The following is a 57671-nucleotide window of genomic DNA, read 5'->3' on the forward strand; positions in this document are numbered from 1 at the left end:
AATCTTAAGATATGGGGTGAATAACCCCATTATCTGTGGATAACTTTCTCTCTCTTCTCTCTCATTCTTTCTCAATAAGAGTCATAAATTATCACATAAAAAATTGTATAATAAAATATTGTTTTCTATAAATAAAACATCTTTCTAAATGAACCAAAATGTGGTTAATAAATGATTATGATTTGTTTTTATAGTGAAAGGATTTTAGAATGACAGAAAATGATATTCTTTTAACAGACCGTGAAAGTGCAAAATTGCTTCATATGAGTGTCTCAACTTTCCGCCGTCATGTAACCAATGGCTCTTTGCCAAAACCTTTAAAATTTGGTTTTTTATCGCGTTGGTTACAATCAGATCTTATCAATGTCATTGAGCAAGCAAAACAGCAACGTTATAATGACGCGGCATAAAAAGAAAGCCTTGTCACGTAAGAACGGACAAGGCTTTCTCAAACTCATCAACCTGGAGCTTTATTTGGTGTAAATTCAAGGCTTTCTCTGCTGAAGCAAGACTTAAGGCTGGCATTCAAGTTGTTCTGAATGCTTTTTACAATAAGGGCTATTTAAGCGTCTCTCAACACTTCGCTGAGGCATGACAGCACCAGGACGACATATGGGAAGATTGTCCGATTTATGGTTTTCACACCATTCTTGTATTGTAAAGCTAGGACGAAAACCTGATTGCGCCATACACATTTCAATACTGGCAAATTGATTCAAATCTAGCGCCACAACCTTATTAAGGTCCGGTACTCCACATTCTAAAAGTATTTTATTTCTCCATAATGCTGGAGAAAGTGAGGGAATTGAGTTAACACATCCAGTGATACTTAACAGAGCTATACAACTCAACAGTTTTAAGATTTTCTTCATTCTTCCCCTCTTTCAATGGATTTATTTACAATAAAAAAGCTCATAAGCCTGTTGATATTTCCTGTCACCGCTTCATTAAAACAACGGTGAACAATATTGAAATGGTTAGTTGAGGAAACAATCCCGTCATTTCAAGCAAAGCAAGGATGAGGGATTGTTGACCATCACAAACAGCAAAACTTAAGGTTGGCATTCATCCGCATTTTTATATTTTTTACAAAACGGGCTGTTTAAGCGCTTTTCGACACTTCTCTTCGGGATGACAGCACCAGCCTGACAAATGGGGAGGTTTTCCTCTTTAAAAGTATAACACGGCTTCCCTCCCCCTTTATAACGGAATCCTGCTTGAATCATACATGTATAAGTTGTTGCTTTTGCATTGATGCTCTGCTTTCTATTTTCTGAATCAGGATCGATAAGACTCGGCATTCCACATTCTAATAAGGCTTTTCCTACCTCAGTAGAATCCGCACCTGACTTCTCCCACATACTCACGTATCCTGGAGCAGGTTTGTCAATGTTTTCAATGTCACATCCAGTAACCGTTAACAAAATGAGCAGGCTTAATAAATTAAACAACATTTTCATTTTTTGTTCCCTGTTCTCGTTGAATAAAGTTTGTTAAAACTAAATGAACCGTAATTCCATCTACACGCATCACTCGCATCAGCATAACAATTATGGGGGCTCGGGTTAAGGCCCAAGACCGCTCTCCCCATCTCTCTGAGAGGATTAGTTGCTATAGTAAATAAACTGTTTGCTGCAAATATCATCATATAAAAAGGATTTTTTATACCTTTCTCCAAAAGTGAAAAATCTAGATTTAAAGGTGCCTTATAAGCCGTAGGCCAATTGTAACCAATCACTGTACTAATGGGGTCTAACATATGACCTTGTATGTAGATATAATTTTTTTCGCCATCGCTTAGATAATCTACTGTATTGGCCATCGATTGCATGTGAGCAGCCGCTCCAACAAGATAGAAGTCTGTTTTCTTGGCTACACTGTGGATACCATGTTCTTGCAAGTCATTTGCTCCATTGCGTATTGTTAAGGTACCCCGGCTATGCCCACTAACAATAGCATTGTCATTGCCATAACGATAGATAAAATCTTGGAACTTCTTGGTCGAATTACTCAATCCCCAAGTGCTACCCTCCCAAAACTTTTGATAATATGCTACCCCTAATTCTACCAGCACATCATCAGCTTGGGGAAAGTATGTAAAATAAAGGGGACCATTTTTATTAACAGCCAATTGGACAGCATTACCCGCAGCATCATCTGGTGAATTAAAAATGCCATTGTAGAACATATAAACAGCACCATTAGGGCCTTTTTGTAAATGCTTTTCTTCCTCTGGCTTTAAAAAGTGATACAGAGTGATATATTTTCCATCACTGCCTTTTATAGGTTTTCCATTTTCATCGGTTAAATAGAGGACATTGCCATTTTCATCATGCGCAACCTCACCCACTGGATGGTCAACATAAAATGCCATTTTACGAACCCCATCCCATATATCAAACCATTCATCTACCCATTTATTTCTCATACCTAAACGATTACGCAATATATCCTCAAGCGGTGCGACATCTAGCTGTCCTACTGCCTGGTGGGCTGTAGCGGTGTTGCGGTTGAGTGCACCAATGATTTGTCCAGCATCTTGCCCCATCGCCCTCTGTCCAGTTATATCAGTAAGGATGATAGTCCCATCACTGATAGCAGATTTGGTTTCTCCTTCTGCTGCATCCTTGGCTTTGCCGTGATTTAAAACATTCTTGGCAATGTTTTTTATCGTGTCGTTCCCAGAAATGCTAAACCCATGGCTGCTGGCTTTAGCATGGGCACTGTTGCTGATATCACTGGTGCTAATGCTTCCTGTGGTCAGGCTGTTTTTGTCCGCCGAGGCTGTGCTTTCAATAATACCTCCGGTCAGCGTTGTTTTGTCTTTAACAATGATATTAAAGCCGCCATCACCCGCTTTGATGCCTGATTGCTCCACAACACTATGATAATCACTAGAGGATTGATCCTTTTGGAAAGAGGCGCTCATGGCCCCCCCACCACCCGTTTGTCCAGCACCAAACCCAACAGAAACAGAGTTTTGCTTACTGGAAGTTTGTCCCGTATCACTGCGGCTGGTAATGGCAAAATCACCCCCTACTTCCATTTCTACACGCTCTCCAGAAACCACGGCGCCTGCCAATGTGGTGTTTGCCCCACTCGTGGTATGAACAGTGCCGGTGCCTATAATATGGCTGTTTTTGTGTTGAACTTCCTCACTGGAACCTTCCCCTTGACTAAAAGCAGCACTGCCCGTTGCCCCTGCGCCACCCGTGCCATAACCGGTGCCAACACTCATTGAAGCACTTTCACTGCTGTTTTGTGTGCTTTGCGTGTTTTGTGCACTTTCAAAGATGATATCTTTACCTGCTTCCATGGTGATCTTTCCGCTCTGTGCATCATTTTCCAGCACATAGATTGGATTGGTACCAGCGATAATATCAGCGCCAACACCATGAATGCTGCCTTATTTAAAGTGCCACCCGCTTGAATAAAGAAGGAGACGGCTTTGATCCCCTACTTCATTCGTGATTTTATCCAACGACCTTTTAACGATGGGGAGGACGCTTTGGTGATCGCTTTTGTAAAGCTTTTTGCTTTTGCTGACGTTTTCTTTCATCCTCAAAATGCGTTAGTAAAGCCCGTTCCTGTTTCGTTTTGTTGGTCACACCAAAGGTGTCATTGTCCATAAATTGCTGATATCCTGCTATCATTAAATTGCTTAGGAATGAGCCACTTTTGGGAGGTTGTGTAAAATAGATCCCTTTTGAATCTTGCAGTTTATATCGGAAACCTGCTTTTTTCATGCACTCATAAACTGAGGCAAATTCACTCGCATACGAATTCATATCACTAGAAGAAGCATAAACCGGTTTCCAGCCACATTTTGATAAGGATTGTTGGATCATCGCTTTATCGACACCTGGTTTTTCCCATAATGCTAAAGTTGATGGAGGAGGTTGGTTAACACATCCAGCTGTATTTAAGAGAGCTATGCAACTCAATAGTTTTAAGATTTTCTTCATTATTCCCCTCTTTCAATGGATTTATTGACAATAAAAAAGCTCATAAGCCTGTTGATATTTCCTATCACCGCTGCTTAAAACAACGGTGAACAATATTGAGATGATTGGTTGAGAAAACAATCCCGCCGTTCCAAGCAAAGGCAAGGATGGCAGATTGTTGATCATCACCAATAGAAACACTTAAGGTTTGCATTCAGGTGCGTTTTTATATTTTTTACAAAAAGGGCTGTTTAAGCGCTTCTTGACACTGCGCTGTGGAACAACAGCGCCTGGACGACAAATGGGCAAGTTTTCAGCTTTATGATTTCCACACCAGCCTCCCCCCACATCATATTTATAGCGAAATCCCGCTTGGAGCATGCAAGCATCAATGGTTGCATTTGCATTATTACTGAGCTTTCTACTTTCTGGATCCTTATCATAAGGGGTTGGCATACCACATTCTAATAATGCTTTTCCTATTTCAGTAAAATCTGCTCCTGGCTTCTCCCAAGCCCCTATAGAAGATATGGGAGTTTTATTAAACTGGCACCCAGCTATACTCAATAGAGTTATCGCACTTAATAATTTTAAGATTTGTTTCATTTTTTACTCCATGATTTACTTGAAGGAACTTGTTCACGATGAGATGTGCCGTAAAGCATGTTGCACATACGCCCCGCATCTCCAAGACAGGTATGGGAGCTTATGGGATTTGTAGCCACTCTCAACCATTCTGTCCAAACGTTACTGCCAGCAGGGAGTGTCCCGTAGGTATAGCAATTGCCGCCAATAGTGGTTTGTTTGCCATCACTCACATAACCTAACAGACCGGATGCAACTAAAGCATTAAAGGCTGGTCCATAGAAATTGATATTCGTGTTGTCGGCTATCCCGTGCACACCTTCTTGTTTGAAAGAATTCAGCATATTCCCCAATGTCATTGTCCCGCGACTATGTCCATAAAGTTCTAACCCTGTAATACCATGGCTATACACCAAATCTTTCGCTTCTTGTGTGGAATTGGTCAAACCCCAAAAGTTATTTTCCATAAACTTCTGGTAGCCTGCTACCAGAAGTTCTGAGATAGCAGAATCGGCTTCTGGGAACACAACAAAATAAAGCGGATTATTTTTATCCTTCGCATGTTGCTCTGCATAAACAGCGGCTTCCTCTGGTGGAGTAAAGATGCCATTAAAGGACACATGCACCTTGCCATCAGCACCTTCTTGCAAATGCTTCTTTTCTTCATCCGTTAAATAATGTGCGTGAGGAAACAATCGCGCCATTCCAAGCGAAGGCAAGGATGGCGGATTGTTGATCATCACTAGCAAGACTTAAGGTTTGCATTCAGGTGCGTTTTTATATTTTTTACAAAAAGGGCTGTTTAAGCGCTTCTTGACACTGGGCCTCGGGATCACAGCGCCTGGACGACAAATGGGAAGGTTTTCGGCTTTAAAAGTATAACACCATCCACCCTCATGTTCATTTTCATAATGGAATCCTGATTGAACCATACACGCATGAATTGTTGCCCATGCATTGATACTAAGCTTTCTGCTTTCTGGATCGGTATAATAAGGTGTTGGCATTCCACATTCTAACAAGGCTTTTCCTACCTCTGTAAAATCTGCTCCTGATTTCTTCCACGCTGCCACCTCTCCTAGAGGAGGTTTATCGATATTACATCCAGTTATAATTAACAAAGTTACAGTGCTTAATAATTTTAGAGTTTGTTTCATTTTTTACTCCGTGATTTACTTAAAGGAAATTGTTCACGATGAGATAAACCATAATCATATCTACATTGTGGACTCGCATCTCCAAGACAAGTATGGGAGCTTATGGGATTCATGATCACTCTCCACCATTCTTTCCACATGTTACTACCAGCAGGTATTGTCTCGTAGGTATAGCCATTGCCGCCAATAATTCTGCTTACAAAGTCATATCTATTCCCATCAAAACCAATAGTGGTTTGTTTGCCACCACTCACATAACCTAACAGACCGGATGCCGCCAAAACATTAGCCGCTGGTCCATAGAAACTGATCGTTGTATTGCCAGCTACATCATTTACACCTTCTTGTTTGAAAGAATTCATCATATTAAAGCCTGTCAAACTGCCACGACTATGGGCATCAAAATGCAATCCTGTGTTACCATAGCGAGACATTATATCTTTTGCTTCTTGTGTGGAATTGGTCAAACCCCAAAAGTTATTTTCCATAAACTTCTGATAGCCCGCGACCAGAAGTTCTGAGATAGCAGAATCGGCTTGAGGGAACACAACAAAATAAAGCGGTACATTTTTATTCTCCGCATGTTGCTCTGCATAAACAGCCGCCTCATAGGGTGGTGTAAAAATGCCATTGAGGGACACATGCACCTTGCCATCAGCACCTTCTTGCAAATGTTGCTTTTCTTCATCCGTTAAATAATGAAACTTAGGAATATTTTGTCCACGAGCATCTCTTATAGGTACCCCATTTGCATCTATTTCATAGATTGTATTGCCATTTTCATCACGGTCGACCACGGCAATGGGGTGCTCTTTGATAAACATGGTTTTATAGGAATCATCGCTGTATTTAAACCCCTCTTCTAAGAGTTGCGTTACCATTTCACGGTTTTCATGGACGATTTGTTCCAGCTTGCCTACATCGAGCTGTTGTACACCCTTATGGGCGCTAGCAGTATCCCGATTAAGGGAGGCTATGGCTTGTTCCACGTCTTGTCCTGTCAACGCCTTCTGCCCTGCTTCATCAGTAATGACGATAGTGCCATTGCTGATAGCGGATTTGGTATATCCTTCCTCTGAATCTTTAGCTTTTGAATGATCTAAGACATTTTTAGCAATGTTTTTCCCGACACCATATTTGCCCTGATACATCGGACCACCCGCAGAAATGCTTAAACCTTAACTGCTGGCTTGCGCATGCGCACTGTTGCTGATATCACTGGTACTAATGCTTCCTGTGGTCAGGCTGTTTTTTTCTGCCGGCGCGGTGCTTTCAATAATACCTCCGGTCAGCGTTGTTTTATCTTTAACGTTGATCTTAAAACCACCATCACCCGCTTTGATGCCTGATTGTTCCACAACACTATGATAATCACTAGAGGATTTATCCTTGTTCAAGGAAATATTGGTTGTGGCTGTACCATCCTTTTCTCGGCTATTATAACCAATGGAAACAGAGTTTTGCTTGCTGGAACTGTGTCCCGTATCACTGCGGCTGGTAATGGCAAAATCACCCCCTACTTCCATTTCTACACGCTCTCCAGAAACCACGGCGCCTGCCAATGTGGTGTTTGCACCACTCGTTGTGTGAACTGTGCCGGTGCCAATAATATGGCTGTTCTTCTGGTGAACCTCCTCACTGGAACCCTTGCCTTTACCAAAAGAAGCATTCCCCATCCACCCTGTACCACCGGTACCATAACTATACCCAACATTCATCGAAGCGCTTTGCGTGTGGTTTTCTGTGCTTTGCGTATTTTGCGCACTTTCAAAGATGATATCTTTACCTGCTCCCATGGTGATATTCCCGCTCTGTTCATCATTGCTTTGCATCGGGTTTGTACCAGCGATAATATCGGCTCCAACACCATGGATGCTGCCTTTGTGGGCTTGCATATTAACAGCGCGTCCTGCTTCTATTGTACCTGTTACCGCGGTAGAAGTCTGAACAGAGGCTTCTGCCTTCTCTGTCTTAAAGCCCACGGTTACGCTAGCAGAAACATCAGCAATATCACGAATAGACTGTTTAAGGTTTCCACCCTTCATCTCATTATAAAGACCTTTGCCTTTGCTATAGAGATCATAGCCTTTTAGACCAGCAATAAGACCATTGCCGATTTTGTGTTTTGTATCCCCATGACCAAAACGTTTGACTGCATCCCTTACATCTTGTACAGCACCAAGAATGCCCACATTGACAGAGCCTGTCACACCAGCAAAAGACTTTTCATGCTTTTCTTTTGCGTTAGAGGTATCATAGCTTTCTGATAGGGTGATATTATTGCCGGCATCCATGTTGACATCACGATCCGCCGAAACAATGGCTGCTTGTAAATTCACATCATTGTCAGCAGTAATCTGCACATCTTGGCGTGCCGTGATGTGTGATTGTGTGGAAGTGGTTTCCCATTGATCGCCCGTATCTTTGGCGCTTGCAATTCCAACACCTACAGAAGCACCGCTGTTGCTCTTTTCAAACTGAAACCCAAAGCCTTCCCGTTCTTCTACAGAGTTTGACTTATGGCTATTATGACCAACAAGCACATTCACATCATGCGCTGCGGTAAGATTAACATTTTCCCCTACAAGATCAGAGCCAACAATTTTCACATCTTTTTTCTTGGCAGTGATGGTGATCGTACCATCCGCATTGAGAGAAGAACCTTGATGCTCAAAACTCTCTTCATTTTCTGTCTTTCCCTCACTCCCGTATATCGACACAAAGCCCTTACCTGATCCCACACCAAAACCTGTTTCATGGGTCTCTGAATGGCTTTTATGGTGATCTGTCATGCCATCAATCGTCACATTTTCTCCGCTCACATTGATATCTTGACCGGAAAGAAGATGAGAAGCAGAAATCTTGGCTTCTCCTTGTGCGTCTAACACGATGTTTCCCGTCGCCCCAAGGATAGAGGAGACCGTTGTGGTATGCGATTGAGATGTATCGGACGATTCCTCATGCAAAAAGCCACTTGATGACGATTGTGCTTGCTGATCCAAGTGTTCTTGGGCGCCTTTGATAGTAATCTTTCCCCCAGAGTGAATGGTAATATCCGCTTTTTTCTGATCTCCTAGTGCTTTCTCTCCTGACGTTTCCTCTGCCTTACCGGCTATGAGCGTCGAGGCGACAACTTCCGTGTTATTTCCTGAGTCAATGGCAATGCCTTCACCCCCTGTTATGCTCGACCCCACAACTTGGCGCACATCCATCTTGTTATGCTCAGATTTGCTGCTACTAAATGCTCCACCGTCTTTATGGTACGACATCTCATACTGTAAGCTATCCTCTGCATTATTGATCAGGACATCGTTGCTGGCTTTCAGCCCCACCTTGCCATCAGCCGCAATGGAACTACCTGTGATGCTAAGATCATGCGATTTGCCATCCTGCCCTGCAATGACAGTGGTGTCACCTCCCGATTTTATCGAAGAGCCAACGGCATGAGAGGCTTGCATGTCCACTTTCGTGTTTTTGGTGCGAAGATGATATTCCATCTCATCGTTTCTCACCCCTATTGTTACCTCCCCTTGGGCGCCAAGAGCAACATTACCCTTGGCATCTATATCGGAAGCAGCCATATGGATATCGCCACCCGATAGAACAGTGGTCTCTTTTCCAGAACTTAAATGAGAGCCATTGTGCACGGCGACATGAAAGGTTTGATCCCCGCGATGACTATTGGTACTGTTGCGTGTGGCATCAATCGAAACATTCCTCTCAGCTTGCAAGAGAAGTTTATCCTTTGTTTGAACATCAGAGCCTAAAATATTCAAATCTTTTCCAAAGACATAAGTGAGATTGATGTACTTTGAAAAATATTTATTTAAAAAAAATGTGTGAATACACAACAACAAGTATATTCCGTTTAGGGCGTTCTGTTTTGCATGAGGAGTATGATCCCATTAAAAATGAAGAAATTAAGAGGAATAAAATAGAGAGATAATAAAATAAAGGCCCCGTTAAACGAGGCCTTAGTATTTTTTGTGCTGATAATTTCATTTTTACGAAATTAGAATTTGTAAGCGACACCTACACGGAAGTCATTGGTTTTGTAGTTGAATTCACGTGTATCGTTGGCGAATTTCTTTTTACCAAAATCGGAGTAACGGTATTCAGCACGTAAAAGAACGTTGTCGGTCATTGCAAAGTCAACTCCACCACCAATAGTGAAACCAACCATTGTCTTCGTGTCATCAGCCCAAGTACCACCAGTCAAATCTATGGCTTGCTTAGCCCCTGCCTCTGGCACTTTTCCATCCCCGCCAGCTTTCTGCTCAACTTTAGCTCTCTCTCCTTTTCCTGCAACGGATTGAATGCCCTGCACCTGCGCATAGGCAATACCACCAGCAACATAAGGCATAATACGGTCAACAGCAGCAAAACCGATACGGACACGTGTCGCACCAGACCATTTTTCTTTGTAACTGTGCGTTTCTGTTACCTTGTCACCGTTTTCAAACCGTTGCTGACCTTTTAATTCAACCTTAGCTTTTTCAAGGGCATCATTAAAATTTGCTGCATCTTTTTCAGTAAGGGTCAATTCACGGGCTTTTTTTGATTCTTCACGGTCTGCCCAAACTGCATCGGTTTCAACACCGAGAACGAGACCATTTCCGAGGTCTACGTTAGATCCGGCATAAATGCCACCCATGAAACCAGAAGGACTAGGTGTGTTATCTTTTTTGAAAAGTTCTTTGTCTGCTCCTGGAATAGTTACTTTAGTTTTACTCGAAAAGTTGCCAACTTGACCACCAAGATAAAAACCTGTCCAAGAAAACGAAGGGGCTGCTGCAATAACTGCTGGTGCAACTTCATGAGGGATCACCACGTCAGCAGCTTGTGCTGCAGAAACTGAAATTAAAGCGGCAATAGAAGTTGCTATTAAAGATTTTGTATTCATAATTTTGCTCCTAAATTAACTATAAAATGACCTTACAAGATTATAGATAGAAAAGCTGTAGTAAAAATGTCACAACCATACAAATAAACACCCAGAAAACCAGTGGTTTGATCAAAGTCAAGATCTCTTAAAAATTTAATTTTTTATTAATACTTTTTATTCATAATTGTACTTTTGATGAAATTAGAACTTGTAAGCGACATCTACATGAAAGTCATTGCTTCTGTAGCCTAGTTTAAGGTAATCCTTTTTAAATTCCTTCTTACCAAAGTCTGAGTAACGGTATTCCGTACGAAGCAGAATATAATTTGTCATCGCGAAATCTATATCACCACCAAGAGTGAAATCCACCATCGTTTTTGTTTTATCAAATACCGTAGCAGAAAATGCTTTACTTGGGTTATCATTTGCCGATTTTTTTGTTCCTGAAATTTTACCAACACCCTGTATTTACGCATAAGCAATACTATCGGCAACATAAGGCATAATACGATCAGCGACGGAAAAACCAACACGAACCCGTGTTGCACCAAACCTTTTTTCTTTGAAACCAATGCGATAAACTGCTGTGTAACCCTTTTGAAACTTTTCATTTTCATCCAATGTAACACCAGCATCTTCAAATTCATCATTAAAATCATCAATCGTAAGAATCTTTGAGACCGTCTTCGTCTCTCCTCAGTCTGCCCAGACTGTATCAGTTTCAACACCTAGAATGAGGACATTTCCAAGATCTACGTTGGAACCTAAATAAATACCACTTATGAAACCGGAAGGCATAGGTAGTGCATCTTTATCTGAAGTTTTTTCTTTTGTCTCAAAATCAAATACATAAACTTTGACTTGAAAAGTTGCCAACTTAACTACCAAGATAAAAACCTGTCTAAGAAAACGAAAGAGCTATGATAACTGTTGGAGCTGTTTTACGAGGAATGACAATATCAGCAGCTTGTGCCACAGAAGCTGTAGTCATAGCGATAACAAAAGTTGTTACTAAAGATTTTGTATTCGTAAACTTTGCGCCTCATTTATTTAGAGGATAATGCTACAAGATTACATAAAGAAAAGCTGTCGTAAAAAATAATACAGTCATAGAAAATGGAGGATGCGCTCAAAACAAAATCGCTGCATGACTTTACAACGCTATTAACTTCACTCCGTACGAGAATTCGTAAGTTAACTTATCGATTTTGAATGTAATTCTTGTCTGTCGTTTATGAAAATATTTTTATATCTCCAATAAATATGGAGTGAGTAATAATATAACAACAGAAAATAATAGAGGCTCTGTCAAAGACAGAGCCTCTTGGAAGTTTATTTCGTTTTTTACGAAATTAGAATTTGTAAGCAACGCCAACGCGGAAATCATTGACTCTGTATTGAAGTTCAGCTGTGTCTTTAAAATATTTCTTTTTACCGTAGTCTGAGTAACGGTATTCTGCACGCAACAGAACATTGTCTGTCATTGCGAAGTCAACACCAGCACCAAGGGTGAAACCAACGAGGGTCTTTGTTTCATCATATACGTTACCAGAAGCAATAACCTTATTAGCATCCTTACCAGCATTAGCATCTTTTTTCACTTCAAGTGCGGAAATGCCCTGCATCTGCGTATAAGCAACACCACCAGCGATATAAGGCATGATACGATCAGTAGCAAAACCTATACGAACGCGTGTAGCACCAGACCACTTTTCTTTCATAGTAATACTTTCGATGTATTCATCCCCGCCTGCAACTTCTAGACCATCGTTCTTTTTGATCTTAGCATCATTGAGGAGTTTATTAATTTCCTCAAGACTTTTACCAGTTGGCTGTCCAACAAGCATTGTTATACCATCAATTGTGTCTTTTTTACCAATAAAAGAGACATCTGTATCCAAGCCGAAGATCACACCATTGCCGAGATCAACATTGTAACCTGTGTATAGGCCACCGAGCATACCGGAAAGCTTAAGATCGTGCCAACCTAAAGTGCTAGAACCTTTGTCAGATTTCATTGAACGACCACCAATCTGAGCACCAAGATAAAAACCTGTCCAAGAATAGGCAGGGGCTGCTGTGATGACTGCTGGGGCTGTTTCACGAGGGATGATAACATCAGCAGCTTGTGCTGCAGAAGCTGCTGCTATAGCGATAACAGAAGTTGTTACTAAAGATTTTATATTCATAAACTTTGCTCCTAATTTATTTATGAGCACAGTGCTACAAGATTACAGAAAGAAAAGCTGTAGTAAAAATGATACAGTCACAGAAAATGGAGGGCACATCCCAGACAAAATCGCTTCATAGCTTGATTTTGTACGAGAAACCTAAAGATTATATATAAATAACTTATTGATTTTTAAATGTAATTTTTGTTTGTTGTCTATGAATTTTTTTAAGAAAATCTGAATAATATCTTTTCACATCCACAATAAATTATGTATTGTGTGATAATATAGCAACAAAGAATAACAGAGGCTCGGTCAAAGACAGAGCCTCTTCGTTATTTAACTTACCATCTATTAAAATTTGTAAGCAACACCAACTCGGAAATCATTGGTTTTGTAAGATGTCTCATATTTATCATTTGAGAATTTCTTTTTACCAAAATCTGAGTAACGATATTCCGCACGTACAATAATATTATTGGTCATTGCTAAATCAACACCAGCACCAAGGGTGTAACCAACAAGGGTCTTTGTTTCATCAGACAGAGTACCAGAAGCGATTACTTTGTCTGAATCTTTATCTGTTATTGAAATCAACGCACTATCTTGAAGCTGTGTATAAGCGATACCACCAGCAACATAAGGCATAATGCGTTCAGCTGCAAAACCAATACGCACGCGCGTTGCACCAGCCCACTTTTCTTTAAAAGTGAAACTGTGGGTTCGTTTAGCACCAGGTTTAAGCGCATCTTTACCAATATTAATTGCAGCGTCTTTTAATACCTTGTTAATATAATTGATGTGTTCTGGGGCAATGACATATGTTTTTCCTGTCTTCGTGTCATCTTTATTAGACCACATGATATCTGTATCAACACCTAGAATAAGGCCATTACCAAGATCAACGTTGGAACCTGCATAAAGCCCCCCCATGAAACCAGATAGTTTAGGCAAAAGGTCATCAGGCGCTGGAATCTTGTTTCCATTACTGAGAATATCCATTTTCGTTTTACCCGAAAAACCACCAATCTGGCCCCCAACATAAAAACCTGTCCAAGAAAAAGTTGGAGCAACAATAACGGGAGCAACAGGTGTTGGTCTTGGGGGAACAATAACATCTGCTGCTTGTGCTGCTGAAGCTGAAACAAAAGCGAAAGCAGAAGCTGTTATTAACCATTTCATATTCATATTTTCTCTCCATAGCTGAATATTTATTTGAACACACCGTTTCATATAGAGCACCATCTTCAGATATCTGTAGCAAAAATGATACACTTATAAAAAAAACAAAAAGCCAATCAAAGTACCCTTAATTGCTTGATCTGTAATAAATGAGAATAAAACTATGCCCATGCACAAATGGTCTCTTTTCCTCACGTTTTCTCTCCTTTATCATTTTGATAAAAAAACTGCGTCACAGTACCCTCCGTGTAAAGCGTGTGCTATTGACATAAAAATATAATATATTGATTTATAATGAAAAAATATCTTTTATATTAATTCGTCTGCAATATTGACGATGCTCTTATCTTAAGCCTTTTTATATTAAAGAAACCAAAACCATCCCTCTGCACCTCACAAACAAGCAAGTGTGTGAATAAATAAAACTATTTAAAAGCTAAAATGCTTCCTATTAATACTCTCAATATTGTAATAGTGAAGACCGTTACAATATTGAGGGCAGCTAAATCTAACTGTTCCATTTAAATTCATACAAACAACGTTTTTAGCTTCATCCTTCGCATAACCAAATGTGAATAGCACTTTGATTATTTTTTCATCATTGTAAAGAACGCTTGTAGCGCACATGAACAAGATCTCCACTACCCTATGGACTGCAACAAGATTACATGCAATTTCATCACGCTTGCTCTTTGTTTTTATTTAGGCATTTATTCCTTTTTGACATATTTACCATTTTTTTCTTCTCTCAACCTTATAGTAAAGTCTTTTTCAGAGATTCAGCCTTATTTGTAGGCTATCATTTCATACTCCTTTACAAGACGAAATTGAAAAAAATACCTAAAGACAGACAACCGGTATGATAAACATTAAAACTTATATAGAAATCTCCTTAAAGCTGAAAAAATGAGAAATCTTTCTGAAAGTTTTCAACCCACCCCTTGCTTTAAAAATCATGAATTTGGCAGAAAAAATATCCCTCTTTTTCAACTTCAAAGCATATATTATACTTCTTGATGTTGTTTTTTCACTTTTTAAAAACTCATTGGACCTCGTGCAAATAGGTTTGGCCGTCCTTTTTTCCCTGGTCTTCTTTTAGGATAATGATCTCTTTTTTTACCAGAATGTAACACAGGTACTAACTTAGCTGCTGTTATGCTTTCGCTGTTATTTGTGCAAGAAAGTTCTATCTGAAAAACTTCAGATAATAACTTGCGAAGCTGTTCACCAGTAAAAAAACCTATTGGAGGAACAGCCGAAGATGCTCTCTGTATAAGGTTTTGAGACGCTAAAAAACTTGCACCTTGAGCCATAGAGATTGAAGCAAAAGTAGCAAAAGCTGTAATAAAATATTTTATGTTCATAAATTTAACCTCATCAAATATTCATAATGGATTTTATCTAGTGCCTTCATTGCAAATTTCCAGAAAAAATAGCATGTTTATAGATAAAAAGTGAGAATCCTTAAAAATAAAGCTTTGGAGCATTTTAATTTTAAAATAAAAGAAAATTGCCCTGCTCTGCCAACATAGAAATTACTTATTGAGTAATAAATAAAGGCACGAAGTATCGTCTGAAAATAATAAACTATACGAACTTCATATAATATACTGATTTATAATGATAATATAGCGTTATCCATATTGACTGAGAATCCTAAATACCATAAGATTCTCTCATTCCAAATCTTTTTCATGTTGAATCAATCAAAACCATTTGTTTGCACGTTACAAGTTGAGAGAGCTGTGTGGATAAAAAACACTAAAAAAAGACTAAAAATGCCTCTTATGAACCGTCTCAAGTGCTAAGGACTTACACAACATTGGGAATTGGTACAGTTGTGTGGATGGTAGCGGCTTGTTACTCCATAAGCATAAAGATGGTAGTGTTCAATAGATTTTATATTGGTATTGGAAGCTTTATTGTTATATCTTTTATGAGCGCCACCGTAAAATGAACTTGGGTGTCGGTTTCTTTACAAAAAGCACATGAATTAGCAACACAAATATATTCCGTTTAGGGCGTTCTGTTTTACACGAAGAACGTAAATCCATTAAAAACATGAGGCAATGCGTAATCTCTATTATTTAACAGACATTGCTTTAAATACTTTTGAAAGTCGTAAAGCAGAATTAAAAATGATGGTAAAGATGAGATTTGGTTTTTACATTTACACATTCATATTCTCCCCCAATTAGGCTGTATACCGGTTTCAGAGATTTAAGTCTTCCAACCTACCGTATGTTTCCAGCCTCTCCTCAAAATTGCTTTGTTTCAAATAAAAGCTGTTACAAAAATAAAAAATATGGATTCGCAAAAGTATTTTTATTGCCTAAACTTCAAATGAAATAGCACTTAAGAATTTATTATAATTCTTATCAGAAAAGATGAGAGGATAAAACGCCCATAATGTACAAGCATTTTGTCCTCTCACATCAATAATTAACTCTATTTAAAAGCCAATTTTAAAGTTAGCTATGCGCAAAAATATCAACTTCCGCCCATCCTAAAAGATCAAGCCTAGCTCTCATAGGCAAAAATTGAAAGCATGCCTTGGCAACATTTTCTCGCTCTTCACGTCTTAAACGTTCTTCAAATATAACCTTTAAACGATGTAAATATAACACATCCGACGCAGCATATTCAATTTGTGCCTGTGATAACGTTTCTGCCGCCCAATCCGAAGATTGTTGCTGTTTAGAAATATTCACATTCAGCAATTCATTACAAATTTCTTTCAAGCCATGACGATCCGTATAAGTGCGCGTGAGTTTCGAAGCAATCTTTGTACAAAAAATAGCCTCTGGCATAACACCAAATGTATGCGCTAAAATAGCAAGATCAAAACGCCCAAAATGAAATATTTTGGTTATTGCGTTATCCTCAAGCAATTTTATCAAATTTGGTGCACTCTTTTGTTCTTTAGCAATCTGAATAACGTCAGCAGTACCATCTCCAGAAGAAAGCTGAACAACGCATAAACGATCACGATAGGGTTGTAATCCTAAAGTCTCGGTATCAATCGCAATGGCATCAGTTTTATAATTGTCTAAGTTTGGTAAATCACCTTGATGAACGCGAATCTCAGCCATTTACCCTCCTACTTGCTAAAGCAGCAAGAATACGCGCCCAAGACCGCTGCCCCTTATGAAACGATTTTAAATTATACTTTTCATTAGGAGAATGAATACGGTCATCAGCCAATCCAAAACCAACCAAAAGAGTTTCCATACCAAGAATTGACCGAAAATCTGCTACAATTGGGATCGAGCCCCCCATGGCTGTCAAGACAGCGGGCACTTCCCACTCTTGTGATAAGGCATCCTTCGCCTCCTTGATAAAAGATGAATCATCAGAAATCTGAAGTGCCGGAGAAGAACCGTGATTCTTAAATTCAACCTTACAATCAGCAGGAATTGAGCTACGTACATAATCACGCAACGCTTGGCGTATTTTCTCTGGATCTTGCTTATGCACCAAACGACACGATACTTTTGCACTCGCTTGAGAAGCAATAACTGTTTTCATCCCCTCCCCTTCATAGCCGCCACTAATACCATTAATTTCCATGGTAGGACGTGCCCATACAAGCTCTAAAATGCTCCGCCCTTTTTCACCAGCTGGAACGGAAAGTCCTATAGGACCAAGAAAATTTTCAGCAGTACAATTAAGTGCATTCCATGATTGTAAAATCTGTGGAGGTGTTTCTTCTACGCCATCATAAAAACCAGGAAGTGTTGCCCTATTATTTTCATCGTGAAGTCCTGCTAAGATTTTCGTTAAAATACGAATGGGATTAGCTGCTACTCCTCCAAAATAACCAGAATGTAAATCACGATTCGCTGCTGTGATAATAATCTCTTCTGCCATAATTCCCCGAAGAGAAAGAGCAATAGATGGTGTATCCGCATCCCACATTGACGTGTCACAAACCAATGCATAATCTGCCTTAAGTTCATCTGTATTTGCTTTTAAAAAAGGAATAAGGGAAGGAGAAGCACATTCTTCTTCTCCCTCAAATAAAACAGTAACTTTAATAGGAAGCTGCCCTGTTTCTTTCTTAAATGCACGACATGCTTCAATAAAAGTCATCAACTGACCTTTGTCATCTGAAGCTCCACGAGCACAAATAACTTTCTCTCCATCTCTCTCTTTTAAAGAAGGTGTAAATGGATCATCCTCCCATAAACTCAATGGATCAACAGGTTGAACATCATAATGTCCGTAAAACAGCACATGCAAACAATCATCTGAAGGTCCAGGATGATGCCCAACAACCATTGGATGCCCCGGCGTATCACGGCGTGAAGCCTCAAAACCGATGCTTTTTAAATCCTCCACTAACCAATCAGCTGCTTTACGACATGCATCCTTGTAAGCCGAGTCTGTAGAAATCGATTGAAAACGTAAAAGAGAAAAAAGGCGTTCAAGGCTCTTCTCTATATTTCCATCAAGATGTGTTAGTACTTTATTCAGCATAAAAAAAACCTTTCAAGCCTTGTGTAATTATATTATAGATGCGATGACTTTAAGCCTCTTGTAAGATTTTGCAAGACACCTTATTCATTTTTGACATTGTGAGCAGTAAAAACTTGAACGTCCAGCCTGTAAAATGCGCATAATAGGCGCTCCACATTCCAAACATTGCTTGCCTTCTCGTCCATAAACTGAAAAAGCATGCTGAAAATAACCAAGCGAACCATCTATATGCATATAATCACGTAAAGAAGAGCCACCAGACAAAATGGCTTCAGAAATCACATTGCGTATATTTTGTGCTAAAGAATCTGCAAATTCACGTGCACGTGCCGTTTTTGATGCTAATGTAAATGCACCACGTTGTGGAGACAAACGACTCCGCCAAAGTGCTTCACAAACATAAATATTCCCAAGACCTGCAACAATAGACTGATCAAGTAAAACACCCTTGAGAGACATTTTTTTATTAACAAAAGCCTTTTGTAAATAACGACCAGAAAACGAATTACTTATAGGTTCAAGACCTAGCTTATTTAAAAGTGGATGTTCATAAAGCTTATCCGTATCGACTAAAAGCATAAACCCAAAGCGACGCACATCATTATAAATAAGACGATAAACGTCACCATTCTTTGTCTGAATATCCATGACAAAATGATCATGTTTAACTAATTTACTTGACGCTGAACAAGCTTTTCTTAAAAAATCATTCTCTATACGCCATGAACCAGACATTCCTAAATGGCTTAAAATCGTTTCATCCTGAGAAAGATGAAATAATAAATATTTCGCACGCCGACCAAGTTCTATAATTGTTCTGCCAATAAGGCGCTCAGAAAAAGCCTCAGGAAAAGGAAAGCGCAAATCTCTACGATTAAGTTTGACAGATACTATCTTTGCATCAGTTACAACGGACTCAAGTCCACGACGAACTGTCTCTACTTCAGGAAGCTCAGGCATTACTCTTCTTTAATAATTATACACTTTCCAATCGTATCACTGATAAATTGACTTCTTCCCCCCTCAAAAAACGAAGACTTCCTCTACATCTACTAAACAAATTCTTGATGAGTCGATTTTACTTGGATTCCTACTCATGTGAATCATTTAACTAAAGGCTTTATGGACAAACCCTGCCTTGAATATATACCACACACTCTAAAATACTTAACGTATCAATAAAGCTTACATCCCACCCCACCTCAAATGACCGCGTTTTATGGTAACAAAATTAAGCCCATTCACCCTTACGAAATACAGGAACTCTTACACCATCTTGGGTAATGCCATCTATGTCAATTTCACCAGAACCAATCATCCAGTCAATATGAATGACACTTTTATTCCCACCACGTGCTGCAATCTCTTCTGACGTCAATGATGCCCCATCTAAAAAGCATTTGGAATAACACTGCCCTAAAGCAATATGACATGCAGCATTTTCATCAAATAAGGTATTATAAAAAAGGAGGCCACTCTTAGAAATTGGTGAAGAATGGGGCACAAGGGCAACTTCGCCCAACCGGCTTGCACCCTCATCACTTTGCAAAACCTGCTGTAAAACTTCTTGGCCTGTTGATGCACGAGCCTCAACAATACGCCCGGCTTCAAAACGTACTTCAATATTATCAATCAGAGTTCCTTGATAGGAAAGGGGCTTTGTTGAGCGAACGAAACCTTCAACCTTATGAGCATGAGGAGTCGTGAAAACTTCTTCTGTCGGAATATTCGGATTGCAAATAACACCATTTTGAGCAACGGATGCACCACCATGCCATTCATGATCATCTGCCAAACCAACAGTTAAATCAGTCCCTGGCCCTGTAAAGTGTAAGGCAGAAAAACGCTGCTCATTAAGCCAAGATGACCGTTTCTTCAAATGTGCATTATGAACAGTCCACGCCTGCACCGGATCTTCTCCTGTAACACGTGAAGCAGAAAAAATTGCATCGGCTAATTTTTTAATCGCCTCATTAAGTGGTAAAGAAGGAAACATTGCCTCAGCCCATCCTGCTGTTGGATAAGCAACAATCGACCAATTCATAGCAAAATTTGATATTTGCTTGAGTGCCGGCTGGTAAGCTATTGAAGTGGCTTTATTTAAACGTGAAACCTTATCAAAATCCTGATTGGAAAGGAGCAAAGGATTATCACCAACAATCGCTAAACGCGCTGCCCCATTTTCAAAAGCCTTTGCCATTCCCTCATAAAGCCAAGAAGGGGCACAATCAAAACTAGCTGTATGGGCATTTTCAAACCGTGTAAGCGATAACATATCATCACTAAAAATTGGTGTAATGACACCAGCACCAACCTTATAAGCATGATATGCAATACGCCGAACAAAAGGTAACGCTGAAACTGGAGCAGTTAAAACAAGATCCTGCCCCTCTTGTAAATTCAACCCCACTTTCACTGTAATTTCTGCAAGACGATTAAGCATTTCAGGCAAAATTGTCTCATGAATATCAAAGTACATTACCAATACCCTTCTTTAAATAGAATGCGTTCTTTATGTCGTCATATTATAAATTGTTTTTCAGATCCTTTGAGTTCGCTTTCTCTACGTATATTTATGCGTATCATTATCGCTAAAATTCACTTAATTCATAAACCGCAATGGGTATATCATCCTTCTTTGGTCATGAAAAACTTACTAGTTCCTGTGTCGTTTTTCTAACATTGCAACAATTGCATTTAACTGATCAGATGAAGGTAAAACCATAATCGTTTTATTTTCCTCTTTCCTAGCTAGATGTTGAGGTGCATAGGCAGGGATAGGAACTTTATCAAGCTGTACCATAGCAAAAGGCGCAGGATGTGCCATCTTGGACTGTGCTACTTCTGTCGAAGGAGATGTACTTTTCTCTGCCTTTACGCCCCTACTCTCTAAGCCTTCATCTATAAAGCTTGGCGCATGACCAGAACGTTCTTGAGCAAAAGCATAAGCAACATCATAAGGGCGATTATTTGTAGGAACTTGAAGCTCTCCATCACGTGATCGTTTTTCATAAAAAGCATTTCCCCCTGCAACCTGAACATAATGCATGTTTTTATACGGAAAAGACAAACCAGCGGTATGAAAAAACTTAGCGTGTTTAACTTTCTTATCTCGTTCACCCCGTAAAACGGCATCAGCCGCCTCTCTTACACGAGCAACAGATGCTTTCTCCGTCATAGGACGCGTTAAAACACCAGGAGCAAATTGCCTATATTGACCAACAACACCACAAATCGTCTTAGGATAGGCGGTTGAATTAACACGATTCATAACAACCGTTCCAACGGCAATCATTCCTTCACGGCTTGTGCGATTTGATTCAAAATACATCGCTCGCATAAGACATTGACGCTCTGTCAATGGATATGTAACCGCTTTTGTCTTATTATTATTTATTTTTCCAGCATCTAAATGACTTGAAGCACATCCCACAACAACTAACGGCGCTACACAACAGGTAACAAAAACATTCCAACGATTTTTTTTCATCTTATGCAACACATTCCTATAATCTCTGAGATATTCAAGTCTTGAAATGAGCTTTAAATGTATCTCTCAATAAAGTACATAGCTAATTGTTACCACTCAGTAAAATTTTAATACAAGAGGTAATCAAAAAGTATCTATGCAAAATAAAAAATAAAAAACTCTTAATTTACAGATCGATATTGTTATTCTTCATGGTTCAATATAGGCTATAATAACCCACACGTTTCAATTACAATAAAGTAACACTATCCACTTCTTCTACATACGAAAAAATAATACAGATATCCCCTTTAATATAAAATTTTAACAAAATGATCTGAAAGGAAATTCCCCTAGAAAACTCCCCTCCTGCCACAATACGAGTGATGATATCATCCAATATACAAATATGTCAAACCAAGAGTTAACAATCTGCCATGCTTCTCTGAAAAAACTCTTTGTTGCTTCTTTGTGCTTTGCCATAAAATGGTTATCTTATTCTTCTTATAGCTGCACTGTAAGAAAATACTCATATATCTACAAACTTATTTTATACATATAAGAAAAATTTTAATCTATTTTCTTCTCACCTACCCCAACTTTATAAGTAAGGTCATCACGAGGACGATCAGAGGACATATGGTAACCCGTTATGATATAATGCAGCATTTCAGCAATATTAGTAACATGATCACCAATTCGTTCAATATTCTTTAAACAAAACAGTAAGTGCGTACAAACCGTAATATTGCGCATATCTTCCATCATATACGTCAAAAGTTCACGAAAAAGAAAAGTATACAAAGCATCAATCTTCTCATCACGCTCACGCACCGCGTCAACACGCTCTAATAGGCGACTCGTATAAGCATTTAAGACTTCTTTTAATTGATTGAGTGCTAAAGCTGTAATTGTTTCAAGCCCATGATAAACAGAAGCAGATTGACGTATTTCTGAAAGTGCAACAGTCCTTTTAGCAATGTTTTTTGCCATATCCCCAATCCGTTCAAGATCAGAAGAAATACGAATGGCTCCAATAATTTCACGCAAATCGACAGCCATCGGTTGGCGTTTGCAAATAATAGCAACCGCTTTTTCATCAATGTCACGTTCTGCTTCATCTAAAAACACATCATCGGCAATCACTGTCGTTGCAAGTTGAAGATCACTACTCACAACCGATGCGACAGAACGTTCAATCATCCTTTCTGCATGGCTCCCCATTTCTGTAATCCTTACTCTTAAATATTTTAGTTCTGCATCATAAGAACGGACAGTATGTTTCATAGACATATCTTACACTCCTCAATTCACCTATCCAAAACGCCCCGTAATATAATCTTGTGTCCGTTGCTCTTTTGGTGAGGTAAAGATCATTTCAGTCGCACCAACTTCTACCAAATGCCCTAAATGAAACATAGCCGTATATTGAGAAACACGTGCGGCCTGTTGCATGGAATGCGTTACGATAACAATTGTATAATTTTGCCGTAACGCATCGATAAGCTCTTCAATCCGTGCTGTTGCAATGGGATCAAGAGCTGAACAGGGCTCATCCATCAAAATAACTTCAGGACTAACCGCAATAGCACGTGCAATACACAAACGCTGTTGTTGTCCCCCTGATAAACTTGTTCCAAGATCATGAAGGCGGTCTTTTACTTCTTCAAACAAACCTGCCTGCCTCAAACTCTTTTCAACGACATCATGCAATTCAGAGCGTGTTTTAACTAAACCATGAATGCGTGGACCATACGCAACATTCTCAAATATAGATTTTGGAAAAGGGCTGGGCTTTTGAAAAACCATTCCAACACGAGCGCGCAATTCTACAACATCAATCCGTGTGTCATAAATATTCTCCCCATCTAAGGTAATAAGACCAGTTGTTTTAGCGCCTTCAATTGTATCATTCATACGGTTAAAACAACGCAAAAAAGTTGACTTTCCGCATCCTGATGGACCAATCAAAGCAGTTACTTGATGTTCAGGAATATCAAGTGTAATACCGTGGAGTGCTTCTTTATCTCCGTAAGAAACCTTCACATCCTGACCGCGCATTTTAATCTTCATTACAAAAATTCACCTTACAAAAATCTTATCAAAGCTGTTGTTTTATTAAAATTACTGGCGGCGTTCAAATCGTCGACGTAAAAAAACCGCAGAAATATTCATGATCGCAAGAAAAATCATCAATACAATAATAGCACCTGATGTCTTTTCAACAAAAGCACGCTCTGCTTCACCCGCCCACATAAAAATTTGAACAGGCAAAGCCGTTGCTGGATCCATGGGGGTCGTAGGAATATTAACAACAAAAGCAACCATTCCAATCAAAAGCAAAGGAGCTGTTTCACCCAAAGCCTGAGCGACTCCAATAATTGTGCCTGTTAAAATGCCAGGCGCAGCTAAAGGAACAACATGATGAAAAATCATTTGTGTTTTTGATGCTCCCAACCCCAAAGCTGCAGAACGAATAGAGAGAGGAACAGCACGCAGAGCAGAACGTGTTGCAATAATGATCGTGGGAAGAGTCATGAGCGCTAAAACAAGACCACCAACAAAAGAGGCTGAACGTGGTAATCCTAAAAAATTAACAAAAAAAGAGAGTCCTAAAAGACCAAACACAATTGAAGGAACAGCTGCAAGATTATTGATATTAACCTCTATAAAATCTGTAAATTTATTTTTGCGTGCATATTCTTCTAAATAAAGAGCCGTTGCTATGCCTATCGGAAGGGAAACTAATAAAACGATGCCTATCATATAAAGAGAACCAATGATCGCAACACCTAATCCCGCAGTCTCAGGACGACTTGAAGCGCCAAATGTAAAAAAACCAATATTAAATGTTTTATAAAGCGTACCATCATGCGCTAAACGCTTTATCCATTCTATTTGTCGATTAGAAACTTTACGGTTTTTTTCTGCTACACGCAGATCAATCTGTCCCTTATAAGCAGAATCAATATCCGCAGATGCCAAAACTTTAACTTTTTGCATTGTGCCAATCAGTTTTGGATTTTTTGTCACCATTTCACGCAGTTGAACACGGACACCATTTGAAAACATACGGTTAACGTCCAAAAGAGAGGCTCGATCATTTTGATTGATATTAAGTTTCTTCGCTAAAGCATTGCGTACAAGAAGTGGATAATTCGCCGTCATGAGCACTTGTGGTTTTGTTTTACGTTGACCACTTGGATCAATGATCTTTTCATCCAAATAAATCGATAATGTCATTTCACTTTGAAAAAAAGCTGTATAACCCTGACTAATGATAGACCATAAAAGCGTAAATAAAAAAAATAAACCAATAAAAATGGCAATCAAACCATAGGCACGAAAACGACGTTCAGCCCAATACCGACGCTTGAGACTAATATTGCGACGAGGAAAAAAATCTTCATTCATTCATATTGTTCCCGATATTTACGCACAATATAAAGAGCTAGAATATTCATCAAAAGTGTCATAACAAAGAGCGTCATCCCTAAGGCAAAAGCCACCAGAGTTTGTGGAGAATTAAACTCAAAATCACCGGTCAATTGATTAACAATCTTAACAGTCATCGTAGTCATTGCTTCGAAAGGATTGAGTGTTAAATTTGCTGCAACACCTGCCGCCAAAACCACAATCATTGTTTCTCCAATTGCACGCGATGCCGTCAACAAAATAGCCCCCATAATCCCTGGAAGCGCTGCTGGTATAACAACTTTTTTAATTGTTTCAGATTGCGTTGCGCCTAAACCATAAGAACCTTCACGTAAAATGCGTGGAACAGCCGTAATAACATCATCCGATAAAGAGGAAACAAAAGGTATCAACATAATTCCCATCACAACTCCAGCAGTCAAAACACTTTGTGCCATAATAAAACTAACCCCGTCTGAGAGAGAAGCAGAGAGATCTCGTAAAAATGGTCCCACAACCTTCAAAGCAAAAAAGCCATAAACAATCGTTGGAATGCCAGCAAGAACTTCTAACAATGGCTTCACAATTGCTCGCAATCGCGCAGAAGCATACTCCGCCATATAAAGAGCTGAAAATAGTCCTATAGGTACAGCAAAAAGCATGGCAACAAATGCAATATAAAGCGTACCAGCAAGAAGCGGTATTAGACCAAATTGTCCTACTTCATCGCTGGAACCGCTCGCGGAAAAACGCGGATCCCAAACTGTTCCTAAAAAGAAATTTGAAAAGGATACAGACTGAAAAAAGCTTACTGTCTGAAAAAGCATAGAAAGCGCAATGGCTATTGTTGTCAAGACTGCAACAATAGATGCACAAATCAATCCAATAATAATAAAAGATTCAACCTTATTACGGGCACGTTGATGAGGCGCAATTTGCATCATTCCACAGATAAAACCAAAGGACGCAATAGCAAAAAGAAAAACATAACCTATAAACTTAAGCTTTTCAGAAGAGAATACCCACGACTGTGCTATTTTGAACACATCATCCGATGCTTCATCGGATAAAATCAATCCCTTCGCGAGTAATTGTGCCTGCACTTCCTTATAGGAAGCGGTAGAAAGATTCCCCTCAAAGCGATGAATCTTTTTGACGAGACTTCGAAGTGTCTCCCAAAGTAGATCGTGATTTACAGGCTCTGTTACATGCGCACTATACGCCCCCAGCTCTCGAGAGGCATTATATTCTAAATAAATTGTACTCCCAGCATCCCAAACAATTAAAAAAATAAAAGCTGGAATAACAGTAATCAAAAATGTCCACCAGCCATAATAATACGCACGAGAATGCATTTTATGTTGTCTGTATTCAAGAATGCGTGCTCGCATATAAGAAATACAAAAGCCACAAAATCCAAAAATCAATAATAGCAAAACAATGAAGGAAATGCGCATTTTATCTTTCAGTTTTTATAAAAAAATAGCACCCAAATTTCCTATCTCAGAAATCCAACAAATTTTCCCTGCAAATTATTTCAATGTCATTACTCGACCAGCAGAAAAATCAGAACGCTGTGCTTGACGTTCCTTTTCAGGAGAAACAATCAAACCATATTCAGCCAAAGGACCCTCTGGACCAATCATTTGATCAGAAAGAAAAAAATCAACATACTCTCGCAAACCTGAAATAATACCTAAATGTGCTTTCTTAATATAGAAAAAAAGCGGACGAGAAACCGGATATTGTCCACTAGAAATCGTCTCAACTGTTGGCGCAAAACCGTTAATATCGGCAACCTTTAGTTTATCAGCATTATTTTGATAAAAAGACAAACCAAAAATACCAACCCCTGTTTTATTAGAAGTTAGACGCGCAAATGTTTCAGAATAATCACCATCAATATCAACCGCTTTTCCATCCTTACGTACCGCAATACAAGCAGTGTGTATCTCCTTATCATCCATTCCTAAAGACTTCATCACTTCAACTGCCCCACTCTCTTTACACCCCTTAGTAAGTAATTTTTCCTCAAAAACTTCACGTGTCCCATGCTTCTCCCCAGGAATATACGCTGCTATCGTCCAATCAGGAAGAGCTCTATTGACTGCACTCCATTTCAAAACATTATTCGGTTGCAACTTTCCGTCTATAATAATTCGAGCAGCAAGGGCTTTATAAACATCTACTGGCTGTAATTTCCAATCAGGTCCCTTAATATCAGTTGCAAAAACAATGCCATCATACCCAATACGTATTTCCTCAACATCTTTTACACCAGCATCAAAACAAGACTGTAATTCACTCGGTTTCATTGCTCGCGAAGCATTAACAATATCAACAGTGTTCTCCCCAATACCACGGCAGAATTCCTTAATACCAGCTCCTGTTCCTCCCGATTCGATAACAGGAACCTTAAAATGGGGATAAATTTCTCCAAATGTTTCAGCAACAATCTTTTGATAAGGTAAAACTGTAGATGAACCAGTAATCTGTATTTGATCGCGCGCATTGCCTCCATTTGCTGACAGCAGTAGCGCAAAAATCAATCCCACTCCAATTGATAATACTTTGTTCATCTATAAACTCCCTAAAAATTGAAAACAAAGCCTCTTAATTTATACTATACGGTCATTCTAGTTCACATTTGCAACATAACAAATATAAAAAACAACATGGATCATTTTTTTAAAACCATGTTTTTGTCCTCTGTCAAATAAATTCATTTGAACGCTTGAACTCAATAACATCCCAAAACAAATGAGCAACATCCGTACCGCAGAAGCGTTTAATTTCACGAATTCCCGTAGGAGACGTCACATTAATTTCTGTTATATAATCTCCGATCACATCAATCCCCACAAAAAGAAGACCGCGTTCCTTTAAGGCTGGACCAATGCGTTCACAAATTTCATAATCACGTTTTGTTAACTCCACATTTTCCGCGCGACCTCCAACATGCATATTAGAGCGCACATCTGTTTCTGTCGGAATTCGATTAATAGCTCCAACAGGTGTACCATCAAGCAAAATAATCCTTTTATCTCCTTTTCGTACTGCCTCTAAATAGCGCTGAACAATAAAAGGTTCGTGATAAATTTCTGCAAACATTTCTAACAATGATGCTAAATTGCGATCATCTTGTCTTAAATAAAAAATACCAGCGCCCCCATTCCCATAAAGTGGTTTAACAATAATATCGCCAAATGTCTCTCTAAAAGCTGTTATTTCTTCAATATCTTTGGTAATTAATGTTTCTGGCATCAGATCAGAAAATTCAGTAACAAAAATTTTTTCTGGACTGTTGCGTACCCATGCAGGATCATTCACAACGAGTGTTTTAGGATGAATACGCTCTAACAAATGAGTTGTTGTGATATAATTGAGATTAAAAGGTGGATCTTGGCGTAAAAGAACCACATCCATATCTGTTAATTCCGTACGAACAGGCTTTTCTAATCGATAGTGGCTTCCCTCTTTATCATGTACAATCAATGGCTCTAGTCGTGCAATCACACAACCATCGTATAGAGATAAACGATCTGGTGTATAATGGAAGAGAGAGTGTCCACGTTCTTGGGCTGCTAAAGCGAGTGCAAATGTCGTATCTCCTTGAATCCGAACTGTTGAAATATGATCCATCTGAATGGCAATTTTCATAAATAAATCCTCTCTATCCTAAAAGCAGACTGGTCTATGCATCATAAACTTAGTAAACAATAAAAGAACTATGACAAGAGAAAATTTATGACACAAGAAACAGATATAAAATTAAACAACAAAGAAATCGAACGCTATGCACGCCACATCATTTTGCCTGAGATTGGTGGTGCAGGGCAACAAAAGCTAAAAACAGCACGTGTTCTTGTTGTAGGCGCGGGTGGTCTTGGTGCTCCTGTCTTAACCTATTTGGCTGCCGCAGGTGTTGGAACCCTTGGAATTGTCGATAACGACATCGTTTCACTTTCCAATTTACAACGCCAAGTTATTCATAAAACAAATGCAATCAACAAAAGCAAAACAGACAGTGCTGAAACCACTATAAAAGCAATAAATCCCCATGTTGTAGTTAAAAAACACACCCTACGCTTAGATAAAAGTAATGTGGATAAACTGCTCAATGCTTACCACATCATTGTTGATGGAAGTGATAATTTTACCACACGCTATCTTCTCGCTGATCACGCTGCCCAATGCAAAAAACCTCTAATAAGCGGTGCTGTAGAACGTTTTAATGGCTCATTAACGGTCCTTATGCCGTATAAAGACAATAATCCTCACTATCGCGATTTATTTCCCACCCCTCCAGCTCACGGGACTATCCCAACATGCGCTGAAACTGGAATCATCGGTGTTTTACCTGGCGTTATTGGGACCCTACAAGCAATGGAAGTTATTAAAATGATCACAAACATCGGAGAGCCATTAGTAGGAAAGATTCTTCTCTATAATGGATTATTAGCGCAATTTAATATTATTACTTATAAACGCTCAAATTATAAAGAAAATACCATAGTTATTAAGAAGCTTGGAGAATCATGATTATGTCCTCTCTTCCACTAATTTTTAGCACTCTCGCAATATGTATTGAAATACTAATTAATTTTATCGCAAGTCATCGAAACATTGTAACCAATGAAACCTATTAAATTTATCACAAATATGGCAAACCTTTTGTGAAAAAATAATTCTCTATAATGGATTATCAGCATAATTTCATGTCATCGTCTATAAATGGACAGAGACTCGTGGGAACGCAGCTGCTATCAGTATTCTTGTGTAAAAAATTTTCGACGTAGATAAAAATACAATCAGCAGAACTCTATTCAACTATTTTACTATTCACACATAAAAATTGTTTCACATGAAAGTGCTTACTTCAAACCATAACCTATAAATAAATAATTTAAGTCATATTTTAGTGATCGATACTATAAAAGGTCAATGATCTGTCCGTACATCTCTAACCTCAAGAGAAAACGTCTATTCATCGAGCATCATAAAATGCAGCTTAGGATTATTGCACGTATAAGAACAATCAATTGTCTCTGTTCATAAGAAAAATACATGGGACTTGATGTAAAAGTACATAGGGATTGATGTGTATAGAAGGATTGAGATAAACCTCATGGAGAGCTTTAATTACATAATTATTGCATTCAGAAGCAGAAAGCTGCGGCTCATGAATTGATAATCCTTCAGCAATAATTTCACAGACAAGTATATGTAGAAAAAGTGAAGCACACAAATCTTGAAAACCAATCCACAGACGACAGCGTAAAGAGTGCATTTTTATAAAAGATCTCTTTAAAATAAGCGAGTAAATATGCAATGTTAAATATGTTCTGTTTTGCGTGAGGGGCGTTCCCCCCTAACAAAACATCAATAAGAGCTCTTTTTATAAAACTGTGAAACTAAAATTACAAAAAAAATCAGACTTCTTTCTAAAATTAACATCTATGGTATAAGTTAATTTGGCTCATTCGCTTTATTATTATCCATTGGTAAAGGAACAGGATGATCGGATAAACTGCGTAAATAAAGCAAAAGATCGGCACGATCTTGGTCATTTTTAATTCCACGAAAAGACATAATGGTCCCAGGAAAAGCTTCACGTGGAGAATGTAAATAACGATCTAACGTTACAAAATCCCATTTTTGATCAGAATGAGCACGTAATGCCCGTGAATAAGCAAAACCTGCTGCTGATGCCAAAGGGCGGTTAACAATCTCCCAGAGAACTGGACCAACACGCCCTGCTTCATTGCGTCCAGATGTGTGGCATATGGCACATTGGCGAAAAACTTTACGGCCATTTTCAAAATTGCCTTGTTGAAGGCGGCTATTTAGTGATAGGGAAACATCAGGTGCTTTTTGTTTTTCTTGAAATATATCATTCTTGGCAACTGTATGATGATATTGGACTGATGTAGGATGATCGTAAATTATATTGCTGAGTGTGGAAATCCCCACAACAGCGACCAGCACACATAAACAAGCACAAATAAAATAAATAAATCTCGAGCGATTCATAAAAACTCAAATGTTCACGGTTTTATTACCATTTTTAGTTTAAGCTTTTTCTTTATAACACACAACATCATAAATGCATCACAGATGACATTGGGAATCTTACAATGGCTCTTGAACCAATTATTCTTATTCCTGCCCGTATGGGCTCAACCCGTCTTCCTCAAAAAGCTCTCGCTGAAATTGGCGGAAAACCGATGATTGTTCATGTCGTAGAACAAGCCAAAAAAGCTGGAATAGGACGTACAATCGTTGCAACAGATCATAATGATATCGCTAAAGCTGTTGCAGATTATGGGCATGAATATATCATAACACGAGGTGATCATAAGTCTGGATCTGATCGTATTTATGAAGCTTTAGTGCGCATTGATCCTGAACAACGCTACAACGCCATTTTAAATATACAAGGTGACTTACCAACAATCATGCCTCGTGAAATCATTCGTGCGCTACGCCCTTTAGAAAATAGCTTTACTGATATTGCAACCTTGGGTGCCAAAATCATTGAAGAAAATGAAACAAGAGATCCCAATGTTGTCAAAATCATTGGTACACCGCTTTCTCAAAATCGCCTTCGTGCTCTTTATTTTACGCGCGCCAAAGCACCTTATGGAGAGGGTCCTCTTTATCACCATATTGGAATATACGCCTATAGGCGCGAAGCACTTGAGAAATTTGTATCATTCAAACCCTCACCACTTGAGAAACGTGAAAAACTTGAACAATTACGTGCATTAGAAAACAATATGCGTATCGATGTGGAAATAGTCGATACAATTCCCTTAGGTGTAGACACACAACATGATCTCGATAGAGTTTGTGAGATTTTAGCATGAAAATACTTAAAAAAACCAATAAAATTTCTTTCCAAGGAGAATACGGCGCTAATTCCCATATTGCTTGCTCCAATATGTTCCCCAATATGGATGCTGTTCCCTCTGCTACTTTCGAAGACGCCCTTAATTTAGTGGAAAGCGGGAAAGCTGATCTTGCTATGATCCCTATTGAAAATACCCTTGCGGGACGCGTTGCAGACATTCATCATCTTTTACCACAGTCATCTCTTTATATTATTGATGAATATTTTTTACCTATCCATTTTCAACTCATGGTTTTGCCCGGCGTTACACATGACGAAATTAAAACCGTCCACAGCCATACGCATGCCCTTGCACAATGCCGAAAAATCATACGAAACAACGGTTGGAAACCTGTTGTTTCTGCTGACACCGCTGGAGCTGCAAAATTTATTAAAAAAAATGCTAAACGTTCACAGGCTGCCTTAGCACCTTTAATCGCAGCAGAACTCTATGGACTTGATATTCTTGAAAGAGATGTTGAAGATAACCCTCATAATATTACCCGTTTTGTCATCCTTTCACGCTCCAAACGACATGTCCCCAAACCTCAAAATGGCGAAAAAATCATCACCAGTCTTCTTTTTCGAGTGCGCAATGTCCCCGCTGCTCTCTATAAAGCTATGGGAGGATTTGCAACGAATGGTATCAATATGACAAAATTAGAAAGCTATCAAATTGGTGGAAATTTCAATGCAACACAGTTCTTTGTTGATATTGAAGGACATCCTGAAGACCCGATGATGAAACTTGCCTTAGAAGAATTATCTTTCTTTTCTGCAGAACTGCGTATTATCGGTACTTATCCAGCACAAAACGATCGAACATCGTATATATAAAAGCAATTAAGCTGCTATCATTTTTTGTTGATATCAAAAAGCATCGTAAAAATTTCATAATGCAACGTATCCTGAAAGAGCTCGTTTTTTTCTACTCAACACCCTTCATAAAAACTGAAGAAGAAAAAACAGCTCGTAACAGAATATATAAATTATTTGCATAATATTTTCTCACAAATTATATCATGATAAAAAGCACTTCAACTTGTATAAAAAACAGTGTAAAAAAACACAGTAACCAAAAATAAAAACGCTTGTACCATCTATTTCCTTTTATATATTCAAAGAGAGCTTCTTGAGAAAAGTCATTTCCTCTGACAATATTCCAATAAAGATAACGAACTTCTAAATTAGCTCTCAAAACAATTCAAATTATTATACATAATAGAGCATTCAAATCTCTTAGATTAATGTCATTCTAAACATGGTTTAAAACTAGAAAATGCAACTTAGCCCTGATTTTAGCGTTAAGTTTGAGCTTTTATCTTTATAAAAATTGATTTATGATTCACCTCACTTTAGAAAAAGGAGAGGATAATGAAAAAAATCTTCATGCAAGGATTATTAGCCACAAATATTCTCGCCTACTCTAGTGGTGCGTTTGCTGGCTTTGGTGAGAGAAAATGGAATTTTGGGCTGGATGAAAGTGTTGTGATCATCCCATCCGATACAATCCATCAAGGAGCTGAATACTCTTGTAGTATCTTTGAACCGAAGAAAGTATCCTTTACTTTATCATACTCTACCCCTTCTGATTTAAACAAATTGAGAATTGCTGTTGATGATGAAAAGAAAATAACCCATGATAAAGAAAAGAAGATCTTTATCCTAAAAAATATAAAATCTCTTCATATAAGTTTTCCTTCGTCAGGACATTATATTTTTAAAAATATTACGAAGAAAAAAGTTGTTGGAACAAATTGTGACACAGGAGATTATGATTAACAATATTTCTATAACATCTAAATTTGAGTAGAGTTATTCTTTTTTTAGGTATTTTTTTCAAAATAGGGCATAATGAGCCATTAAAACTAATCGCTGAAAAGCTTATTTTTATCCTAATATGGCAAACCTTAAGCTGCTTATAAGGTTAGATATTAAAGAACTTTTGCGAAAACTAAATGACTAAAATTAAATTGTTCTGTATTTTCTACTATCAGAGCTATTTTTTTAATAAGAATATAACTTCTATCTTCGCAACTGCTTTATTTTAAGTACTATAAAGCACATCGTACCCAAATCACTTAGATAAACAGAAAAGTAAAATTTGCTCTACAGATGCATTCCTCGCTGCATTTTAAATCATACTCATTCAGCTTTTGTAAAAATTCATCTCGCTTTTCCCTCCTTATTAAAGGATATAATTATTTGAAACTATAAAATGTCGCTTATATCGAATAAGAACCATTTTTATGCTTATAAAATCAGTACCCCCTTATTTCTATAGCGTTTAATGTTGCATCTTCTCTTGCATGAGTACAGTCTCTTAAAAATATATGAAACCTTTTCTCAAATAATAAAAATTCATATATTGATCCATCTTGTGATAAACATCAATGTTTTTTAATTAAAAGAACAAGCACGCAAAAAAAGAGCGATAACATCTACTCAGTATTTATATACGTTAAAAGAAAAAATATTACATATTTGATATTCTCATTCACTATAGAAATGAGGTGGTTCTCTTATAAGATATTTAATATATTGACTTATCATTATAAGAGTTCGATTTTTTATACTGAATTACAACCACAAATAAAGTAAGATCCTCCCATCTTAAATCTCATATTGAATCAATTAAAATCATTTCCTTGAAAGTTACAAATGGGAGTGGTGTGTGAGTAAAAACGATTAAAAAAGGAATAAAAATGCTTCTTATAAAGCCTCTCAAGTGCAAGGGATCGCAACATTGGGAGTTGTTAAGTAGTATGAGGGCTAAAATTTATACTTTTATTAAGCATAAAAAAGATAGTGCACAATGGACTTATATCTCAAGGAGAGTATGTATACTATTTATGAGTGGAGTTTGAAATATAGTTAAGAGTATTGAGCAATCGCTCTTTAAAAAGCCTGTGAATGTATAACATTAAATGTATTCTGTTTGGGATGTTCTGTTTTGTATAGAGGAGCAACACCATTAAAGCAATATTTTATAATTATTTAAATAGCACTCTTCCCCCTAACTTTCAAATGTTAGCCAATTACATGATCTATCTGCTTTATTTGCTTCTTTGACTGTTGTAAATTTTTGATGATTCAATTTCGTAGTTTTAGAACAGATGTATCTATCCTAAAACTCTTACATGTTTCAGCGAATGAGAATAATTATACATTCAGACTATCTTAAGCGAAAAAATATTTTCATACCAAATAAATATGAAGAGCTACTGCTATAAAAACTGGTAAATCCACAATCTCTTTGTTGTTTATATGTCAATAAATTAAACGCAAAGGAAAATTCTTCGTCGTTCTTAGGATATTTTTCGTTTCTGATCTTGATTTTTCATTCCAAATCGACAATATGAGCTTGGGAGGTTGGTGGTGGACGGACTACTCGCCAACTGGGTCAGGTCTGGAAAGAAGCAGCCCCAACGAGTTCTGGTACGGGTCATCGTTCCAACCTCCTATTTTGCTGAAGAAATTATTTTTTATGCTGTCTTTTAGCGAGGTATTTTTAATCTTCAGAGCAGCATTTGTATGCAGCAAATAAAGGGGTTTTGTTATTTTTAAACAAATTGTCCCATAAATAATTTGATTAAGAAAAAATCCTTTTATATGAGACTACAGTATTGATCTATGCTTTTGTATTATCAAAATGTACGCATAAAGAACTTCGAAGTTGGAAATACTCATGGAAAATTTACCGGTAGAAACAGCCTATCGTGTTCTTGCTCGTAAATATCGACCCCAAAACTTCTCTGACCTCATTGGTCAGGAAGCTATGGTGCGTACTCTCACCAACGCCTTTGAAAAAGGTCGTATTGCACAAGCGTGGATGTTAACAGGGATTCGTGGCGTAGGTAAAACCACAACAGCACGTATTTTGGCACGTGCGCTTAATTATAAAACAAAAGATATTGATCAACCAACAACTGTATTGGACTCTCTTGGTGAACATTGCACACAAATTATCGAAGGACGCCATATTGATGTTATAGAAATGGATGCCGCTTCTCATACGGGCATTGATGATATTCGTGAAATTATTGAACAAATACGCTATCGTCCTGTTTCTGCACGCTATAAGGTTTATATTATCGATGAAGTACATATGCTCTCAACACAAGCCTTTAATGGTTTATTGAAAACTCTTGAAGAACCACCTTCCCATGTGAAATTTATTTTTGCCACAACAGAAATTCGCAAAGTTCCTATTACAATTCTTTCGCGTTGCCAACGTTTTGATTTACGACGTATTGACTCAAAAGCTTTGAGTGCACATTTGCGTCAAATTGCGAAATATGAAAAGGTAGAAGTAGAAGATCAAGCACTCTCTATGATTGCCCGTGCTGCAGAAGGATCTGCACGTGATGCATTATCCATTTTTGATCAAGCAATCGCCCATAGCAATGGCAATGTTAATGCTATTGCGGTGCGTACAATGTTAGGATTAGCGGATCAAGCACGTATTATTGATCTTTTTGAATTTATCATGAAGGGCGATGTTGTCAATGCGTTACATGAATTACGCAGTCAATATGAAGCAGGTGCTGATCCTCTTACTATATTGACAGAACTAGCCGATTTTAATCATCTGGTCACACGTTTACGTTTTACACCAGAAATAGTGGAAGATTTCTCTCTGACTGAAGAACAACGTTTAAGAAGTTTAGACTTTTCAAAAAAACTTTCCGTTCCTATTTTATCCCGAAACTGGCAAATGTTACTCAAAGGTTTACAGGAAGTTAATCAAACTGCACGTCCTCTTCAAGCCGCTGAAATGCTTTTAATTCGTCTTGCTCACACGGCTGACTTACCAACTCTTGATGAGGCTTTAAAAAAGCTTACGCAAGAAAAAACGCCTCTCACACTGATTAAAAACTCTTCTCATCAAGAATCTACAAATGCAAATAATATAACAAAAGAAACAATGGTCGGAGCCCATGCTTCCTCGAGCATTTCAAATACATTAGCCGATCAATCAGATTTAAAAACATCTTTGAAAAACCAATTAGATCATTCCTTACAACCAGAAAATTTAGTTAAAAATCAAAACCATGACAAAATCAGCGCCCAAGAAGCAACAGAAATTCTAGAAACTTCTCAATCTACTGATCTTTCTGAAAAGATTGCAAATTTATCGCATTCTGTCATGCAAAAAACAGAAAAGATTACTGAACCTAAAACTCTCGTGATTAATTCTTTGCACGATATTGTTCAATTAGCCGAACAGCATAATGACGTTCCTTTCAAACTCCTTGTTAAAGAATTTGTTCATCCTGTTTCTTTTGAAGCTGGGCATATTACCTTAAGACTTTCTGAAAATACCCCACAATTTCTTGCTCATGATATAGAAAAAAAGATATCTCAATGGACAGAAAAACGCTGGACAATAACTTTTGTTAATGAAGGAGGTGGCCCAACCTTACAGGAGGAAAGTATAGCGATTCAAAAGACTCTTTTTTCCAATGCAGAAACAGATCCTGATATCGCGAAAATCCTCAATCATTTCCCAGAAGCAAAAATTGTCGATATTCGACTCAATAAAGAAGAAAATGATCTTGATTTACTCCCCAATACCTTTAAAAATGCTGATATTTTTAAAAATAAAAATGATATCAATGATGAATAAGGATACCTATTCCTATGCGTGAAATGATGAGCATGATGAAAAAAGCCAAAGAAATGCAAGAAAAAATGCAGAAGATTCAAGAAGAAATAGCTAATCTGCAAGCTGTGGGCACTGCAGGGGGTGGTCTCGTCAATATCACTTTAAATGGCAAAAATATTATAACAGCAATTCAAATTGATCCTTCATTACTCAAACCTGAGGAAGCTGAAATTCTTGAAGATCTCATTATGGCAGCTTATAATGAAGCAAGAACAAAAATCGAAATGGCAATAGAAGAAAAAACCAAAAGTATGACGGCAGGGCTACCACTCCCATCAGGTTTCAAGCTTCCATTTTAATGAAACGGATTTTTTCCGTGGGACAAAAATATGTCTAAATACATTGCAGGACCTGAGATTGAACGTCTCATTCAGATTTTATCACGGTTACCAGGTCTTGGTCCACGTTCAGCGCGTCGTGCTGCACTTCATCTTATCAAAAAAAAAGAGACATTGCTGGAGCCTTTAGGAGCAGCTATACAAGCAGCTATAGAAAAAGTCGGCATTTGTTCTGTTTGTGGAAATGTCGATACCATTGATCCTTGTTCAATTTGTACAGATTTGCGCCGCGATGATACAACAATCATCGTTGTTGAGGATATTGCTGATCTGTGGGCTCTTGAACGCGCAAAAACTTTAGCCGCACGTTACCATGTGTTGGGTGGGCGACTCTCCCCCTTAGATGGAATAGGTCCTGACGAACTCAACATTGCCACCTTAATACAACGTGTTGTACAAAACCCTATTATTACGGAGATTATTCTTGCTGTCAATGCGACTGTCGAAGGTCAAACAACTGCTCACTATATCACTGATCAGCTTTCTAATTTTCCAGTTAAAATTACGCGACTTGCTCATGGTGTTCCTGTAGGAGGCGAGCTTGATTATCTTGATGATGGAACTTTAGCAGCAGCTGTACAAGCAAGAACAAATCTTTAAAAATTTCTTTCTCTTACCTGTTATCTCGCTTTATTTACTATCATTTCTTTTTATGGGGAAATATTAAAATGATCAAAAAACATCTCTCACTTTTAAACGACTTTGGTCCTGGTATTCTAACATGTTTACTCATATCAGCCTTAGCTTATGGCTTAGAAGTTGTAGAAAAACAGCTTTTTGGACAAGCATGGCTTGAAAGCCTTGTTTTGGCAATTCTTTTAGGATCGATTATCCGTAGTTGTTTTCCTTTGCCAACATATTTTCAAAAAGGTATCACCTTTTCTGCAAAAACACTTCTCGAAATTGCTATCGTTCTTCTAGGAGCAAGCATTAGCATTAACGCAGTCCTTTCAGCTGGTTGGAATTTGCTTGCTAGTATCATATTCGTGATATTCGTAACGATTATCCTGAGCTTTGCCATCGGCCGACTTTTCGGGCTTTCTACACATTTAGCAATGCTGGTCGCTTGTGGGAATGCTATTTGTGGCAATTCAGCTATTGTTGCCGTTGCACCTGTCATAAAAGCAAAACATGACGATGTAGCCGCGTCAATTGCCTTCACTGCTCTTTTAGGAATTCTTATTATTTTATTTTTACCCTTTTTACATCCATCTCTGAATTTGTCATTTAGCCAATATGGTGTGCTTGCTGGCATGGTTGTGTATGCTGTACCACAGGTTTTAGCAGCAACAGCACCTATCTCTTTTCTGAGTGTTCAAATTGCAACAATTGTCAAATTAGTACGGGTTCTCATGTTAGGCCCTGTTATTTTTACTCTATCAATCATTTATCGCCGATCAGCACAAACACGCTTGCGTTTACATACCCTCGTCCCATGGTTTATCATTGGCTTTATTATCATGATGCTTGTTCGCTCAAGTGGTCTTATCCCTGAAAAGGCTATCAATCCCATCAAATTTATTGCCCAGTTGTTTACTGTTATCTCAATGGCTGCACTAGGATTAGGTGTTGATATCCGATCACTAAAAAAAGCAGGATGGCGCGTCATTTTGGCTTCAACCTGCTCCATAATTATTCTCGGTATTTGTAGCCTTATCATGATACAATTGAATGATTTAAATCATATAACATTTTAAATGTGCATTGATTATTATTTTTTCAACGTAGTATACAATCAACCCAAAGTCCTCATTATTATTAAAATCAGTTCTTTCATAAACCAGAAAAAGTTCTAAAATACTGCTCATTATTCTATACAAAAAATTGAAAGAGCTGATATTTAAGTGAAAACTGTCAAATGTGCTTTTCAGTCCATAATGATTTGCAACAGGGTAGTATCAAAATACGTAACTCATGCAAAACAATGCCATTTCTTTCATCTGCTCTCATTACGCTGAGTTTTTTATATAAAGACGGATAGAATATGTTCTTATTTGGAAAAAATGTGGGGTCATAACTTTTCCTCTTTTAAATTACTTTTACTTACTATGTAATACAAGTGGCATCAAAGTACTATTTGATAGCTTACAAGTTGTGACAACCCTTCCATTTAAACGATTCGTGAAGGAGTTTTTATTCTTTTCTTCAACAGTTTTGATTCATACGCTAACTCCGCTTGTAATATACAAGCTAATAACTTTAATTGTTTCACCATAAGTAGACTTAAAATAAGAGAATCTTACAATACTCAAGGTACTCATTCAAAAAGTGATAAAAATAAGGATTAAATCAACATCTCGTTCTATCCCATAAAAAGATATTGTTGCTTATTGTCACTAGTAACTTTCTTACAAATGAAATATACGATAATGAAAAGATTAAAAATACAGCAGGACTTTTATTTATCGTTTTATTCAACTAAAATATTTTTATGCTTATCCTTGCTATAGATACCGCTTCAATTTATTGTGCTGTTGCGCTTATTCGTCATAAATCTGTTATTGCGCGTATCAATGAACGCATAAACAAAGGACATGCCGAAAAAATTATTGGGCAGATTACACAAATAATGAAACAAGCCAATATGACGCTTGATCAAGTTGAGCGTATTGCTGTCAATATTGGACCTGGATCATTTACTGGTGTACGTGTCGGTGTTGCAACAGCGCGCGCTTTGGCATTAGCACTTGAAATACCTGCTGTTGGAGTGAGTGCTCTTGAAGCGTTAGCAGCACAAGTCATAAACAATAAAAGTACAGCATCGGCAATTACTGTTGTCATTGAAGCAGGGAGAGGGATGTTCTACCATCAAAATTTTCATAATGATCTCACACCTTTGGGAGAGCCGGGATTAAAAACAATTGAAAATATCCTCGAAGATTTGCCCAAAAAAACCCGACTGACTGGCCCAGCTGCTGATATCGTTGTGGAGCATATTAAAAACCATAAAATATACGAAAAAATTGTCCTAGAAAAAATCCCCTGCGAAGCGGCCGATATTGTAAACTATGCTTATCTTGCTGCAAACAAACAATCAAAAAATTCACCTCGCCCACTCTATCTACGCAGCGCTGATGCAAAACAACAAACCAATTTTGCTTTACCACAAAAAAAATAATGCCCAAATTTTCATTGACAAAAAAGAATTTTGGAATTGCTCCGCTACAAGTTAATGATAGTGCTTCTCTTCATCAAATTCATCAGCATTGTTTTACCCCTTCTTGGGAAAAACAAGCTTTTGATAATTTCTTAACAGATCACTCTATCTTCGGATACAAAGCTTTTCTCATTGATCACTCTGATCAAATTTTAGGCTTTTGCCTATGCCGTCTCATCCTTGATGAAGCAGAAATCATCACAATTGCTGTTCATCCTCATTATCGTCAAAAAGGAATTGGTACCTTTCTTATCGATCGTACAGTTCACCATCTTCACGACAAGGGCGCTATAAAATTATTCTTGGAAGTAGAAGCCACAAATCTTTCTGCTTTGAACCTTTATCAACGCTTTGAATTTCAAAAAATTTCTGAACGTCTTGCCTACTACGCGTCAAAAAATGGTCGTGGTGATGCAATTATCATGCAAAAAACTTTTAAGCAAATAGATTGAGATTTGTGTAAAAAACATTTACACATGCGCTATGAATAAAGTAAATCCTAAAAATACGCCTCCTGTTGCTCCTAAAAAGGTTTTTATCAAAACCTATGGATGTCAAATGAACGTTTATGATAGCCAACGGATGACTGATAGCCTCAGTTCGCAAGGCTATGTGACAACACAAATTCCCAATGATGCCGATCTTATTCTTGTTAATACCTGTCATATTCGTGAAAAAGCAGCAGAAAAACTTTATTCTGATCTTGGTCGTTTGCGCGTTATGCGTCAAGAGCGCACACCTGATAAACCCCTGATGGTTGGTGTAACAGGTTGTGTTGCACAAGCTGAGGGAAGTGAAATCTTGCGCCGTGCTCCAACAGTGGATCTTGTTATTGGTCCGCAAATGTATCATCGCTTGCCAGAATTGTTAGAAAAAGCCAAACAAGGGAAAAAAATTATCGAAACAGACTATGCTGTTGAAGATAAATTTGCTCATTTGCCGCCCCATAATAAACATGCAGTAAGAAAACGAGGTGTTAGCGCATTTTTAACAGTACAGGAAGGTTGCGATAAATTTTGCACTTTTTGTGTTGTTCCTTACACACGCGGTGCTGAAATATCACGATCCGTTGAGCAAATTACCGAGGAAGCCCTTCAACTCATCGAAGCGGGTGTCAAAGAAATTACGCTGCTTGGACAAAATGTCAATGGTTGGCATGGACAAAGTGCTGATGGCAAAACTTGGCGTCTTGGCGATCTTCTTTATCATCTCGCAAAACTCGATGGTTTAAAGCGTTTGCGTTACACAACCAGCCACCCACGTGATATGGATGATAGCCTTATTGCCGCGCATCGAGATCTTGATATGTTAATGCCTTACCTCCATCTTCCTGTTCAATCAGGTTCAGATCGCATCTTAAAAGCCATGAACCGACAACACAAAAGCTCTCATTATCTTCATCTTATCGAAAAAATTCGGACGGCACGACCCGATATTGCCTTTTCAGGTGATTTTATTGTAGGGTTTCCAGGAGAAACAGATGAAGACTTTGAAGAAACCATTAAACTTATTCAACAAGTACAGTACAGTTCAGCTTATTCTTTTAAATATTCCCCCCGTCCTGGAACAGTGGGAGCCACAATGAAAAATCATGTTGATGAATCTGTAAAAGATGCCCGACTTCAACATTTACAAGCCCTTCTCCTTGAGCAACAAAATGCGTTTTTGCGTTCTAAAATTGATCAAAAAACGAACGTTCTCATCGAAAAACCTGGACGTCACTCAGGGCAAATGGTAGGGCGTTCCCCTTGGCTTTTACCTGTTGTTGTCGATACAGAAGCCTCTACAGGTAGCGTGATAGAAATTCATATTAAAAATGCAAGCTCAAACAGTTTTGTTGGTGAAGTGACAAATAGATAAACATGCCTCTAATACCTTGTTCAAAAATAAATATTTTGGAAAACTCTTTTATTTTAAAAGCAAATGATTACATCTAAAGCGTACACTTTTTGTAAAAATTGTCTTTTATAAAATTTACTTAACAAAATGTGCAACATTTATGTAGATATGGAGAATAGGCTGAAAGCTTCAACCGAAAAAATAAAGCGTATTAAAGAAAAAGTAAATATGTCCCTTGAAAAGGCTGATACCTTGAAACAAACAAGCGCTTCAGATGTGAGCCAAGTTGTTTTGATTTTCGAAAATAATAAATATGCAAAAGCAGTTTTTGGTAAATTTGACGAAAATCTCGCTTATATCGAAAAAAAACTCGAACTTAGTATTCATCCGCGTGGTAATGAAGTCTTAATCCGTGGAAATATTTCTGTTATAAAACGTGCGCAATATGCATTGCAGCAGCTTTATGAACGTGCCAAAACACATCAAGAGCTCACTTTATCAGATATAAAAGGAGCGATTGCTATGGCAAATATACCAAAGAAGCAGAAAGAAGACACAATAACACACAAATCTGCAACGAAACGTATAGCAGCTCGGTTGAGTACCCATAAAAAAATAATTCATGCAAGAACTCCAACACAAGACGCTTACATAAGTGCTATGGAGCATACTGAACTTGTGTTTGGTGTAGGACCAGCAGGAACAGGAAAAACGTATCTTGCTGTTGCTCATGCTGCAATGCTTCTAGAACGTGGTATCATTGAGCGAATTATTCTCTCACGTCCGGCTGTTGAAGCTGGAGAACATCTTGGTTTTCTTCCCGGTGATCTCAAAGAAAAAGTCGACCCATATTTACGACCACTTTATGATGCTCTTTATGATATGATGCCCGCTGAAAAAATAGAACGCATTTTAGCCTCTGGTGTCATAGAAATTGCTCCTCTCGCCTTTATGCGCGGACGAACACTTGCCCATGCTGCTGTTATTCTTGATGAGGCACAAAATACTACGCCCATGCAAATGAAAATGTTCCTCACACGTCTTGGAGAAGGAACACGTATGATTGTTACCGGTGACGTAAGCCAAATTGATTTGCCTACAGGGCAAAAATCAGGTCTCATTGAAGCAATTCGCATTCTTTCAAATGTAGAAAATATTGCAATTGTGCATTTTGATGAAAAAGATGTTGTACGCCACCCACTTGTTGCTGCTATCGTTCGTGCTTATGATCGTGATTCCGAAATACAAAATAAAAAAAAATCATTCGCATGCGATGCATTAAAAAATGAATTTGATTCATCATGATTATTATTGATATAATGATTAAAAGCGCAGGGTGGAATGATGAGAAAATGCTTTATAATATCACTGAAAAAGCATTAATGGCAACTATGCATCATGTTTCATTGGCAAATGTTGTAAGCGAGATTAGCCTGCTTTTTACGGATGATGAACATATGGCACAAATCAATGCACAATGGCGCAACAAAAACAAATCTACTAATGTATTATCCTTTCCTGCTTTTCCACTTAAAGCTGGAAATCGACCTGGTCCCATACTCGGTGATATTATTATTGCCCGAGAAACTGTTGTTTTCGAAGCAGAGAAAGAAGGAAAAACATTTCAAGACCATTTAACACATATGATTGTTCATGGTATCTTGCATCTGCTTGGTTATGACCATGAAACTGATGATGAAGCATATAAAATGGAAAAGCTCGAAAGAGAAATTCTTCAAAAGCTTTCCATAAAAGATCCTTACGCATAATTGTCTATCAATGATAAAATTTAACTTTTAAAATCAATATTACCAGCATACCATTTAAAGCCTCTTATTTATCTATTATAAAAAAGAAAGTCTAGAAGATTTCAAAACCATGGCAAACAAAATAAATGCACAAAATAATAGTCAAGCATCTTCTAATAATGAAAAAGACCCCTCTCAGCAGACGAATCATACAGAGAAATATTCCCTGATGAATCATTTATTTTCATTCTTACGGGGTCGTAATTGTGCATCTACGTCACTGCGCGATGATCTTACCGTTGCACTCACGACTAACAATGAAAAAGATACCGCCCTCTTCTCACCTGAAGAACGTACTATGCTGCATAACATTTTACGCTTACGTGAAGCACGCGTGGATGATGTTATGATACCTCGTTCTGAAATCGAAGCATTAGAAATAAACACCTCTCTTGGAGAAACCCTTAAATGTTTTGCAAAAATTGGTCATTCTCGTATCCCCGTTTATGCTGAAACTTTAGATGATCCGCGCGGCATGATCCATATCCGCGATATTCTTAACTACATCACTCGCTTTATTATCAACCCAACAAAAACCGAACAAAAATCCGATTTGCTTCAATTAAACCATACAGACTTGCATACTCCAATCGGTGAATTGGATTTGATCCGAACAGTTCTCTTTGTTCCCAGTTCTATGCTTGCAAGCAAATTATTAACACGGATGCAAACTACACGAACTCAAATGGCTTTAGTTATTGATGAACATGGAGGAACAGATGGTCTCGTTTCAATGGAAGATATTGTTGAGTTAGTCGTTGGGGATATCGAAGATGAACATGATAATGTCGACAATGCTATCGTACGTGAACCAAATAATAAATGGCTCGTTGATGCAAGAACTGAACTAGAAGATGTGGAGAAAGCTCTTGGTCCTGATTTTATCGTAGGGGAATATGGTGATGAAGTTGATACTATTGGTGGTTTGATCGTCTCAATTCTTGATCGCATTCCTGCTAAAGGTGAAATTGTCGAAGCTGTACCTGGCTATAGATTTCGTATTTTAGAAGCTGATAAACGCCGGATTAAACGATTGCGCATTTTTCGCATTCCCAAAAATGAGAATCTTGAGAACAATGCCATCCCTAAAGAATAGTCCAGTATTTTTAAACAATTTCATCGTTTTTTTGTTCTCTGTTACAGGCTGGAAGCGCCAAGCATGGATATTTCTGTGTGGTGCTCTTACTTCTTTTGCACTTCCACCCTTTTATTTAACGCCTCTTTGCTTTTTAACTTTCCCTCTCTTTATTGTTTTACTTGACTCAATACGGGCCACCAAAAACAATAAAAAACATTTTTTTACTTACGCTTTAAGCTGTGGAACCTTTGGTTTTAGTTATTTTATTTGCGGCCTTTGGTGGCTATGCAATGCTTTGTTAACAGATCCAGATTCTTTTGGTTGGGCAGTCCCATTAGCCATTTTATTCCCTCCACTCTACCTTTCTCTTTATTGGTTTTTTTCTGGTTTCATTGTCGGTTTATTATGGACAAAAGGAATAGCACGCTTTTTTGTTTTAGCCTTTGCATTAGGATTATCCGAGTGGTTGCGTGCGTTTTTATTCACAGGATTTCCATGGAATTCTCTTGGCTATACAGCCATGCCAACCCCAATGTTCATGCAATCTGATGCAATCGTAGGACTTTACGGAATGAATATTCTTGCTGTCTTAGCCTACAGTTTGCCAACTGTTTTATTAACGGATGAAAAAAAGAAAGTGGCACTTTCTCTTTGCTTATCACTTATATTCATTCACTGTGGTTTTGGGTTTTATCGTCTTCATACTATAGAAAACACAACTGAAGATCAAAAAAGTGCTTATTGGGTGCGCATTGTTCAACCGTCCATCCAACAAAATATAAAATTGCGTGATAATACACGAGAATCTATGTTGGAAGCACATATGAAGCTAAGTGCAACGCCAACAACCGATCAAAATTCAGAACCCGATTTTATCGTATGGCCTGAAGCTTCCGTTCCTTACCTTCTCTATGATAATTCATCTATCACAATGCGCATTGCCTCTCTTTTAAAACCTAAACAATGGGCTATTGTTGGAGCAATACGCGCCAGCAATGATCTACCTCATTCCCAAACACAATATTTTAATACAATTGCAGTCATTAATGCTCAAGGTAATATTTTAAATACTTCCGATAAACTTCATTTGGTTCCTTTTGGTGAGTATCTTCCTTATCAGAATTTATTGAAAAAAATTGGATTGCGTACCCTTGCTGATAATATTGGTGGATATAGTGCTGCAAGTGTGCGCAAAATTGTTACAATGCCAAACGGATTTTCTTATCTACCCTTAATTTGTTATGAAGCAATATTTCCCCATGAAATGACTTTTAAAGGCTCCCCACCTCAAGCAATTATTAATATTACAAATGATGCATGGTTTGGTGTAACACCTGGACCCTATCAACATCTTCAACAAGCACAGCTTCGTGCCGTTGAACTGGGAATCCCCCTCATACGGGCCGCCAATAATGGCATATCAGCTGTTATTGATTCTTATGGACGAATCGTTGTAGCTCTTCGACAAAATGCTGTAGGCATTATTGATTCACAAGTTCCATCATCCATTACCCCTATAGGAAGCAATGAATACAGAACTTTCTCTACTTTTATCTTATTCATCCTTATGCTATTGTGTCGTATTGGTTTTGGTTTTACAAAACAGCTTAAATGATTCAAGTGCCCTTTGTACGGTATTGTGTTGTGTGTACCAGTGATATTGGGAAAAAATATTACATATTGTTTTAATTATATGATAAATCAACTGCGCATAAATATGATGTTGGTTTAGAAGAAAAATGCTGGAAATAAAGAGTTGCATTATGACCGAAACTAGAAAAAAACCTGACCCTATAGATATCTATGTTGGAACTCGTATCCGTTTACGTCGTAATATTTTAGGACTCACTCAAGAGAAACTAGGTGAAAAATTAGGAATTACTTTTCAGCAAATCCAAAAATATGAAAAAGGAACAAACCGTATTGGTGCCAGCCGTCTTCAAGCGATAGCGGAAATTATGGATGTTCCTGTTTCTTACTTTTTTGATAAAGGTATTACCTCCCAACAAGTAGAGGGGTTTGCTGAAAGTGAACACAATTTTATAGACTTTTGTTCTAGCAGCGAAGGGATTCAGCTCATGCGCGCTTTTACAAATATATCTGATGCTAAAGTGCGTCGAAAAATTATTGACTTGGCAAAAGCACTTTCTGAGGAAGATTTGACAAATAAGTTATAAATTAAAATTATATCTTTTCTCTTTTATTCATATACATTTGCATTGACTATTTGCTGTAGAATTAGCAAATGGTGACGACTTTAGTAAGCAATTGATTAAATCGTTGGTTTTCTTTTTTGAAGGAGTTCCTATGCCGCATCAAGATTATCTTTTTACGAGCGAATCGGTATCGGAAGGACATCCTGATAAAATTTGTGATCGTATTTCCGATGAAATCGTTGATATGATCTATAAAGAAGCTGAAAAGACTGGTACTGATCCATGGTTAGTACGCGTTGCCTGTGAAACTCTCGTCAGTGTCAACCGTGTTGTTATCGCTGGTGAAGTACGTGTTCCCGATACGCTATTAAAAAAAGATAAAAATAAAGAATTCATCTATGATGAAACTAGCTTTCCACTCATTAATCCTACACGTTTTCGTACAGCAGCGCGCCGTGCTATTCGTACCATTGGCTATGAACAAGCAGGCTTCCATTGGAAAACTGTTAAAATTGATGTTCTTTTGCGCCCACAATCAGCTGATATAGCAAGAGGGGTTGATAATGCTACGGATCGGCATGGTGAAGAAGGAGCGGGTGATCAAGGTATCATGTTTGGATATGCTTGCCGTGAAACACCTGATCTCATGCCTGCGCCAATTTATTATGCGCATAAAATTCTCAAACTTCTTGCCGCAGCTCGTCATAAAGGAGAGGGAGAAACTGGAAAATTAGGACCAGATGCTAAAAGCCAAATAACCATACGTTATAAAAATGGAAAACCGATAGAGGTCACATCCATTGTTCTTTCAACGCAGCACCTTGATGAAAGCTGGGATTCCAATAAAGTACGTACAGTGGTTGAACCTTACATTCGCCAAGCTTTACATGACATTCCCATTGCAGCTCAATGTAGTTGGTATATTAACCCAACAGGAAAATTTGTCATTGGAGGCCCTCAAAGCGATGCCGGATTAACGGGACGCAAAATTATTGTGGATACTTACGGAGGTGCAGCACCCCATGGAGGCGGTGCTTTTTCAGGAAAAGATACAACAAAAGTTGATCGTTCTGCTGCCTATGCGGCACGCTATCTGGCTAAGAATATTGTTGCTGCTCATTTAGCAGAGAGATGCACCATTCAACTCTCCTATGCAATTGGTATTGCACAACCTTTATCTATTTATCTTAATCTTCATGGAACAGGAAAAGTCGATGAAAAGGTTATTGAAGAAGCCATCCGCAAAATAATGGACCTTTCACCTACCGGCATTCGAAAACATCTTGACCTCAATAAACCTATTTATGCGAAAACAGCTGCCTATGGTCACTTTGGTCGTAAACCAAAACACGATGGTTCGTTTTCATGGGAAAAAACTGATCTCGTGAAAACGCTTCAAACAATGATCCAAATCCCATGATTAAACATAATATACGTAAGAGTGAAGCATTTTTTGGACGCCGACAAGGAAAACAACTTCGAGACAGTCAGCTTACACGTATACAAATGCTTCTCCCCAGTTTGAATATTGATTTAAATGTCCCTCCTCCCTTAAACCTTACATCCTTATTTTCAAGCAAAGTAAGAGAAATTCGACTTGAAATCGGTTTTGGTGGAGGTGAACATTTACTTCATGAAATGGCATATTTTCCAAAAACCGGTTTTATCGGCGTCGAGCCCTTTATCAATGGCATGGCAAAAATATTATCGTCTCTTGAACAGCATCAAAACCATCAAAATCGTCTTCGCCTCTATAATGATGATGCTACACGCCTTCTTGATTGGCTCCCTGATAACTCGCTTGATGGAATAGACCTCTTCTATCCTGATCCTTGGCCGAAAAAGAAACACTGGAAACGACGCTTCATCAACATAAAAAATCTTAACCGTTTTGCTCGTGTTCTTAAAATAGGGAAATTTTTGCGCTTTGCTAGCGATATAGACAGTTATGTAAACTGGACTTTGTACCATTGTGCACAACATGATCACTTTGAATGGAAAGCAGAAAGCCCTCAAGACTGGAAACTCCCTTATCCACTATGGAGCGGAACCCGCTATGAAGCAAAAGCTTTACGCGAAGGACGAACGCCTGCCTATCTTACCTTTATCAAGAAATAAATGATCAAGCGCTTTTCTCATAAACAACTTGAAAAATTTTGAATTTAAGAGTATCAATAGTTAAATTCTTGGTCTTATGATGAAGAGTGGGCCGTTGGACCCGCTCTTTTTTAATATCATAAAACTGATGAAACCAACTTGGATAAAATGTATGAACGAAGCTGAAAAAATAAGCAATCTTGACGAACCGCGCCTGTTTGAAGAAGATGGTATCGAAGCACAGGTTGCTGCTCTTGTCATACCACTACTTAAACCTTTAGGTTTTCGTTTGGTTCGTGTGAAACTTCTTGGTCAAAATGGTTTAACACTTCAAATTATGGTTGAACGTGCCGATGGTTCTATGACCATAGAAGATTGTGAAACTGTTAGTCGAACAGTTTCTCCCCTCCTTGATGTACAAAATGTTATTGAACGCAAATATCATTTAGAAATCTCATCACCTGGAATTGATCGTCCATTGGTAAGAAAATCTGATTTTTTTCATTGGCAAGGGCATCTTGCAAAAATTGAAACCAAAATAACAATTGATGGGCGCCGAAAATTTCGTGGGACACTTACAAATATCACGCAAGATGGATTTATTTTAAACACTGATAAAGCTGCTTATGGAGAAGCCATGTATACCCCTATTTCCTTTTGTGATATCATAAATGCGCATTTAGTGCTTACCGATGAGCTTATTCGCGATGCATTGAAACAAAATAAAGATTTAAGTCAACAATTCATTGCCGAAGAGAACGCTAACGACTCTATACAGACGCTCAATTTCAAAAAATAATATCACTGGGAAATACCCATCGTGTGGCACAAAGAAGGAGAAAATTGATGGCTACAAGCGCTAACAGGCTTGAGATTCTGCAAATTGCAGATGCTGTTGCACGTGAAAAGTCAATCGACCGTGAAATTGTCATTTCTGCGATGGCTGATGCTATTCAAAAAGCAGCACGTTCTCGTTATGGTCAAGAAACCAATATTCGTGCTGAAATCAATTCTAAAACAGGTGAAATTAAATTACAGCGCCTGCTTAAAATCGTTGATGTCGTTGAAGACTATACAACGGAAATTACTTTGTCTGATGCTCTCAAACGTCAAGCAGAAGCAAAAATTGGTGATTTTTTTGCTGATCTTTTACCTCCTATGGATTTTGGACGTATCGCAGCACAATCTGCTAAACAGGTTATTGTACAAAAAGTACGCGATGCAGAGCGCGATCAGCAATATGAAGAATTCAAAAATAAAGTTGGTGAAATTATTTCTGGTACAGTTAAGCGTGTGGAATATGGTAACGTCATCGTTGATCTAGGGCGCGGTGAAGCTATTGTTCGCCGTGATGAATTAATTCCTCGTGAATCATTCCGCTATGGAGATCGCATTCGTGCTTTTGTCAATGATGTACACCGTGAAACGCGTGGTCCGCAAATTTTCCTTTCACGCACACATCCCCAATTTATGGTAAAACTTTTCACTATGGAAGTACCAGAAATTTATGATGGTATTATAGAAATCAAATCTGTTGCTCGTGATCCAGGTTCACGGGCTAAAATCGCCGTTGTTTCACGTGATGGTTCCATTGATCCTGTTGGAGCATGCGTTGGAATGCGAGGAAGTCGTGTACAAGCTGTTGTTGCTGAATTACAAGGCGAAAAAATTGATATTATTCCTTGGTCGCCTGATGCGGCAACATTTGTCGTTAATGCACTGCAACCTGCTGAAGTTTCTAAAATCATCCTTGATGAAGATGCTGAACGGATTGAAGTTATTGTGCCAGATGATCAACTTAGCCTTGCTATTGGACGACGTGGGCAAAATGTTCGCTTGGCTTCGCAACTAACAGGATGGAACATTGATATTTTAACGGAAAAGGAAGAATCTGAAAATCGTCAAAAAGAATTTACTGAACGAAGTAAATTGTTTATGGAAGCCTTAGAGGTTGACGAAATGATCGGACAGGTTATGGCATCAGAGGGTTTTTCTTCTATTGAAGAAATCGCCTATATTGATCTTGAAGAAATCGCTTCTATTGATGGTTTTGACCATGATACCGCCGCTGAAATCCAAAGTCGTGCCCGCGAATATCTTGATCATCAAGAAAAAGAACTCGATGAAAAACGCAAAAAGCTCGGAGTTTCTGACGAATTGCGAACACTTCCTGGAATGACAAGTGCTATGTTGGTTGCTGTAGGTGAGGATGGTGTAAAAACAATAGAAGACTTTGCTGGCTATGCCGTTGATGATTTAGCTGGTTGGAGAGAACGTAAAGAAGGTCAAACACAGAATTTTTCTGGTATTTTAACCCCTTTTGACATTACACGCGCAGATGCAGAAGCTATGGTTTTAGCCGCACGTGTACAAGCAGGCTGGATAGACCAAGCTGATCTTGTTACAGAAAATCCTGTAGAAGATGGAAATTCTACAGAAAATGAAAAAATAGATGATTTGGATGTGGATACACTTTAAATGAATGAACGGACTTGCATTGTGACCCGAAAAAATGCTTCAGCACAAACGCTGATCCGTTTTGTTATTGGTCCCAACAACCAAATTGTTCCTGATCTTAAAGCGAATTTACCAGGGCGTGGCGTTTGGATTTCTGCCCATCACGCTGTTATTGAGAAAGCAATCAAACAGAAAGCTTTTCATAGAAATTTTAAAACAGATGTTGAGGTTGCACCAAATCTTGTGCATGTTGTTGATACGCTTTTACTAAAAGCCGCTCTTTCAAGCCTTTCCATGGCACGAAAAGCGGGAGCAATTGTTATGGGAGCAACAAAGGTTGACGCTGCTATCCGCTCTGGTAAAGTTATTCTTGTACTTCATGCTAAAGAAACAACAGAAGATGGGAAACGAAAAATTGCACAGGCCATCCATTCAATACAACAACAAACAAATCGGACTATAAAAACCATATCTTTATTTACAAGTGATGAAATGCGAGTGGCTTTTGGCTCTAATCCTGTAATGCACGCGGCCTTACTGGACACAAAAGCTGCTGAAGGATTTCTCAAAACAACATGTAAATTGATCAGCTATCGTGACGACAAGCATAGTAAGTCTAGTGAGATGACGGCCCAAGCCGTGAAGGAAGTACAATGAGTGAAAATAACAACGACAAAACAACCGTCAAGAAGACACTAACTCTCAAGAGGTCTGTCTTGGAAACGAGTACGGTTAAACAAAATTTTAGTCATGGCCGTACGAAGGCTGTCGTTGTCGAAACCAAACGGCGTAAAATTACGCGACCTGATGAAAAAGCTGAAACCCTACAGCCCATTACAAAGCCGCATGTGGCCCCCCAGCGTTCTAAACCGCGTTTTGAGGGAAAAAAGCCTCAAGAATCTGTGACCAAAAGCAATCTTTCATCAACTGAAATGGAAGCGAGACTTCGCGCGTTAGAAGAAGCACATATCCAAGAAAAAATAACGCGAGAACAAGCCGAAGAAGAAGCAAGACGCGCTAAAGAGCGTGAAGAAATTTTACAGCAAGAAATTAAAGAAAAAGAAATACATCTCCAACAAGAAGAAGAAATATCGCCAGTACAGACTCCACCTGTTCCCCCTCTCATTGAACAGACAGATATTCCTATTGCCCCTAAACAGACAACCGTGGTTGAAAAACGCAAAATAGATGACAATAAAGAGGAAGAACGGCATAGTCGACGTGCTAATCCTGCTAAATCAGAAATACGTGTACCCAAAGTTGTCAAAGGAGCTGATGAGCGGAGACGCGGAAAGTTAACTCTGAATAGTGCACTGGATGAAGAAGGAAGCGCACGTGGGCGCTCAATGGCTGCAATGCGGCGTAGACAGGAAAAGTTTAAGCGTGCACAAAATCAAGAACCAAGAGAAAAAATTTCTCGCGAAGTTGTTCTTCCTGAAACGATTACTATTCAAGAGCTCGCACAACGTATGACTGAGCGTTCTGTTGATGTGATTAAATTCTTGATGAAACAAGGACAAATGATGAAACCTGGCGATGTTATTGATGCAGATGTTGCCGAACTCATCGCTGTTGAATTTGGCCATACTGTTAAACGTGTTTTAGAATCTGACGTAGAAGAAGGTATCTTTAATATAACAGATAATCCTCAAAACATGCAGCAGCGCGCCCCTGTTGTAACCATTATGGGCCATGTTGACCACGGAAAAACTTCGCTTTTGGATGCTATTCGTAAAGCAAATGTTGTTTCTGGCGAAGCAGGAGGTATTACGCAGCATATTGGTGCCTATCAAGTAGAACAAAATGGTCAAAAAATTACCTTTATTGATACACCAGGTCATGCTGCATTTACCGCTATGCGTGCACGCGGAGCTCGTGTTACTGATATTGCTGTTCTCGTTGTAGCCGCTGATGATAGTGTTATGCCTCAAACGATTGAATCAATCAATCATGCGAAAGCTGCTGGTGTACCTATCATTGTTGCTATCAACAAAATTGATAAACCAGCTGCGAATGCACAAAAAGTGCGTACAGAACTTCTACAACATGAAGTGTTTGTTGAAACTATGGGTGGAGAAACTTTGGACGTTGAAGTTTCTGCTAAAACTGGTCAAAATCTTGATAAACTTCTCGAAGCTATCCTTCTTCAAGCTGAAATGCTTGATCTGAAAGCAGATCCTCAACGAACTGCAGAGGGCGTTATCATTGAAGCCAAATTGGATCGCGGACGTGGGTCTGTTGCAACAGTTCTTGTTCAAAAAGGTACATTACACCCTTCTGATATTATCGTTGCTGGAAATGAATGGGGTCGTGTACGTGCTTTGATTGACGACCATGGCCGCCATGTCAAAGAGGCCGTTCCCTCTACACCAATTGAAATTTTAGGCATGCAAGGAACACCACAAGCCGGAGACCGTTTTGCTGTTGTCACACATGAAGCAAAAGCACGTGAAATTTCTGAATATCGGCAACGATTAGCACGTGATAAAGCTGTTGCGCGGCAAACTGGTTCGCGTGGTTCTCTTGAACAGATGATGACAAAATTGCAAACGACTGGTGTTAAGGAATTTTCTCTTATTATAAAAGGAGATGTGCAAGGATCAATTGAAGCAATCGCTTCAGCATTGGAAAAACTCGGAAATGACGAGGTTCGTGCGCGTATTGTACATTCTGGTGCTGGAGGAATTACCGAAAGTGATATTTCTCTTGCAGAAGCTTCTAACTCTGCTGTAATTGGCTTTAATGTTCGAGCCAATAAGCAGGCACGTGATTTTGCTAAAACACAAGGAATTGAAATTCGTTATTACAACATCATTTATGATCTTGTTGACGATATCAAGGCTGCTATGTCTGGATTACTCTCACCAGAACAGCGTGAAACTTTCCTTGGTAATGCTGAAATTCTAGAAGTCTTTAACATTACAAAAATTGGAAAAGTTGCAGGATGTCGTGTTACAGAAGGTAAAATAGAACGAGGAGCCGGTGTTCGCCTTATCCGCGATAATATCGTTATTCACGAAGGAAAGCTGAAAACACTCAAACGCTTTAAGGATGAAGTCAATGAAGTGCAAAGTGGTCAAGAATGTGGAATAGCCTTTGAAAATTATGAAGACATGCGCGCAGGAGACATCATTGAGACCTTCCGTATCGAACATATTAACCGCACATTATAAAATAATCCAATAACTTTACTCTGTTGTGAAATGAGAAAAGTTATTAGGTTTTATACACAATATCTCTTTTTCCTTATCTAAATGGTCAAAAAAGAGATCTTGTAGCAGGGATAAAACTTTGATGAAAAATGCAGGGCCATCACAACGGCAACTTAGAGTAGCAGAGCAAGTACGTCATGCAATAGCGCATATATTACAGCGTGATATTTTGCTTGATGATGTCTTGAAAGATATTGTTATTTCTGTCTCTGAAGTACGCATGTCACCAGATTTAAAAATTGCTACTTGCTTTGTATCACCTCTCAGTACTCTTAAAAATGCTTCTCATACCGATGTTGTTGATACCCTCAATAAACATAGTCGTTTTCTCCGTGGAGAAATCAGTCATGCGTTGCGACAAATGAAATATATGCCAGAACTGCGTTTCCGACTTGATAATAGCTTTGATAATTTTTCAAAAATTGATGCCCTCCTTCGCTCGCCTGAGGTTGCACGCGATCTTCACCATAGTGATACAGATGAGGATTAAAGATATGGCGCGGCAACACAAGAAAAAAGGGCGTCCTGTTTCTGGCTGGGTCATATTTGATAAACCAAAAGGAATGAAATCAACAGAAGCTGTCTCACAAATCAAATGGCTCTTCCATGCTCAAAAGGCAGGACATGCGGGTACACTTGATCCTCTTGCTTCTGGTCTCCTTCCCATTGCATTGGGCGAAGCAACCAAAACCGTCCCTTACGTGATGCAAGGCAAAAAAACTTACCGTTTTCATATTGCTTGGGGGCAAGAGCGCTCAACAGATGATTTAGAAGGAGAAATAACGAAAACTTCTCTCATACGTCCAACACAAGAAGAAATACTTGCTCTTCTTCCTCAATATACAGGTGTTATTTTGCAAACACCTCCACAATTTTCAGCAATCAAAATTGCTGGAAATCGTGCCTATGATTTAGCGCGTGAAGGGGAAGTTGTTGACATTCCGCCCCGTGAAGTGGAAATAGAAACTTTCAAGTTATTAGAAATGCCTACCAAAGAGCATTCTATCTTTGAAATAACCTGCGGAAAAGGAACTTATGTGCGCTCTTTAGCACGCGATATGGGACGTGATCTCGGTTGCTATGGGCATATTGCTGATTTAAGACGTATTGCCGTCGCACCTTTTGATGAAGAAGATCTCATTACATGGGAGGAACTAAAAGCGGCCATTCCGCCAAATAAAAACACTACAGATGAGAATAATCGTTCTTTTGAAAAAAACTTCTCAACACTCGATGGGCTCTTAATTGACACAAGCGCCGCATTGGATTGCCTCCCTCACTATATCCTTAATGAAACTCAAGCACAGAGAATTATAAGAGGCCATTCTATCCTCTTGAATCATCACAAAGCACCTCTTGATGAAGAGGAAATTTGTGTCCTCTATAAGGAACAACTTCTTGCTATTGGCACTCTCGACAAAGGTCTATTTAAACCAAAGCGGATTTTCACAATTTAATCGATTCTTTTCCCAACCACCTTTTGCGGAAAGATATTTTTCTCTATCAATTAAGAAAAATATGGTGCTTTTCATTGTCTATATTTACCGTATTCATATCAAAATTTAAGTCAGTGCTATAAGCTAACACCACCACACACTTTTTCCTCTTAATGTCGCAATAATCCTTGCATTTAAAGGATTCATAAAAGGCTTTTTATTTCTTTTTCAATCGTTTTTTACTCAT

General features: G+C 38.4%; 49 protein-coding genes, 1 other RNA gene and 4 pseudogenes. 27 read left to right on the plus strand and 27 right to left on the minus strand.

Annotated features, from left to right (window positions below; translation table 11 throughout):
- Positions 1-209 precede the first annotated feature (209 nt).
- Entirely contained in the window at positions 210-410 is a 201-nt protein-coding gene (locus ACFINX_RS02675; protein ID WP_004860538.1) for an AlpA family transcriptional regulator, read from the plus strand.
- Positions 411-512: 102 nt separating this feature from the next.
- On the opposite strand, the gene ACFINX_RS02680 is transcribed toward ACFINX_RS02675, so the two are convergent.
- From ACFINX_RS02680 to ACFINX_RS02750, 15 genes and pseudogenes are all read right to left on the minus strand, one after another.
- Entirely contained in the window at positions 513-872 is a 360-nt protein-coding gene (locus tag ACFINX_RS02680; protein ID WP_015856194.1) for a hypothetical protein, read from the minus strand.
- Positions 873-936: 64 nt separating this feature from the next.
- Positions 937-1065: a hypothetical protein gene (locus ACFINX_RS02685; RefSeq protein WP_375630479.1), complete on the minus strand. Its 129-nt coding sequence runs from the start codon at positions 1063-1065 to the stop codon at positions 937-939.
- Positions 1053-1460, minus strand: a complete 408-nt coding sequence (locus ACFINX_RS02690) for a hypothetical protein (RefSeq protein ID WP_375630478.1) — start codon at positions 1458-1460, stop codon at positions 1053-1055. The genes ACFINX_RS02685 and ACFINX_RS02690 overlap by 13 nt, the downstream gene beginning before the upstream one ends.
- Positions 1457-3406: pseudogene (locus tag ACFINX_RS02695) on the minus strand (hemagglutinin repeat-containing protein); the annotation flags it as partial. The gene ACFINX_RS02690 and the pseudogene ACFINX_RS02695, both read right to left, overlap by 4 nt.
- 82 nt (positions 3407-3488) lie before the next feature.
- Positions 3489-3965, minus strand: a complete 477-nt coding sequence (locus ACFINX_RS02700) for a hypothetical protein (protein ID WP_375616816.1) — start codon at positions 3963-3965, stop codon at positions 3489-3491.
- A 64-nt stretch (positions 3966-4029) separates the two neighbouring features.
- Positions 4030-4158: a hypothetical protein gene (locus ACFINX_RS02705; protein ID WP_375611068.1), complete on the minus strand. Its 129-nt coding sequence runs from the start codon at positions 4156-4158 to the stop codon at positions 4030-4032.
- Positions 4146-4550 carry a hypothetical protein gene (locus ACFINX_RS02710; protein WP_375668304.1) on the minus strand — a complete coding sequence of 135 codons (405 nt, stop codon included), beginning with the start codon at positions 4548-4550 and terminating at the stop codon, positions 4146-4148. The genes ACFINX_RS02705 and ACFINX_RS02710 overlap by 13 nt, the downstream gene beginning before the upstream one ends.
- Positions 4547-5269: a filamentous hemagglutinin gene (locus ACFINX_RS02715; RefSeq protein ID WP_375668329.1), complete on the minus strand. Its 723-nt coding sequence runs from the start codon at positions 5267-5269 to the stop codon at positions 4547-4549. The genes ACFINX_RS02710 and ACFINX_RS02715 overlap by 4 nt, the downstream gene beginning before the upstream one ends.
- A gap of 12 nt (positions 5270-5281) precedes the next feature.
- Positions 5282-5686 carry a hypothetical protein gene (locus tag ACFINX_RS02720; RefSeq protein WP_375668305.1) on the minus strand — a complete coding sequence of 135 codons (405 nt, stop codon included), beginning with the start codon at positions 5684-5686 and terminating at the stop codon, positions 5282-5284.
- Positions 5683-9483: pseudogene (locus ACFINX_RS02725) on the minus strand (hemagglutinin repeat-containing protein); the annotation flags it as partial. The gene ACFINX_RS02720 and the pseudogene ACFINX_RS02725, both read right to left, overlap by 4 nt.
- Positions 9484-9698: 215 nt before the next feature.
- Complete coding sequence (locus ACFINX_RS02730; protein ID WP_375668306.1) at positions 9699-10589, minus strand: outer membrane protein; 891 nt, start codon at positions 10587-10589, stop codon at positions 9699-9701.
- Positions 10590-10772: 183 nt separating this feature from the next.
- A pseudogene (locus ACFINX_RS02735) lies at positions 10773-11562 on the minus strand (outer membrane protein).
- A 361-nt stretch (positions 11563-11923) separates the two neighbouring features.
- Positions 11924-12760: an outer membrane protein gene (locus tag ACFINX_RS02740; RefSeq protein ID WP_375668307.1), complete on the minus strand. Its 837-nt coding sequence runs from the start codon at positions 12758-12760 to the stop codon at positions 11924-11926.
- Positions 12761-13096: 336 nt separating this feature from the next.
- Positions 13097-13930: an outer membrane protein gene (locus ACFINX_RS02745; RefSeq protein WP_375621215.1), complete on the minus strand. Its 834-nt coding sequence runs from the start codon at positions 13928-13930 to the stop codon at positions 13097-13099.
- A gap of 1028 nt (positions 13931-14958) precedes the next feature.
- Positions 14959-15288 carry a hypothetical protein gene (locus ACFINX_RS02750; protein WP_375611785.1) on the minus strand — a complete coding sequence of 110 codons (330 nt, stop codon included), beginning with the start codon at positions 15286-15288 and terminating at the stop codon, positions 14959-14961.
- Between the two features lie 414 nt (positions 15289-15702).
- Between ACFINX_RS02750 and ACFINX_RS02755 the strand changes: the two are divergent.
- Positions 15703-16145, plus strand: a pseudogene (locus ACFINX_RS02755) (integrase); the annotation flags it as partial.
- 250 nt (positions 16146-16395) lie between these two features.
- Here ACFINX_RS02755 and ACFINX_RS02760 read toward each other — a convergent pair.
- The 11 genes from ACFINX_RS02760 to gshB all read right to left on the minus strand — a co-directional run bounded on the left by ACFINX_RS02760 (position 16396) and on the right by gshB (position 28946).
- Positions 16396-17016, minus strand: a complete 621-nt coding sequence (locus ACFINX_RS02760; RefSeq protein ID WP_375632307.1) for a ribonuclease D — start codon at positions 17014-17016, stop codon at positions 16396-16398.
- Entirely contained in the window at positions 17009-18403 is a 1395-nt protein-coding gene (locus ACFINX_RS02765) for a M20/M25/M40 family metallo-hydrolase (protein ID WP_375611787.1), read from the minus strand. The genes ACFINX_RS02760 and ACFINX_RS02765 overlap by 8 nt, the downstream gene beginning before the upstream one ends.
- 84 nt (positions 18404-18487) lie before the next feature.
- Positions 18488-19363, minus strand: coding sequence for a bifunctional DNA-formamidopyrimidine glycosylase/DNA-(apurinic or apyrimidinic site) lyase (gene mutM / locus ACFINX_RS02770; protein WP_375613328.1), 876 nt, complete (start codon positions 19361-19363; stop codon positions 18488-18490).
- Positions 19364-19634: 271 nt separating this feature from the next.
- Entirely contained in the window at positions 19635-20882 is a 1248-nt protein-coding gene (locus tag ACFINX_RS02775; protein ID WP_375613327.1) for an aminopeptidase, read from the minus strand.
- Positions 20883-21059: 177 nt separating this feature from the next.
- Entirely contained in the window at positions 21060-21893 is an 834-nt protein-coding gene (locus ACFINX_RS02780; protein WP_375613326.1) for a cell wall hydrolase, read from the minus strand.
- A gap of 549 nt (positions 21894-22442) precedes the next feature.
- Positions 22443-23165, minus strand: coding sequence for a phosphate signaling complex protein PhoU (gene phoU / locus ACFINX_RS02785; RefSeq protein WP_375638370.1), 723 nt, complete (start codon positions 23163-23165; stop codon positions 22443-22445).
- A gap of 21 nt (positions 23166-23186) precedes the next feature.
- Positions 23187-23945, minus strand: coding sequence for a phosphate ABC transporter ATP-binding protein PstB (pstB, locus tag ACFINX_RS02790; protein ID WP_375611792.1), 759 nt, complete (start codon positions 23943-23945; stop codon positions 23187-23189).
- A gap of 51 nt (positions 23946-23996) precedes the next feature.
- On the minus strand, positions 23997-25286 hold the full coding sequence (gene pstA, locus ACFINX_RS02795) for a phosphate ABC transporter permease PstA (RefSeq protein WP_375611793.1): 1290 nt from the start codon (positions 25284-25286) through the stop codon (positions 23997-23999).
- Positions 25283-26743 (minus strand): phosphate ABC transporter permease subunit PstC, encoded by a 1461-nt coding sequence (gene pstC, locus ACFINX_RS02800; protein ID WP_375611794.1) that lies wholly within the window; start codon positions 26741-26743, stop codon positions 25283-25285. The genes pstA and pstC overlap by 4 nt, the downstream gene beginning before the upstream one ends.
- Positions 26744-26818: 75 nt before the next feature.
- The gene (locus ACFINX_RS02805; RefSeq protein WP_375668308.1) at positions 26819-27865 is read right to left on the minus strand and encodes a PstS family phosphate ABC transporter substrate-binding protein; all 1047 of its coding nucleotides are present in this window, start codon (positions 27863-27865) and stop codon (positions 26819-26821) included.
- A 133-nt stretch (positions 27866-27998) separates the two neighbouring features.
- Positions 27999-28946 (minus strand): glutathione synthase, encoded by a 948-nt coding sequence (gene gshB, locus ACFINX_RS02810; RefSeq protein ID WP_375627632.1) that lies wholly within the window; start codon positions 28944-28946, stop codon positions 27999-28001.
- A gap of 87 nt (positions 28947-29033) precedes the next feature.
- Here gshB and ACFINX_RS02815 point away from each other — a divergent pair, with 87 nt between their 5' ends.
- Positions 29034-29828 (plus strand): molybdopterin-synthase adenylyltransferase MoeB, encoded by a 795-nt coding sequence (locus ACFINX_RS02815; protein ID WP_375613322.1) that lies wholly within the window; start codon positions 29034-29036, stop codon positions 29826-29828.
- A 927-nt stretch (positions 29829-30755) separates the two neighbouring features.
- Here the strand turns inward: ACFINX_RS02815 and ACFINX_RS02820 are convergent.
- Complete coding sequence (locus tag ACFINX_RS02820; protein WP_375668309.1) at positions 30756-31319, minus strand: c-type cytochrome; 564 nt, start codon at positions 31317-31319, stop codon at positions 30756-30758.
- A 104-nt stretch (positions 31320-31423) separates the two neighbouring features.
- Between ACFINX_RS02820 and ACFINX_RS02825 the strand changes: the two genes are divergently transcribed.
- The 24 genes from ACFINX_RS02825 to truB all read left to right on the plus strand — a co-directional run bounded on the left by ACFINX_RS02825 (position 31424) and on the right by truB (position 57445).
- On the plus strand, positions 31424-32155 hold the full coding sequence (locus ACFINX_RS02825) for a 3-deoxy-manno-octulosonate cytidylyltransferase (protein WP_375632301.1): 732 nt from the start codon (positions 31424-31426) through the stop codon (positions 32153-32155).
- A complete protein-coding gene (locus ACFINX_RS02830; RefSeq protein WP_273790573.1) occupies positions 32152-33015 on the plus strand; it encodes a prephenate dehydratase in 864 nt (287 codons plus the stop codon). Before ACFINX_RS02825 ends, ACFINX_RS02830 begins: the two co-directional genes overlap by 4 nt.
- Before the next feature lie 537 nt (positions 33016-33552).
- The gene (locus tag ACFINX_RS02835) at positions 33553-33960 is read left to right on the plus strand and encodes a hypothetical protein (protein WP_375668310.1); all 408 of its coding nucleotides are present in this window, start codon (positions 33553-33555) and stop codon (positions 33958-33960) included.
- Between the two features lie 1585 nt (positions 33961-35545).
- Positions 35546-35643, plus strand: an RNA gene (ffs, locus tag ACFINX_RS02840) — signal recognition particle sRNA small type.
- Positions 35644-35866: 223 nt separating this feature from the next.
- Positions 35867-37807 carry a DNA polymerase III subunit gamma/tau gene (locus ACFINX_RS02845; protein WP_375668311.1) on the plus strand — a complete coding sequence of 647 codons (1941 nt, stop codon included), beginning with the start codon at positions 35867-35869 and terminating at the stop codon, positions 37805-37807.
- A 14-nt stretch (positions 37808-37821) separates the two neighbouring features.
- Complete coding sequence (locus ACFINX_RS02850; protein WP_375668312.1) at positions 37822-38145, plus strand: YbaB/EbfC family nucleoid-associated protein; 324 nt, start codon at positions 37822-37824, stop codon at positions 38143-38145.
- 30 nt (positions 38146-38175) lie between these two features.
- Complete coding sequence (recR, locus tag ACFINX_RS02855) at positions 38176-38784, plus strand: recombination mediator RecR (protein WP_375668313.1); 609 nt, start codon at positions 38176-38178, stop codon at positions 38782-38784.
- Positions 38785-38852: 68 nt separating this feature from the next.
- Positions 38853-39881, plus strand: a complete 1029-nt coding sequence (locus ACFINX_RS02860) for a YeiH family protein (protein WP_375668314.1) — start codon at positions 38853-38855, stop codon at positions 39879-39881.
- Between the two features lie 734 nt (positions 39882-40615).
- On the plus strand, positions 40616-41302 hold the full coding sequence (gene tsaB, locus ACFINX_RS02865; RefSeq protein WP_375668315.1) for a tRNA (adenosine(37)-N6)-threonylcarbamoyltransferase complex dimerization subunit type 1 TsaB: 687 nt from the start codon (positions 40616-40618) through the stop codon (positions 41300-41302).
- Complete coding sequence (rimI, locus tag ACFINX_RS02870) at positions 41302-41793, plus strand: ribosomal protein S18-alanine N-acetyltransferase (protein WP_375611805.1); 492 nt, start codon at positions 41302-41304, stop codon at positions 41791-41793. The genes tsaB and rimI overlap by 1 nt, the downstream gene beginning before the upstream one ends.
- 31 nt (positions 41794-41824) lie before the next feature.
- Positions 41825-43201 carry a tRNA (N6-isopentenyl adenosine(37)-C2)-methylthiotransferase MiaB gene (gene miaB, locus ACFINX_RS02875; RefSeq protein ID WP_375611806.1) on the plus strand — a complete coding sequence of 459 codons (1377 nt, stop codon included), beginning with the start codon at positions 41825-41827 and terminating at the stop codon, positions 43199-43201.
- 159 nt (positions 43202-43360) lie between these two features.
- Complete coding sequence (locus tag ACFINX_RS02880; protein ID WP_375613339.1) at positions 43361-44485, plus strand: PhoH family protein; 1125 nt, start codon at positions 43361-43363, stop codon at positions 44483-44485.
- The gene (gene ybeY, locus ACFINX_RS02885) at positions 44482-44949 is read left to right on the plus strand and encodes an rRNA maturation RNase YbeY (protein WP_375611807.1); all 468 of its coding nucleotides are present in this window, start codon (positions 44482-44484) and stop codon (positions 44947-44949) included. Before ACFINX_RS02880 ends, ybeY begins: the two co-directional genes overlap by 4 nt.
- A gap of 109 nt (positions 44950-45058) precedes the next feature.
- A complete protein-coding gene (locus tag ACFINX_RS02890; RefSeq protein WP_375613314.1) occupies positions 45059-46084 on the plus strand; it encodes a hemolysin family protein in 1026 nt (341 codons plus the stop codon).
- Positions 46047-47681 carry an apolipoprotein N-acyltransferase gene (lnt, locus tag ACFINX_RS02895; RefSeq protein ID WP_375613313.1) on the plus strand — a complete coding sequence of 545 codons (1635 nt, stop codon included), beginning with the start codon at positions 46047-46049 and terminating at the stop codon, positions 47679-47681. The genes ACFINX_RS02890 and lnt overlap by 38 nt, the downstream gene beginning before the upstream one ends.
- 148 nt (positions 47682-47829) lie before the next feature.
- A complete protein-coding gene (locus ACFINX_RS02900) occupies positions 47830-48243 on the plus strand; it encodes a helix-turn-helix domain-containing protein (RefSeq protein WP_375611810.1) in 414 nt (137 codons plus the stop codon).
- 130 nt (positions 48244-48373) lie between these two features.
- The gene (metK, locus tag ACFINX_RS02905) at positions 48374-49642 is read left to right on the plus strand and encodes a methionine adenosyltransferase (protein WP_375613312.1); all 1269 of its coding nucleotides are present in this window, start codon (positions 48374-48376) and stop codon (positions 49640-49642) included.
- Positions 49639-50340, plus strand: a complete 702-nt coding sequence (locus tag ACFINX_RS02910; protein ID WP_375668316.1) for a tRNA (guanine(46)-N(7))-methyltransferase TrmB — start codon at positions 49639-49641, stop codon at positions 50338-50340. The genes metK and ACFINX_RS02910 overlap by 4 nt, the downstream gene beginning before the upstream one ends.
- A 127-nt stretch (positions 50341-50467) precedes the next feature.
- Positions 50468-51118, plus strand: coding sequence for a ribosome maturation factor RimP (gene rimP, locus ACFINX_RS02915; RefSeq protein ID WP_375611870.1), 651 nt, complete (start codon positions 50468-50470; stop codon positions 51116-51118).
- Between the two features lie 47 nt (positions 51119-51165).
- Positions 51166-52797 carry a transcription termination factor NusA gene (gene nusA / locus ACFINX_RS02920; RefSeq protein ID WP_375613310.1) on the plus strand — a complete coding sequence of 544 codons (1632 nt, stop codon included), beginning with the start codon at positions 51166-51168 and terminating at the stop codon, positions 52795-52797.
- Entirely contained in the window at positions 52798-53433 is a 636-nt protein-coding gene (locus ACFINX_RS02925) for an RNA-binding protein (RefSeq protein WP_375611814.1), read from the plus strand.
- Positions 53430-55949, plus strand: coding sequence for a translation initiation factor IF-2 (infB, locus tag ACFINX_RS02930; protein WP_375611815.1), 2520 nt, complete (start codon positions 53430-53432; stop codon positions 55947-55949). The genes ACFINX_RS02925 and infB overlap by 4 nt, the downstream gene beginning before the upstream one ends.
- Before the next feature lie 121 nt (positions 55950-56070).
- Positions 56071-56478: a 30S ribosome-binding factor RbfA gene (rbfA, locus tag ACFINX_RS02935; RefSeq protein ID WP_375611816.1), complete on the plus strand. Its 408-nt coding sequence runs from the start codon at positions 56071-56073 to the stop codon at positions 56476-56478.
- A 4-nt stretch (positions 56479-56482) separates the two neighbouring features.
- Positions 56483-57445, plus strand: coding sequence for a tRNA pseudouridine(55) synthase TruB (truB, locus tag ACFINX_RS02940; RefSeq protein ID WP_375611817.1), 963 nt, complete (start codon positions 56483-56485; stop codon positions 57443-57445).
- The last annotated feature ends 226 nt before the right edge of the window (positions 57446-57671 follow it).

The sequence above is a fragment of the Bartonella sp. AP36NXGY genome, assembly GCF_042195865.1.
GTDB lineage: Bacteria > Pseudomonadota > Alphaproteobacteria > Rhizobiales > Rhizobiaceae > Bartonella.

Bases quoted from the DNA above. Each gene is read 5' to 3' on its own strand.
- ACFINX_RS02675 (WP_004860538.1), top strand. From the start codon at position 210: ATGACAGAAAATGATATTCTTTTAACAGACCGTGAAAGTGCAAAATTG.
- ACFINX_RS02680 (WP_015856194.1), bottom strand. From the start codon at position 872: ATGAAGAAAATCTTAAAACTGTTGAGTTGTATAGCTCTGTTAAGTATC.
- ACFINX_RS02685 (WP_375630479.1), bottom strand. From the start codon at position 1,065: ATGCCAACCTTAAGTTTTGCTGTTTGTGATGGTCAACAATCCCTCATC.
- ACFINX_RS02690 (WP_375630478.1), bottom strand. From the start codon at position 1,460: ATGAAAATGTTGTTTAATTTATTAAGCCTGCTCATTTTGTTAACGGTT.
- ACFINX_RS02700 (WP_375616816.1), bottom strand. From the start codon at position 3,965: ATGAAGAAAATCTTAAAACTATTGAGTTGCATAGCTCTCTTAAATACA.
- ACFINX_RS02705 (WP_375611068.1), bottom strand. From the start codon at position 4,158: ATGCAAACCTTAAGTGTTTCTATTGGTGATGATCAACAATCTGCCATC.
- ACFINX_RS02710 (WP_375668304.1), bottom strand. From the start codon at position 4,550: ATGAAACAAATCTTAAAATTATTAAGTGCGATAACTCTATTGAGTATA.
- ACFINX_RS02715 (WP_375668329.1), bottom strand. From the start codon at position 5,269: ATGATCAACAATCCGCCATCCTTGCCTTCGCTTGGAATGGCGCGATTG.
- ACFINX_RS02720 (WP_375668305.1), bottom strand. From the start codon at position 5,686: ATGAAACAAACTCTAAAATTATTAAGCACTGTAACTTTGTTAATTATA.
- ACFINX_RS02730 (WP_375668306.1), bottom strand. From the start codon at position 10,589: ATGAATACAAAATCTTTAATAGCAACTTCTATTGCCGCTTTAATTTCA.
- ACFINX_RS02740 (WP_375668307.1), bottom strand. From the start codon at position 12,760: ATGAATATAAAATCTTTAGTAACAACTTCTGTTATCGCTATAGCAGCA.
- ACFINX_RS02745 (WP_375621215.1), bottom strand. From the start codon at position 13,930: ATGAATATGAAATGGTTAATAACAGCTTCTGCTTTCGCTTTTGTTTCA.
- ACFINX_RS02750 (WP_375611785.1), bottom strand. From the start codon at position 15,288: ATGAACATAAAATATTTTATTACAGCTTTTGCTACTTTTGCTTCAATC.
- ACFINX_RS02760 (WP_375632307.1), bottom strand. From the start codon at position 17,016: ATGGCTGAGATTCGCGTTCATCAAGGTGATTTACCAAACTTAGACAAT.
- ACFINX_RS02765 (WP_375611787.1), bottom strand. From the start codon at position 18,403: ATGCTGAATAAAGTACTAACACATCTTGATGGAAATATAGAGAAGAGC.
- mutM (WP_375613328.1), bottom strand. From the start codon at position 19,363: ATGCCTGAGCTTCCTGAAGTAGAGACAGTTCGTCGTGGACTTGAGTCC.
- ACFINX_RS02775 (WP_375613327.1), bottom strand. From the start codon at position 20,882: ATGTACTTTGATATTCATGAGACAATTTTGCCTGAAATGCTTAATCGT.
- ACFINX_RS02780 (WP_375613326.1), bottom strand. From the start codon at position 21,893: ATGAAAAAAAATCGTTGGAATGTTTTTGTTACCTGTTGTGTAGCGCCG.
- phoU (WP_375638370.1), bottom strand. From the start codon at position 23,165: ATGTCTATGAAACATACTGTCCGTTCTTATGATGCAGAACTAAAATAT.
- pstB (WP_375611792.1), bottom strand. From the start codon at position 23,945: ATGAAGATTAAAATGCGCGGTCAGGATGTGAAGGTTTCTTACGGAGAT.
- pstA (WP_375611793.1), bottom strand. From the start codon at position 25,286: ATGAATGAAGATTTTTTTCCTCGTCGCAATATTAGTCTCAAGCGTCGG.
- pstC (WP_375611794.1), bottom strand. From the start codon at position 26,743: ATGCGCATTTCCTTCATTGTTTTGCTATTATTGATTTTTGGATTTTGT.
- ACFINX_RS02805 (WP_375668308.1), bottom strand. From the start codon at position 27,865: ATGAACAAAGTATTATCAATTGGAGTGGGATTGATTTTTGCGCTACTG.
- gshB (WP_375627632.1), bottom strand. From the start codon at position 28,946: ATGAAAATTGCCATTCAGATGGATCATATTTCAACAGTTCGGATTCAA.
- ACFINX_RS02815 (WP_375613322.1), top strand. From the start codon at position 29,034: ATGACACAAGAAACAGATATAAAATTAAACAACAAAGAAATCGAACGC.
- ACFINX_RS02820 (WP_375668309.1), bottom strand. From the start codon at position 31,319: ATGAATCGCTCGAGATTTATTTATTTTATTTGTGCTTGTTTATGTGTG.
- ACFINX_RS02825 (WP_375632301.1), top strand. From the start codon at position 31,424: ATGGCTCTTGAACCAATTATTCTTATTCCTGCCCGTATGGGCTCAACC.
- ACFINX_RS02830 (WP_273790573.1), top strand. From the start codon at position 32,152: ATGAAAATACTTAAAAAAACCAATAAAATTTCTTTCCAAGGAGAATAC.
- ACFINX_RS02835 (WP_375668310.1), top strand. From the start codon at position 33,553: ATGAAAAAAATCTTCATGCAAGGATTATTAGCCACAAATATTCTCGCC.
- ACFINX_RS02845 (WP_375668311.1), top strand. From the start codon at position 35,867: ATGGAAAATTTACCGGTAGAAACAGCCTATCGTGTTCTTGCTCGTAAA.
- ACFINX_RS02850 (WP_375668312.1), top strand. From the start codon at position 37,822: ATGCGTGAAATGATGAGCATGATGAAAAAAGCCAAAGAAATGCAAGAA.
- recR (WP_375668313.1), top strand. From the start codon at position 38,176: ATGTCTAAATACATTGCAGGACCTGAGATTGAACGTCTCATTCAGATT.
- ACFINX_RS02860 (WP_375668314.1), top strand. From the start codon at position 38,853: ATGATCAAAAAACATCTCTCACTTTTAAACGACTTTGGTCCTGGTATT.
- tsaB (WP_375668315.1), top strand. From the start codon at position 40,616: ATGCTTATCCTTGCTATAGATACCGCTTCAATTTATTGTGCTGTTGCG.
- rimI (WP_375611805.1), top strand. From the start codon at position 41,302: ATGCCCAAATTTTCATTGACAAAAAAGAATTTTGGAATTGCTCCGCTA.
- miaB (WP_375611806.1), top strand. From the start codon at position 41,825: ATGAATAAAGTAAATCCTAAAAATACGCCTCCTGTTGCTCCTAAAAAG.
- ybeY (WP_375611807.1), top strand. From the start codon at position 44,482: ATGATTATTATTGATATAATGATTAAAAGCGCAGGGTGGAATGATGAG.
- ACFINX_RS02890 (WP_375613314.1), top strand. From the start codon at position 45,059: ATGGCAAACAAAATAAATGCACAAAATAATAGTCAAGCATCTTCTAAT.
- lnt (WP_375613313.1), top strand. From the start codon at position 46,047: ATGAGAATCTTGAGAACAATGCCATCCCTAAAGAATAGTCCAGTATTT.
- ACFINX_RS02900 (WP_375611810.1), top strand. From the start codon at position 47,830: ATGACCGAAACTAGAAAAAAACCTGACCCTATAGATATCTATGTTGGA.
- metK (WP_375613312.1), top strand. From the start codon at position 48,374: ATGCCGCATCAAGATTATCTTTTTACGAGCGAATCGGTATCGGAAGGA.
- ACFINX_RS02910 (WP_375668316.1), top strand. From the start codon at position 49,639: ATGATTAAACATAATATACGTAAGAGTGAAGCATTTTTTGGACGCCGA.
- rimP (WP_375611870.1), top strand. From the start codon at position 50,468: ATGAAACCAACTTGGATAAAATGTATGAACGAAGCTGAAAAAATAAGC.
- nusA (WP_375613310.1), top strand. From the start codon at position 51,166: ATGGCTACAAGCGCTAACAGGCTTGAGATTCTGCAAATTGCAGATGCT.
- ACFINX_RS02925 (WP_375611814.1), top strand. From the start codon at position 52,798: ATGAATGAACGGACTTGCATTGTGACCCGAAAAAATGCTTCAGCACAA.
- infB (WP_375611815.1), top strand. From the start codon at position 53,430: ATGAGTGAAAATAACAACGACAAAACAACCGTCAAGAAGACACTAACT.
- rbfA (WP_375611816.1), top strand. From the start codon at position 56,071: ATGAAAAATGCAGGGCCATCACAACGGCAACTTAGAGTAGCAGAGCAA.
- truB (WP_375611817.1), top strand. From the start codon at position 56,483: ATGGCGCGGCAACACAAGAAAAAAGGGCGTCCTGTTTCTGGCTGGGTC.